Consider the following 42,327-nt stretch of genomic DNA (forward strand, 5'->3'; position numbering starts at 1 on the left):
CTCCTTCTCCATTCTTTCAATTGTCAGTAAAGTTAACTCACCTGAAACATCTGCCTTATCTAGCAGTCTTTGTTTTAGTCCCATCATTTCATGACATTATTTTGTTTTTTAATGCAGAAAAAACTATAATGATCACTAATGGTTCTGTCGCATCTGTCACAATAAAATATAAGTTTTTAAATGATTTAAAAGTTAAACTGCCAATTTACAAAATGATTTAAACATAGTTATCCCTGGTCTAACCATTTGATTCTTTCTCAGCATATGCACAACTTCAATTCCGCTCAATGTTCGTCTGGCCGATTCAAAACTTTTAAAACCTAATCCGTTTTGTATACGCCACTTTATAAAACGATGATCCTGTTCTACAATATTGTTGAGATATTTACACTGCCGGATTTTAATCTTTGTGAATGAACGTTTATTATATACTTTGATCGCTGCGGTATTAGAACCGCTTTTATCAATGTTTATTACTCTTGGCCGGTAATTATTAGCAATTGCTTTAATTAGAAATGACTGAGCACTCATTCTTTGTCTTTTTCTGGTCAAAAGAAAGTCAACTGTATTGCCTAATTTATCTACTGCTCGATATAAATAACACCAAATACCTTTTACTTTGATGTAGGTCTCATCCAATCTCCAGCTTGCCCCCACTCTGCCTTTTCTCTTCTTCATCTCTGCCTCAAGCAAAGGTGCAAACTTATAAACCCAACGCTGAATCGTGGCATGATCCACAATGACTCCTCTAATCTTCATTAGTTCTTCAACATCCCGGTAACTTAGTGTAAATCTTAGCTTGAAATATACTGCCTGAAGAATTATGTATTTTGGATAACAATGACCTTTAGTATTCATCTTTTGATCGGTTTAAAATTCTAAAGATAAAAGTTATTCCCAGACGCGACAGAACCAGATTTAACTTAGAAACTAAGCGTTGGATCCTGGCATGATCATAATCACTCCCCTTATCTTCATTATTTCTTCAACATCCCGATAACTTAATGTAAACCTAACCTTAAAATATGCTGCCTGCAGTATAATAGACTTCTGATAGCAATGACCTTCGTCTTCATTTTTCGATGCGTTTAAAATTCTAAAGATAAAAGTTATTCCCAGATGCTACAGAGCCAGGTATTGCATCTTCTAACCTGTAGAAGTGATATCAATCACATTGCAGGGATAATTATAAAAAAGAGTGCTAAAATACTCTAACACTCTTTTAAAAACTAGTTTATTAAGAATAAAGAATTCCCTTGTTTTAAGTCAGTTTTAAGAGTATGATTATCTGTTAGGTTTGTTTTTTTGCGCTCTTTTCCATCCATTCCATTTGGGATTTCCTTTAGCGTCTCTTAAATCGAGATGATAATCTCCTTTCCATACCGTCATTGCTATTATAGCCATTTTATTTTCATAAGTAACTTTAGAACCTTTTATTTTGATTTTATCGCCAGCGGCAAATAGAATGTCTTGATTGTCTAGATACCATTCTGGACCAAGGTGAACAGTTATATTTTCTTTAGCTTCCGTTTTTAAGACAAGATGAATGCCATTTGACATTCCTTTTTCAGGAATTATTTTTTCAACAGTAACAATAGTTCCTTTTAATTCAACGATAGTTGCTGGATTAAAAAGCCTGCTGTAATTATTATTCGAACACCAACCACCACTTCCTCCTTGTGCAATGCTAATGACTGGCAGCAATGCAAAGAGTAAAATCCATACTTTGTTTTTAAAACTTTTCATGATTAACTAGTTTAAATTTGTAAAAAAAACTTCACTCAAAAGTACTTACTACACCAAAGGAGAAGTATGATATGTATCACATTAACTTTATTATTAACAAACATTTAATAGCGTACCGCTTTGTAGTACTATATTTTGCGCAGCAAACAGGGACAACAGGAGGAGAAATCAGGCATTCTGAAATCAGGTAATCCATTAGATTATTTCATTAAAGCATCTGCTTAAAACAGTTATAATCCACAGCGGTTTTATACACTTGCGCTGTGGATTTAGGTTTAAGAGTTCTGAACAAAAAATTCCGTGGCACCCGTGCGCTAATAAGAACACAACCATTTTGAACACCAGGCTGCTATTCTGTATTTTCTTTGAATTTGCTGGCCCTAGGAATGGTAGTTATTTTAATCAAATATACTCTTCCTTTTTTTACTCAATGCTTTTATAGCAAACTACATCATTTTTTAATTTTTAATCTCTGATACCAAACTTTCTTAAAATTTCTTCCATTAAACACCATTTGGTAAAAGATGACTGCAAAAGATTAGCTCCCACAAAGGCAGTAAACCAAAGCCAATTTTGATTGATGTAAATAGCCAATACAAGACTAATTAAGATAAAGCTTCCAGCTATGGCTCTTATTATTCTGTTGATCATTTTTTTATTTTTTTTAATGTTATACTTCTAGATTACCGCGTCAGCTCGCTTGGTGCTCCTGCACCTAGATCATTTGATTTTTCTATATTGAGAACCGCTATACGAATTTGTGATATGGGTTGCTGAACAGCATTGAAATTGCTGACCAATTGAAAAATTTCATCCACGTTTTCTTTTTGAACGAAAGCATAAAAGAAAATGGATTCCATTTCATTTACTTCAGAGGCAAACCAATTCTCAGTGGTTGCTGTATCTGAAAAATCCATGTAAGTTGTTACTTCACTGAACGAGTAGGTTTTGACACCTGCTTTTTTCAAAATGACTTTGATATCCTTTTGAAAAGCTATATTGGAGGTGATAATTACTAATTTCATTTTTCTTACTTTTTAAAGAATTACTTTTCCCATTTTTTCCTTTCAGTAACATAATAGATCAGCGGCACAACCAATAGTGTCAGTATGGTTGATACTATGGCGCCAAATACTAATGATATTGCCAATCCTTGAAAGATAGGATCAAATAAGATAATAGAAGCCCCTATTACTACAGCTCCGGTGGTTAATAATATTGGAGTAGTTCTCACGGCGCCAGCTTCAATAATGGCTTGTTTTAAAGGGATCCCTTCTTGTAACCGGATTTCAATAAAGTCGATGAGCAGTACCGAATTCCTTACCATAACTCCGGCTAACGCAATCATTCCGATAAAAGAAGTAGCGGTAAAGAAAGCTCCCAATAACCAGTGTCCCAATACAATTCCGATTAAGGAAAGTGGAATGGCCATCATCATGACCATTGGCGTTTTGAAGTTCTGAAACCAACCCACAATCAGCATATAAATAATCACAATAACAATCATAAAAGCAATTCCTAAATCACGGAATACTTCTAGGGTAATTTGCCACTCACCATCCCACTTTACTGTAAAATCGCTTTCATCAGCAGGCTGCTCCATATAGAGTTCGTTGACTTTGTAACCTTTAGGTAATTTCATTTTTGCCAGTTTTTCATTCATGCCTAAAATAGCATATACAGGACTTTCTAACGCGCCCGCCATATCTGCCGTTACATACACTACCCTTTTTTGGTCTTTTCTGTATATTGTTTTTTGTAAAGTGTCCTGAACGACTTTTACTAAATCGCTAACAGGTATCATATTAGCATGATTTCCTTTAATTTTCAAGTTTTCAATATCCTGCAAACTGGTTTTATCTTTGTCATCAAGGGATAAAACTATTGCCACATTGTCATTTGAGGTTTCATCATATAGGTTAGAAACCGGATATTCTTTTAAAAGATAAGTAAGGTTTCCTATTACTTGCTGCGGAGCAATACCGTTGAGCATAGCTTTTTCTTTGTCAACTTCAAGTCTGTATTCCGTTTGATTGTCCTCGGTCATCCAATCCACATCTACTATATCAGGAGTTGCTGCCAAAATGTTTTTGACTTGATTGGCTACCTTGATTTGGTCTTTGTAATTTGGCCCATAAACCTCAGCCACTAAAGTGGATAGCACAGGAGGTCCTGGCGGGACTTCAATGATTTTGACATTTGCCCCATATTTTTCGGCAATTTTCTGCACCTCTGGGCGAACTTCTTTGGCAATACCGTGACTTTGCATCTTGCGATCCTCTTTGTGCAGCAAATTAACCTGAATATCTGCCATGTTACTACCGCCACGCAAATCGTAATGGCGAACCAATCCGTTAAACGTAATGGGGGCTGATGTGCCAATATAGTTTTGATAGTTGACTACCTGAGGAACATTTGAAAGGTATTGCGCTATTTCCTGTGTCACCGCTGCTGTTCTTTCCAGCGTAGTTCCTTCAGGCATATCAATCACCAATTGAAATTCGTTTTTATTATCAAAAGGCAACATTTTTACGACTACCGATTTGGTAAAAAACATAGTTACCGAACCTAGTAAAAGCAACACCGTAATACCCACTAAAAGTCTTCTTTTTTTACTGCTTTCCAATAAAGGCCTTTCAAGTTTATTGTAGATTTTATAAATGAATGAGGTTTCTAAACCATCTTCAGCTTTGTGTTCTTGTGTTTCTTTTTCCTGCAATAAATGGTACCCCAAATAAGGCGTAACTGTTAGAGCTACAAAAAGAGAAAGCAGCATCGCAATCGAAGCTCCAATTGGCATCGGACTCATATAAGGCCCCATCATACCTGACACAAACGCCATTGGCAATATCGCAGCAATAACAGTAAATGTGGCTAAAATGGTTGGGTTGCCAACTTCATTAATAGCATAGATTGCTGCTTGCTTGAATGGCAGCCGCTTCATTTTGAAATGGCGGTGCATGTTTTCGGCGATGATGATACTGTCATCCACAACGATACCAACTACAAAAACCAAGGCGAAAAGCGTAATTCTGTTTAGTGTGTAACCTAATAGATAATAAGCAAATAAAGTCAAGGCAAAAGTTAGCGGTACTGAAAAAAACACTACCAGTCCACCACGCCAGCCCATCGCCAGAATCACCAAAATCGTCACGGCAATAATGGCAATGCCTAAGTGCATTAGCAACTCACCTACTTTATCTGAAGCGGTTTCTCCATAATTTCGGGTTACTTCAACATGAACATCATCGGTGATAATAGTTTTCTTTAATTGATGTACACGTTCCAATATCTTTTCCGAAATCTTCATGGCATCAGCACCTTTTACTTTCCCGATGGAGATAGTTACTGCAGGATATTCGGATTTTGCCGTTTTAAATTTTTCATTCGCTTTGCCATAGCCAAAAGACACATAACTTTTTGGCGCTGAAGGCCCATCTTCTACTTTGGCTACTTGTTTTAAATATACCGGCATATTGGCATTAACTCCTACTACCAGGTTTTCAACATCCTGTGATGATTTTAAAAACTGTCCAGTAGTGACTAAATATTCTTTATCGTCATTTACAAAACTACCCGATTGAGCGCTGCCGTTATTAGCCTGAATCATTTGCATAATAGTCAAGGCATCCACACCGTTTTCGGCCATTTTATCTTTGTCGAGCACCACTTTTACTTCCCTGTTTCTGCCACCAATTTCACGAGTGATCGCTACGTCTTTTACTTTTTCCACTTCTGATGTCACTTCTTCAGCGACCTGGCGCAATTCGAAATCACTTAATTTATCACTCCAAAGCGTTAATCCTAACATCGGAACATCATCAATAGAACGGGTTTTTACGATAGGTTTGTAAACGCCTTGGGGAAACATGTTCTCATGTTTAGCCAATTCGTCATATAATTTAACATAGGATCGTTCCACATCCTGACCTACATAAAATTGAACAATCAACATGGCCTGTCCGTTCATGGCCATACTATGCACATGTTCTACACCTTTGATATTGGAAAGGACCTTCTCTAAGGGTTTAACCACACGGCTTTCTACCTCTGTTGGATTAGCTCCCGGATATCCCACCATCACATCTGCCATGGGCACATTGATTTGCGGTTCTTCTTCACGAGGAATTAAAAATGAACTATAAACGCCTATTATCATCAAACCCACCATTAATAAAATGGTTAATTTGGAGTGAATAAAAAAATGGGCTATTTTACCTGATATACCTTCTTGCATGATTTATAATTTGAGAATGTGAGAATGTGAGAATTTGAAAATGAATTAATCAATTTTCACTTGTACACCGTTATATAATTTTCCTTCGGCTGAAACAATATATTGTTCACCGGTGGATAAACCCGATAATATTTCTACCTGATTACCGTACGTCTTACCGGTGCGTAACCATCTTAAAATGGCTGTATTTCCATGGCCTATGGTATAAATTCCGGTCAGTTGTCCCTGATGCACTAAAACACTCTCGGGCACAATAACTTTACTGGATGATATTGCTGCAGTTTGCTTTTTGGATACCAATGGGAATTGTACATTTACAAACATACCCGATAAGACTTTACTTCCGGTAGCATTCAGATTGACTTTCACTAAATATTGCCCACCAGTGTTCCTGGCCGAGCCACTGACTTCAATTACTTTTCCTGTCAATTCCTGATTAGTTGATTTTACAAGAATTTTTACGTCCATTCCGTTTTTAATCAAAGTGATATCACTCTCTGAAACCATAGCGGTTACTTGTAAATGTGAGGCACCTTCAATACTTACTAATGGCATGCCCGGATTGGCCATATCGCCTTCTTTGACAAAGGTACTGGTCACTTCCCCTGAGAATGGAGCGATAATATTGGAATAGGAGAATTGTGCCATAACTTCGTTACGCATTTGTTTGGAACCTTCTAAACCAGCTTTTGCCATTTGGTAGCGAGAGGTCATGTCGTCTAATTCTTTTTGGGAAGCACTTTGTTGGCTAAACAAAGCCGTAAAACGCTCAAAATCCTTTTTAGCATTATTAAAAGTTGCCGCAGCCTGTAAAACAGCAGCATCTACCTGAGCTTTTTTGGCTTGTAATTCAGTGTTATTGATACTGACCAAAAGTTGTCGTGCTGCCACTTTTTGCCCTACTTTAACATGAACCTTAGTCACATATCCCATCATTCGAGTACTAATATTAGCACTGTTCTCTGCTTCTATTTTTCCACTTGCTGTTATAAATTCACCATTATTATTGGCTGCGATATTACTAACTTTCACTAAAATTACCGGTTCGTTACTAACTACTTCTTTGTTTTCTTTTCCACAGGAAACCATCAGTGCTAATCCCACTGTAAGTAATGGTATATATATCTTTTTCATCATTAATTGGTTAAAAATTGTAAATATTGTTTAGTAAAATTATATTCGAACACTGCCTGCAGCTGTTCGAGTTCCTTCTGAATCATTTGGGTTTCCGCTTGCAGTAAATCGGTAGTTTTTTCCAAGCCCTGTACAAAACGGTTTTGACGGATTCGGTAGGCTTCTTTTGATTGTTCAAAAGCCAATTGCGAGAGTTTTACTTTGTTTTCCGCATCCTGTAATTGGCGATTGGTCTTACTGGCCTCTAATTGGCTCTGTTTTTTATATTGTTCGCTTTCCAAAGCTGCTTTTTGAAAATCAGCTTTTGCTTTGGCCATTTTACCGATGGATTTATAGCCGTCAAATACATTCCATGATAATTGTGCCCCGACTATATACCCGTTGGCTTTGGTGCCAAATAATGTTTGGTCATACATTTCATAGCTCCCAAAGGCATTCAGTCTTGGTAAGAAATTCATTTTACTTGACATATATAATTTTTGATAAGCAGACGTTGATTGCACCATCGCTTGTATATCTTTTCTGCTTTGAGGTACCTGTGTTGCTGTAGCGGTTACTGCAATTGAATTTTCCAGTTCATCCGAAGGTTTGTATATTTTGTTTTTAACATCCTCATTTAAGAGAAAACACAAATAATCTGATGCATTTTGAATGTTGCTTTTGGCATACTGGAATTGATTGGAAACCTCATTAACCCGAATTTGCACGTTCAGAACATCTGTTTTTTGTACCAAACCCTGTTTGAAATAATTCTCCACTAACTTTAGGTTTGCTTTAGCTGTTGCGCTTGCTGTGCTTAATACAGAAACTGCTTTATAAGCCAACTGCAATTGCATGTAGGCTTTACTGACTTCTAATTGGATATATTCTACTGTACGTTCACTTTGGAGTTGATAAGCTATCATTTTAGCTTTAGCTGCTTTTCTCTCGTATAGTCCGTCCACATTCAGCAGCGGTTGCTGCACACTGATCACTGTGGCAAAGTTTTGGATTTTTGCAGGATCATTCAACAGCGCTGGATCGAAATCGGAAGCTGTTAAAATTTCCTGATTTAGTTTGGAACCAAAAGCCATTAATGGATTTGTGGTTGAAATAGCAGTATGACTTGCTGCAATACTGGGCAAAAAAAGTGCATTGGATTGTTGGTACTCTGCCTTGGAGGCCTGATAAGTCTTTTGCGCCAATTGTATTTGCAAATTGGCCTGAGAAACTTTTTCAATAAGGTCTTTTTTAGCTATAGTAATTGTATCTTGACTGTAACCCAAAAGTGAGCAACTAAAAATTCCGATCGTGATAAGAAATTTATGTTTCATAATTGTTTTTCTGAATGATTAGGCAAAGTTAGGTCTGCTATTTTCTTTGGTCAGTAACTCTTGTCACACAGCAAAAAAAAGAGGCTGTTATACTTTTTAGACACCATATTAAAATCATATTAAACTATACCGAAGTCTATTTATTAGGCTTTAAATTACTGTATGGTCACCAATAATTTCACTTAGCGCCAAACCCCAATGTGGAATTTTACCCCCAAGGGTATAATACATTTGTTTAAAGCCCATTTTGAGCGCATAAGGTGTTAATCCCATTTCTAGATGACTTTCTTTTCCGCCCCACCATTCATTAGTACGCATATAAAATCCTTTTATACCCCCCATATCTCCCATACAAAGCAATTCGAATTCCATAGGGGTGATATCGCCTTTAATGATACCTAGTTCTTTTCCCAAAGTATTAGCTAAAACTTCAGCTTCCATGTGTCCTAATGAACCAATTTTGGGAACTGTAATGGATGCTGCATCACCAACTGCAAAAATATTCTGATAATCAGGATTGCGCATGTATAAATCAGTGATTACAAAACCCATATCATCAGTAAAAGGGAGCGCTTTTAAGAAATCATGCGCCTGCCAGTCTGGGAACAGTATGGCTACTTCTGCTTCTTGTGTAGAACCGTCATTGAATTCGATACCGCCTTTATGCACTTTTTTGATGCCTTGGGTATTTGCCTGATAATTGTAGCCCATCCTGTCCATCATTGGCAATAACTGATTCAGAATTGTTTCTCCGGCATCTTCTGCAATTACTTTAGCTGGCGTTGATAAAAATATGGTCGATATTTTTCCTTTGTTTTGCTTTTCTAACCAATGTGCTAATGAAAAAGCCATCTCGACAGGCGGGCCTTCACAAGCCGTTAAGGCAATCGGTAAATTCGCGGGTAATTTATCGCTTTTGCCCTGATGAAAAATATCGGAAGTAATAGCAATGGGACCGCCTTTATACTCTTTGTGCAAATAATTGCGTAAGCGATTCCCAAGGAACACATCAGTTACGCTATGGCCATTTTCATTAAACCCTTCAATTTTATCGTATGCCAGGCGATTACCAAGTGCTACAACCAAATAATCGTATTGCAGCCTGCGAACCGGATGGCCTGCACGTTCATTTGGCTGATAAAAAACTGTATTGGTTTGCGGATCAACAGTGGTTACTTCTGCCTGAATGAACTCGCTGCCATCATGGGTTAAAAACGACATGAATTTGAACTGTAAGTCAATTGCAGGATTGACATTTGCCAAAACCTGCATGGGGATGTTCGGTACAAAGGTGAGCAGCGATTTTCGGTCTATTATCGTAATATCAGCTTTGTCCTTAACCACAGCATGTATATACCTTGCTGTGGTTAGTCCTGCAAAATTGCAGCCTAGGATAACTATATGTGGTTTTGACATGATAATTGTTATTTTGAATTATTTTGTTTTCACCTTTTCCAAAGGCAGGGCTTGGGTACAGAAAAACCAATCATAGCAGGTCATTTCCTGCTTGTCTTCCATTCTTTCTTTGGCCAGACCACAAGAACCAGCTGTTGGTACAATTACGTCATCACCAGGTTGCCAATCGGCAGGAGTTGCAATATCATAGCTATCTGCTGTCTGCATGGCTATTAAGGCTCTTTTTAATTCGTCAAAATTTCTGCCCATGGAAAGCGGATAGTAAATAATGGCGCGTATCATTGCTTTTGGGTCGATGAAGAAAACGGCTCTTACGGCTTTAGTGGTACTCTCACCAGGTTGAATCATACCGTATTTCTTTGCTACTTCCATTGTTATATCCTCAATTAATGGGAATTTCACTTCAATATTTTTCATGCCTTTAAACTCGATCTTTTCTTTTATGGTTCTTAACCAAGCAATATGACTGAATAAACCATCGATCGAAAGCCCCACTAATTGGCAGTTAAGTGCTGTAAACTCAGATTCCCTTTTGGCAAATGTCATAAACTCAGAGGTGCATACCGGTGTAAAATCAGCAGGATGGCTAAAGAAAATAATCCATTTATCTTTGTAATCAGAAGGAAAATTAATGTCTCCTTGTGTAGTTACTGCCTTAAATTCGGGTGCCTTATCCCCAATTCTGGGCATTGAGACTACTTGTTGTTCGATTGGTTCCATATTCAGTTTTTTTTTAAGTGGTGTTATCATAAACAATAACCCTTTATGGTAAAGGTATTGCGAGGATTAACCAATAGAAATGATATTGATCACATTCAAAAGTGATCTGTAACAAAAAAAAGTGTCTTATTACTAAGACACTTTTATAATCAACCCTTGAAAACAAAACTATTTAACCCAAAGCACTTCTTTTTCATCCTTAGGGCGTTTTCCCATTTTTCCCAAACAGTTTTTTAATGTTTTGCTTTCTCTTTGATTTTTTTTGCATTTAAGTATTATTGAAGCCCGCTAGTAGGTGCAATGAGAATGTTATAAAATAGACCGATTAACAAAAAACTAATTTTATTAATTTGACTTTAAAGTGCGTAGATTAGAATTTCTTTTGTGATTGCTTTGTAATTACAGTCACCTCTCTAATGTATTTCAGGAAAATAAAAATAAAATTGCTAAGTTTTTTTTAGTGAACTCTGCTCTAACAAAAACACTTTGATATGATATCCCTCAGAGTTTTATTCCGTATTTTTTTTATTACTAAATTTAAAAATAACCTCAATGATCTCTTCTTTAGATAATACTCCGGATTGTCTCCATAGTTGTACACCACTTTGAAACAGCATCATGGTTGGTACTCCTTTAATCCGATATTTAGATGCTAGTTTTTCATTTTTATCGACATCAACTTTAATAATCGTAATTCTATCCCCTAAACTGTCTTTTACATGTTTGAGGACGGGAACTAACATTTGACAAGGGCCGCACCAGGTAGCATAAAAATCTACTAAAACAGGTTTGTCGGAATTTATAATATCCTGAAATGAATCATTCATGCTTACCTTTTTTAGTATAGAAAACCTGACAGCTTTTCGCACCGCAGCCTAAGTGAAAAATGGCTTGAGCTAAAAAGAATACTCCAAAGACCAGAAAAAACCATTCGTGTGTACTGTATGCCTGAAAGAATAGAAAAAGAGCCAAACCCAATCTGATCCAACGCATGATATACCAATTTGTAAATAGAAGTTGTTTCATATAAAATTTACTTTTCAGAAGATGTATTGATGCCAAATGGAACATATAGGGGGCAAAAACTAATGAAGCTAGTTAATACAAAAATCACAGCTAAGGCTCCCAAAACAATTGCGAGAGCCCCGCTAATGGTATTGGTGAAATATAAAATTACCACCACGACAGCTAACACAATTCGCATTAGCCTGTCTTTTCTTCCCATATTTTTTTTCATGATTTCTTTTTTTATTTTACTAAAAGTGACCCGACATTCTTCCAAGTACCACCGTTAGTCACATTTGTAATTCCATTTCGCTCTAAAATGGCTATTGCCTGACTGCTTCGGGCACCGCTTCTGCAAAACACCACAATGTTCTTTTTGGATTTGAATTTAGCCAGCTGATTTTGGATTTGATCTACAGGGATGTTTACCGAGCCTTTTACTTTTCCGGAGGAAAACTCTAAAGACGAACGTACATCCACCAGAAATGCCCCATCGTTTACTATTTCGGATAAATTGTTGTTTCTTTTATTTGAAAACATATTTTTGAGTATTTCGAACATATTCTTAATTTTTAAAAGTTTATTAATTATTTTAAAATTTTACTTTGACAAATAAAATCGGTGGTAGGAAGTTTGGTTTTTGCTATAGCATTAAATCCTCCTGCAATTTCAGTGAAATTTCTGTAGCCTCTGGATTCTAAAATAGAAGCGGCAATCATACTGCGATAGCCGCCTGCACAGTGTAAGTAAAAATGTTCTTCAGTATTGATTTCTTTTATCCATTGATTGATGTTAGCTAAAGGTTTGCTATAGGCATCCTCTAAATGCTCTGCCTCATATTCCTTTTCTTTTCGGCAGTCAATCACTTTACTTTCCCCAATTTTTACTTCATTTACAAATTGCTCTACTGAAATTCTGTTTACTGTATCTATTTCTTTTCCTGCTTTTTGCCATGCTGCAAAACCTCCATTTAGGTGTCCTATTAAATTATCAAATCCAACACGGCTTAGACGGGTAACAGTTTCTTTTTCAAAACCCTGCTCGCAAACGATCAGTATAGGTTGTTTTACATCTGCAATCAATGCACCTACCCAGGGAGCAAAATCGCCATCAATACCAATATTGATTGACTGTGGAATAAATCCTTTTGAAAAAACATCATTATTACGCGTATCGAGAATTAAAGCATTGGTTTGGTCGGCTACAGCTTCAAATTCCTCTGCTTTAATAGCTCTCATTCCGTTATTATATACTGTAGAGAAACTTTCATATCCTTTTTTATTCATCGCTACGTTCATTCCGAAATAAGCAGGTGGAGGCATTAAACCATCGGTAACTTCTTTTATAAATTCGGCTTGGGTCATGTTGGCTCTTAGCGCATAATTAAATTGCTTTTGTTCTCCAATAGTTGAGACGGTTTCTTTACTCATGTTTTTACCGCAGGCACTTCCAGCTCCGTGAGCAGGATATACAATGACGTCATCTCCTAAAGTCATTATTTTATCTCTTAAGGAACGGAATAAGACAGCGGCCAATTGTTCTTGTGTCATGTCCGCTGCTTTTTGGGCTAAATCTGGTCTGCCTACATCACCAATAAACAGTGTGTCACCTGAAAACAAGGCTGTATCTTTCCCGTTTTCATCAATGAGTAAAAAACAGGTGCTTTCCATAGTATGTCCCGGTGTATGTAAAACTTTTATCTTTACATTACCTAGTTTAAATTCCTGTCCATCTTTTGCTGACACACAATCAAATTCACATGCAGCATTGGGACCATATATGATTGGTGCCCCTGTCTCGTTTTTTAAATCAATGTGCCCTGACACGAAATCAGCATGAAAATGGGTTTCAAAAATATATTTTAAAATCACCCCCTCACGTTCTAATCTCTCAAGATATGGCTGTGTCTCTCTAAGGGGATCGATTATAGCAGCTTCTCCATTAGAAGTAATAAAATAAGCTCCTTGTGCTAAACAACCAGTATATATTTGTTCTATTTCCATCTTATTTTAGATTTAATTTCTATCTTACTTAATGCCACTTTATTGTCACAAAATTTTTGATATCTGTTTTGTAAAATTAAAACCAATACTTCTTATAGTCTGTGATATTAGTTACATAGCTCATAAAAAATCCATTTTAAAAATTGAAAGTAAGCTTTTGTTTAAATTCAATGTTAGGCATTACCTTCTGGAATTCTATTCTCATATAACACAAAAAAACTTTAGTTTTTAGTATTACCATAGACCCTCTTGTTTTTCTCTGGGCGAAAGAGAGCTTCATTTTATTTTTAGTATAATAATCACAAAGTCTTTGGTCATTGATTATCCATATTGAGTTGAAAATGGATGTTGGGGCCTGTTCTGCTCTAAGCCGTGTTTCTTAGTCTTTTAAAGTAAAAGCATTGAGATAAAGGCTATTTACACAGCACGAGATTATTTGAAGAAGATTTCTTTGGCTATGATGTAACACCCCATAATTAAAACAAACCAACCAAAAGCAGGCTCTAATTTGGAACCATTTATTTTTTTTGATAATTGGGTTCCTATCAGCATTCCGACAATGGCAATTCCGGTTATGGTAAATAATAATTTATAATTAACCTCTACACCATTAATCATATCACCTGTAAAACCAATAAGTGAATTTATAAATATAATTAACAACGAAGTTCCAACGGCTTGCTTCATGGATAAATCAGCAAAAAAAATAAGTACCGGAATGATTAAAAAACCGCCACCAGCTCCTAAAAAACCGGTTAGCAGACCTACTAAAAATCCGACGATAGCCAAACGGGAATAGTTTACTGTGTTGGAAAGAGACCCTGTTTTAGTTTTTCGAATCATAGATGTAGAGGCTGCGATCATTAATAAGGCAAAAACTGACATAATCAGGAAATCTTTAGACACTTCAAACCCTTGAATATAAAATAGGACAGCAGGTATCTTTGTAACTACCATCTTTCTGACAAAGAGCAGGGAAATAACAGAAGGCAAGGCAAAATAAAGTGCTGATTTGATTTTTAGGTTTCCCAATTTATAATGTCTGTAAGCTCCCACCATAGCAGTTGTACCTACAATAAAAAGGGAATAACTGGTCGCATTTTCAGGGTTTAATTTGAAAAGGTATACTAAAATAGGCACAGTAAGAATACTGCCGCCTCCCCCTATTAAGCCTAAAGAAATTCCAATAATGATTGATGCTATATAACCGATGTATTCCATTTGAATAAATTTAATGGGCAAACTTATCTTAAAATATAGCAGTTCACAGTAACTTTTATCACAGAGGACTATTTTAGTAGTTCAATTTGATTGCGGTGTAGTTTTAATAAGTCCCCTTGCTCCATTTTTTTTAGTAGTCGTGATATTACTTCTCTTGAAGTATTAAGTTCGATTGCAATTTCCTGATGCGATAAGTTCAAAACATTGGTCTTGCTGACTTCCTGGTGCCGTTTTAGATAAAAAACTAATCGCTCATCCATTGCCTTAAAAGCAATATTATCTACTACATCTAGGACCTCTTCAAATCGGGTGCGATAAGTTTCGATCACAAATTCATACCAACTGCGATGCTGCATCATCCATTTATCCATTAAGGGCAACGGTACCATAATAAGTTCTGCATCTTCCTCTACTTTAGCCATGATTTGGCTAATTTTATTTTTAGTGGCACAAATCATCGAAATGGCACAAGCCTGCCCAGGTTGCAGGTAGTACATGAAAAACTCTCCGCCGTTATCATCTTCTCTATAAATCTTTATTCTACCGCTAATCACCAGCATAGTGCTTTTGATATATTGCCCCGTCCTCATTAAAACATCACCGGCTTTAAATTCCTGTATTACAGCATTTTTTTCTATATCATCTATAAGTAAGCTTGAAAAAGAAGGAAATATTTTGTGAATAGATTCGTGCATTAGAATGATTTTTTGAAAAGTAAAAATACTATAAAACAAATGGAATCATTTATAAGGAATAAAAAAAATGACTTATTGTATTATATATCTATTTAAAATACTCCTATTTTAATGACAATTTGTAATACGGGGATTGTTTGATGCACCACACTGCGAGGAATATTTACTCTGTAGATATAATGCCCAAGGATTATCAGTTACTTCCAATGGAGATCGTACATGCCCATTATAGCTCGGCATTGTTACCTGCTCTTTAGAGCCATTCCCAAGGGCTGTATTTTTAGCAGTCAAATTTCCATTAAAACTATAATCAATCATGGCCTCTAGTAATCTGTAAATACCATAATAGTCATATGCGTCATACGCTCTTTGCGTATTGGGAAGATTTCGCTCAGCTGTGTAAGTAAAATTAGGCAAGACTTATTTTTTCATTAAAATAAAATCTTTTTCAGAGTTTGGAATATTTATATTTTTAAATATCTCAATTGCCAGCCTATGGTCATTTGTCCTAAATATAAAATTGGGCCCTTAGCGGCCCTTAGACCCGATTGCTTCACCAGTTCGCTTCGCTGGTGTGCAGTGAAATCCTTTTGTGCCGGGCTTTGGCACAAAAGATTAAAACGGATAGCGGGAAAAGCTCCTGAAAAGAGCTATTATGTAAATTTCGACCGGCATAATTGCAATAATCCTGCGGGCAGACTTGGATAATCTAAATCACTTTTTGGATAGCAAGTTTTATAGCGTTGTACTATTCAGAAATACAAACAGCTTAAAACAACAATAACATCTATATACCTGCAGCAGCTCTGAAGATTATGAATTCACTCTTAAAAAATAACTCTGCTTCGGGAAATGTATTGAGTAAACTCATCGCTAAGAGGTATCTAAGTATACTTCCAGTTATATCTAACTGCAGCTTTTATATTGCTATACAATAGGAATTCCTGCCCAATAAAACACAAGCATAACTACAATGGTTATTGCAATACTGCACCAAGTGAGAATACGCCAGTAAGTGGATCTTCCATTGCCGTACCGCCAAATTCTCTCTCCCGCTTCTTGCCTGTATGATTTTAAAGTTAATCTCGCCAGTACATAGGTTGAAAAAGTAAAGATCAAAATTGTAATCAACCAAAATTTTATCATAGTTTATATTTTTAAAATACTGTTAAATTTTCTCTTTTTTTAGATTTCATATCCGCTGCCGCCAATTCCAATTACGGACATTGCGAGCTTGTGGTATGTTTTGCAGTCTTAATATCTTGAGTAAATGCCTGATACCTGACATTCTAAATGGCAGTTTTAAACTGTTTTAAAGGCAGAGTGACTATAAACTCTGCTCCGTTATTTTTATCACCAAAGGCCTCAATAGTTCCGTTATGCCTTTTGGCTATTTTTCTGCACAGTGCAAGCCCAAGTCCGTTTCCTTCATACTCATCTTTAGAATGCAGTCGCTCAAAGGCCTTAAATATGCTTTGAAAATGACTTGAATCCAGCCCTATCCCATTATCTTTGATACTTATACGTACAAAATCACTGCCCTTAATTTCTACCAGCGCCGATGAAATAATTACCCGCGGCGGCTGATCTGACTTTGAAAACTTGAGTGCATTGTGCACTATGTTATAAAAAAGCTGCTGAATGAGTATCGGAGCCCCTTCTATCTCAGCAAGCTCACTTACGATCAATATGGCGTTTTTTTCTTTTATAACCAGCTCCAGGTCCGTTTTTATATGCTCCATAATTTCATTTAGGCCTATTTTTTGTACCGGCTGTGCTGTTTTGTCAATTGTGGAATAATCAAGGATTCCCTCTATGACAGCATGCATCCTAAGGGCAGAATGATCAATTTTTCCCAGATATCTTTCCGCACTCTGCAAGGAACCAGATTCCAGATCACTTCTCAAAAAGGCATTAAATATCATAATTTTTCGCACAGGCTCCTTAAGATCATGGCTTACTACACTGGCAAAATGCAGCAGATCGTCATTGGATCTGCGAAGCTCTCTGGTGTGCTCGGTGACCTGCTTTTTTAGTTCCTGCTCAAACTGCCTCTGCCCGCTTATATCCTGGATGATTCCAATAATGGTGACTGCTCTGCCGTCTAGATCTTTGATAATTTTCCCATTGATTTTCGCCCATCGTATGGACTGGTCCTCCTTGATTATCCGGGCCTCATAGCTTATTATACCGGTTTTTTGAGCCTCCTTATGTGCTTTTTCCCGTACCCCCAGAACCTCAGGGTGCAGTTTTGCAATTAACTCTTTATTAGTGATATTCTGGCCAGCAGACCAGATAGCGTTAAAATTTCCGCAGGTTGTGATTTGTTGTGTTTTAAGATCTATTTCGTAGGTCCCCATGCCAGAGGCGTCAATGGCTATGCGGAGTTTTTCCTCTGCGCTCTGTACCTGCAGTCTTGCCAGATACAGGTCCGTAACGTCCACTCCTGTATTCATCACGCCGTAAATTCGGCCTTCCGCGTCAGTAAGAGGGACGAAACTATAATTGAAATAACGCGTTTTGGCAATGCCGTCAATTACCAGTTCTACTTTTTTGTCTTTGGCATGAAAAGCAATACCGGTCCTAAAAACTCCAGTTACCTGATCAAATATCTGCCGTGCTTCCAGTTCAGGCAGTAATTCCTTAAACGTTTTTCCTATTACCTGACTACCTTTCCCCAAAATCTGTATCATTGCGGGATTGGCTAATTCTATCTTTAGTTCTTCTCCGACATAAACCCCTATGGGTAATGGCGTGTTCTCTACTATGTCTTTCAAAAGTGTTAAGTTGTCGTACATGGCGGTTGATGGTTTTTGCGAATTTATAAAGCTTCTGCATTTACAGCATTACATCACGGGCTGGCAATATTTAAAAATTCCAATGAACTGAATTTTTGTCTTTTTTGCTTAGCAGCCTGCTATGCTCTTTTTTTAATAAATTTCCAGATCATGTCTTGGCCAGGATTTCCCTTTTTACAATATTCCATTTACTTTTGTCCTTTACAAACAATAATACAGAAACTATAATATGTTTATCCTCCGCTTTAGAAAGCACCAGCATTGCCTTGTTGTCAAAGGATTTAAAATTCTCTACAGTAAATCTTTCTGTATTTTTATTTTGCAGTTCATCAGTGAGAATACTACTGCTATTAAAATGAATTGAATATCCCCCAATTTGTTTTGCAAATTTATGATCAATTGAAAATTCATTATAGGAAATATCATAGATGAGATCTTTAAACTGATCTTTATAAAAGGGATTCTTATCAAAAAAATCAACCAACAGTTCATCTGCATCTTCATTATAGGCAATCCTGGGATTGAGTTCAATTATCTTTTTTTCACCTTTTTTAAATTTTGTTGATTTTTTCTGCAAAAAACCTTCAGCATGAGCTTTTGCATCAATTATTTTCAGGAAATTATGCTCTAAAAACAACTGGCTTTTTAAATTCTGATTCTCACAGGAAACCAGCATAAAGAGTAAAAAAAGGAAAGCTTGTTTTTTTAAAAAACATTTAAACATATCTATATTATTTTGTATACTGTTATTTTATAACAATTGGGATTATGCACCCGGTTTTGCAGGGAGTGGATTTTTTTCTCTACCTGACTTCCAGGCTGTAGATTTTATTTATTACATATGCTTTGATACAGACAGGCACAACACATTTAAAAGCCAGTAAAATAAAAGACTTTAACTGCTGATAAAGCACCTGATGCACCACCACACCGGTTTATTTTCAATCTTACCGTTTTTAGGATAAATAAATTCAGCGCCAGCCCTATATCAGGACTAATGCTCCTTAACTTATTTAATTTAAGGCTTCTTAAAGAAAAGCAGAAGATCATTCAGAGCAGAGTAATTCTGCCGGAAAAACAGCCGGTATTAAAACCTAGAAAAGCTGATACAGGTGAAGATGGGCATGCCTCTCCACTTGGTATAATTTGGCAATTCCGTAAATTAAACTGTTTTTAAAAATACCAAAACGGATTAATTGATGGAAATAAGCCGTCTTTAAAATAAAAGGATCAGAAGTTGTAGCCCTATATTTTACTTTCTTTTTTACCTTGGTATGCAGATCCGTTTTATTGGCTGCAAAGGAGCCTGAATCTATAAAATGAAGTGTCTGGAATTTCGAATAAACCTGCTGCATTTCAAGTCCGGTAAGTACCTGCTGACGACTTTGTTCTTTTCTGCTTAGAAAAGCAAAAAAGAGAAGTAGGACGGCAATTATGAACTTAAAATTTTTCATCAATAGAATTACGGATTACATACTGGCATATTTACAATTGGATTGATACAATATGGTACCAAAGATATCCCTTTTTAAAATAAAATTATCTTCTAAAAGAAAAAAACTGCCCTGTAAATATACATCTGCAAATGTAAATTTTAAGCACACTGCTTTTATTGGTTCCAGCAGGTAAAAAAAGATAAACAAGTAAATAAATACCAGCTATTTTAAAAAAAAGAAAAACAATTTCCCGAATATTTAACTTTATTTATTTATTTTTGTTTGTATAGCAATGAGTGTAACCAAGGATTTTCACCATCAAGATTACCTGACTAAATTGGCTTACAGCAATTGCCTGACCCAAGTTTACATATTAACCTAAATACGCCCTATCATGAAAAAAATTACTCAGATTATCTGTATTATTTTGACAGTAACCAGTATGAGTGCCCAGCAGGAGAAAGGAATTATAGGCTACAGCAACTGGCTGGACAACTGGACCGAATTTAAACCTCATAAAACAGAGCACGGCGATCCAAACCAAATTTTAGCAGGAAATATTTCTGTCAACACAAAATTGCTCAAGAGGAATGTTTATGTGTTACAGGGAAACGTGTATGTTACAAACAATGCTGTTTTAACCATTGAACCAGGTACGTTAATTATCGGTGATTTTGAAACAAAAGGCACACTTGTGGTAACAAAAGGAGCGCAGATAATTGCCGACGGGCAGGAAACAGACCCAATTGTTTTTACTTCTAACCGCAGCATGAAAAAAGCAGGCGACTGGGGCGGGGTTGTAATCCTTGGTGATGCTCCGATCAATAAATTCGGAAATATCGGTTCTTACAACTTAGATCTTGACCCTTCACTTACCACCTATGGAGGCGATAATGCCGCATCAAATTCCGGTATTTTAAGATATGTCAGAATTGAATTTGCCGGAAAAAAAGTAAAAGGATCCGATACTTTTAACGGCCTTACCATTGCAGGAGTTGGAAACAAGACCATATTGGAGAACATAATGGTGAGCTACTCAGGAGGTGATTCATTTGCCTTTTACGGAGGTGATGTAAATGCCACAAAATTTGTTTCTTATAAATCAATCAATGACGATTATAAATTCACCCAGGGCATTCAATGCCGCCTGTACAACTCACTGGCAGTAAGATCTTCTTATTTATCAAGTAATAAAGACGGATCACGCTGCATGGAAGTAAAATCATACGAAAAGAAAAACGAGACCGATTTTACCAAAAACCAGACTTTTGTTACCGCTTCCAATATTACAATGCTTAACGACAGCGATAACATCAAAGCCGATATTCAGTCAGGTCTGGTAAAAGAAGCTGTTTACGTAGCCGAAAATGCTTTCCTTGAAATGAAACGCAGCGTAATTTCAGGATTCAGCCCTGCTGTTTTATTGGACAGCAAAACAGAGGTTAATGATGCTAATCTTAAAAAAATAAAAATTCAGGAAATGTTTTTCAACATGTGTAACGGGAATATTTTTACCGAGTACAATACAAACAATGACGATTTAGAGCACTGGTACGGCAACAGCCTGTTTTTTAATGTTTCCGCACAAAGCGACAACAAAGAAACCTTCGTTGATATTTTCAATGCAAAAAAACCGGACTTCCGATTACAATTAGGCAAAATTACAGCCTCCAGCGGAAACAGATAATTTTTTTATATTCAAGGGCGCCAAACTGCTTAAGTGGCGCCCTTCACATTTATGTATTCGTCGTAAACAAGACCAAAAAAAACCAAATATAATGGCCTTACCTCTAGAAAAATATTTTATAATCTTACTATGTTTTATTTCTCCTGCTGCCGCTAGTTTATCTGCGCAGAGTTTAAAAATCAAACCCTTTTCCAATCAACAAACCTGCAATTCACAAACACCTGAAAATGAGCTACAAAAGCATACTACTACTCAATTGAGTATCAAAATGGATGCTTCATGTCATTCTCAAACAGCAGAAAAATATATCACTGCCAGGGATGCAGGGGCTGATTTGAACAGTACTTTAGAATATACTCCCTGTTCGATTCAGACAGCTTCCTATTCCGCGCTTGTAAAAAATATTGTTGAAAAATACAAATATGATTTTTCAGAAACATTTATTGAGATTTTGTTTTTTGAAGATATCGATTTGGCAAGGCAGCGCACTATATAAGCAAAAAAAGAGCTGTTTTTTTTATATATTTCCAGATAATTATGATACAGGCACTTGCTATAATATGGAACCCCTCAGATGGGATTCAAATCGGTTTTTTTACACTTCATTTCTACAGCCTTATGTTTCTCATTGCATTTGGTACCGGATGGTTTATAATGAAAAAAATATATGACCGCGAGAATGAACCTGTAGAAAAGCTCGACAAACTTTTTATCTATACAATAGCGGCGACGTTAGTCGGCGCAAGATTAGGACACGTTTTTTTCTACGACTGGAATTATTTTTCTAAGCATCCTGAGGAAATCCTGCTTCCCTTCCGTTTTAGTCCGAAATTTGAATATACAGGTTTTACAGGACTTGCAAGTCATGGGGCTGCCATTGCAGTGATTCTGGTTGTTATCTGGTACAGCAAAAAAATAATCCATAAGCCTGTGTTCTGGGTGCTGGACCGTATCGTCATACCGGTAAGCAGCGGAGGGGTTTTTGTAAGGCTGGGAAATTTTTTTAATTCTGAAATTACAGGAAGACCAGTATCCTCCACGTTTCCTACAGCAATAAAGTTCATAAGGGATGAAGACAATCTTTCCAGGGCCAAAGCCATGAGCATAACTGGTAAACAAGACTACAACCAGGCCTATGATTTAATTGCAAAAGATCCCAGGTTTTCAGATATTCTCGCTGCCATACCCTACAAGCATCCCGCGCAGCTTTATGAAGCCGCAGGATACATCGTTGTTTTTATAATCCTTTACTATATGTACTGGAAAACCGATGCACGGACCCAGCCTGGATTGATCTTTGGAGTTTTTCTGGTTTTACTTTGGACAGTCCGCTTTTGTGTAGAATTTGTAAAGGCCAGCCAGGGAGGATTTGAGGGAAAAGACCCTGTACTGCTAACGGGCCAGTGGCTAAGTATCCCATTCATTTTAGTCGGTTTTTTTATAATTCTCAGATCACATAAAAGAAAATCACTTTCTAAGAACTGATATACATACAATTTATTTATATTAAATCACTATATTACAGCCCCTTTACTACAACTTATTTATTAATAATAACCATGTTTTAAAATTGCGGCCAGTAGATAATCAATACTTATATTGTATAGGGAAAACAGTTTTTTTTATTTAATTATGAAAGTAAATTTACTTACGTCTTAAAAACAATCCAAATGAAAAATATCAACATTTTTATTGCAGTAGTATTATTCAGCACCGTTGGTTACTGCCAAAATGGTCCCAGAATTGAATTTGAAGATGCGGATAATACCATAGATTATGGTACAACTTCCAAAGCGGATAATAAAGTTCGTTCATTTGAATTTAAAAACACTGGAAACGCACCGCTGCTGATCACACGCGCAGAATCAACACTAAGTTCAATCGTTGTTACAAAACCTGCTTCGGCAATTATGCCGGGTAAAAAAGGCAAAATTAATATTAAATACAACAATCTGACTGAAGGCCCGATTCGTAAAACAATTACCGTGGAGAGCAATGCCGTAAATTATCCTGACGGCAGGGTTGCCTTAAGAATTAAAGGGGAAGTCCTTTAAAAATAAAAGCTTAAAATAGTGAATAGCTGGTTTTAAAGCTTTTGTGATATAAAATATAATGCACGAAGAATAATAGCTTACTGAAAACTTAAAAACAGAATTTATATTTAAAGACAAGACCAGATAATAATAAGGCTGCACTATTTGAAGGCAGCCTTATTAATCTACTAGAAATAATATGAGTCAGTTAGGAGCATCGGGGATTTAATTCCATTTTTTTGCTTCCTGTATTACTTGATGATTTCACCCTGTTTTATTTCTTCCCCGGCTTTTAAAATGATACGGTCTGATGGTGACAAAGCCCCAAAAATTTCTGTATCATCTTTACTTGTCATGCCTTCCTTAACATCAACAAAAGATGCCCTGCCCTTTTTAACTACAATGATATATTCTTTTTCCGTTGTCTGAACAATCGCCGTATTGGGCACCAGCAGGGACTTTGCCCCCGATACCATAGCAATTTTAACCTCTCCGTACATGCCGGGTTTTAGTTTATTATCGCTGTTGATCACATCTATTTCTATGGCTTCCGACCTCATGCTTCCCAAAGCATTGGCAACACGGCTTATCTTTCCCGTATACTCTTTTCCCTGTATTGCATTAAAGTTAAAGGTTATGGCTTTATTCAGGTCAACTTTATCCACATAGTTTTCGGGAACAGCAACCTCTAAGCGTAATTTTCTGGTATCCTGTAAAACCAGCATGGGCTGGTCACTGGCTTTCCCTGGTGCAACAAGGGCCCCCGGGGATATATTTCGCTCTACAATCATACCATCGAAAGGTGCATATATATTAAGATAGCCCTGCATGGTTTTTACCGACTGGACATTTGATTTTTCAGAATTAGCCACTGCCATATCAGATTTCATCTTGGACATCGCGCTGTCCAGTTCAAGGTTCGATACCGAGCCCGGTTCGGCCGCGGCCTCTTTGAGCCTGTTATACTTTTCCTTACTCGCATTTGCAGTTTCCAGTGCCTGCAGATAGCGCGAATTTGCTGCCTGAAGCTGTGATTCCATCTCCGGGGCTTCCAGTGTAAGGAGCAGTTCTCCCTTTCTAACCTTTGAACCACGGTCAACATAGATCGATTTTACAAACCCATTTACCCTGGGGAACAAATTTACTTCATTAAAGGGGTTCAACTGTCCGGGCAGACGAACATAACTGGACAATGCTTTCTCTGTGATGGTTCCAATTTCATACTGATTTGAATTATTTTGCTTTGTCTGGGTCAGGTCTACCGGTTTTTCACTCTGGCCACAGCCAGCCAAAACAACAAGGGATAAACCCAGTATACTTAATTTTGCTTTCATTTCTTTACATCGTTTAAATTTAAAATAGGTGATTCTTCGGGCATTAGTGAGGGCGACTTATAAGTTGACTTCTCCTGCATCCAGGCAAATACCAGCGGCAGTATAAATAAAGCTGCCAGAGTTGAGGCAAATAATCCCCCAATTACAGCGCGTCCCAGTGGAGCAGTCTGCTCGCCGGCCTCTCCCATTCCTGCTGCCATAGGCACCATACCTGCCATCATGGCTAAACTGGTCATAAGGATAGGACGTAAACGTATTGCGGCACTGGTAATAGAGGCGCGGGTTGCATTTTGAAATTCTAACCTAAGCTTTTCGCCATTGGTCACAATCAAAATTGCATTGGCTACAGACACACCTGTCGACATTATCATCCCCATGTAAGACTGCAGATTAAGTGTAGATCCTGTTAACATTAATGCCGTTAAGGAGCCTAAAATTACGGCCGGCACTGTTGAGAGTACGGTAAGTGAGAGCTTAAATGACTGATAATTTGCCGCCAGCAGTAAAAAGATAACCAGGATGGCAAAACCCAGACCCACCTGCAGACTATCCATGGTTTCGGTCAGTAAGTTGGACATTCCTTTTAATTCACATACCAACCCCTTTGGCGGTACTCCTAATCCCTTAAGGGCTTTTTCAACATCAGCTGTGGCAGTACCCAGATTCATTTTATGGATATTGGCACTCACAGTTAAAAACCGTCTTGGTCCGGAGCGGTCATATTCACCCGGGGCATAATTTATTTTAAAATCTGCCACTTCGCCAAGCGTGGGTGTGTTTTGTCCTTTCAGCAGTGGGATTTCCTTTAATTCTTCTATAGTATTCATCGTAGACTCAGGTATCTGAACCTGAACCTGATACGTATATTGTTTATCCTCGTCCAGCCATTGGTTCTTCTCGGTAAAACGGCTTGAGGAGGTGCTGGCTGTAACAGAACGGGCCACATCTGTCACATTGAGTCCAAATTGCGAGATTTTTTTTCGGTCAAGTGTAATATCAATTACCGGTATTTTCAGCGGCTGCACGATCTGCACATCACGCAGATAAGAAATCCCTTTGAGTTTGGCTACTGCCCTATGGGCATAACTTTCAATCTCCTGCATGTTTTTCCCTGTTACCCTTAATTCAATTGGTGTGGCAGCTCCCTGACTCATTATTTTCTCGGTCATGTCTATAGGCTCAAAGGTAATACGAAGCTCAGGTCTGGCATGAAGTATGTTTTTTCGCAGTGCATCTTTGAGCTCGTCCATATTCACTTTATAATTTTCATCCAGTTTGACCTGCAGTACAGCTTCGTGGGTACCGGTATTAAAAATATAAAGGTTGCTGGTCCCGTAGCTGCTTGGAATTATTCCCACATAGCCCGAACTGATCTCAATATGGTGATCCACTGTTTTATCAATAATGGATAATACCTGCTTAAACTTATCTTCGGTTCGCTCCAGGCGCGTACCATCGGGAGCCTTAATTCGGATAAGAAACTGGCCATTATTCACTTTTGGCATCATATCTTTTCCAATAACAACAAATCCAATCCCTGCTAAAATAACAACAGCAGCTAAATAAGCAGAAACGATAAGCTTTTTCTTTGGCATCCAGCTTGTAATGATTCCCATAAACTTCATTTTAACAGTCTCAAAAAAATCATTGTCTTTTGGATGCTCCAGTTCATTTTCCAAATGTTCATTTACCTGAATTATTTCCTGCTTATCCAGTGCTTCCCCGGCATGCGCGTGAAGCTGCTTATGATCATAATGCTGGTATTGCTCTTCTTTTATCAGCCAGTTGCTTAGAATAGGCACCACTGTCTGGGCAAGGATGTAGGAGACGATCATCGTTAGGCCAATTGACATTGATAAGGGCAGGAACATCGCCTTGGGCACACCATTCATTAGGAATGAGGGTGCAAAAACAGCCAGGATACACAGCAGGATAAGTAAAAGCGGGAAGGCTATTTCTTCACAGGCATCATAAATGGCCCTCTTTTTTGACTTGCCCATTTCAAGATGCTGGTGGATATTCTCTATCGTTACTGTTGCCTGATCCACTAAGATACCAATAGCCAATGCCAGACCGCTTAAGGTCATAATATTGATGGTTTGTCCAAAGGCCCCTAAGAGCATAACACCTAATAAAATAGATACCGGAATAGTAATCACTACAATCAGACTGCTACGCCAGTCACGAAGGAACAACAGTACCATCAATCCTGTCAGCAAGGCCCCCAGGCTGCCCTCGGTTATCAAACTTTTCACCGCATTAATCACAAAAACAGACTGGTCAAATTCGTATGATACTTTTATGTCATCAGGCAGCAAACTCTGCATCTCGGGCAGTTTGCTTTTCAGGCCCTGCACGACAGACCAGGTAGAGGCATCGGCAGTTTTTACAACCGGGATATAAACAGAACGCTTTCCATTAATCAGCGCATAATCAACGGTAATATCAGATGCATCGGCTACACGCGCCACATCTTTTACCAATACTGAAATTCCATTTTTAGTTTTGATTGGAATTTCACCGAACTCTTCTGATTTTTTTACCAGTGAATTAATTGTAGTGGTAAACATCGTATTATCAATGCGAAGGTTACCCGAAGGCGACATCACATTGAATTTAGCAAGCGCTTCGACGACCTGGTCCGGGGTAAGGTCGTAACTGCGCAGTTTAGCCGGATCAATATTCACGGTAATCGAACGTGAATTAGCCCCAAAGGGAGGCGGCGCTGATAATCCGGGTACAGAAGCAAACATGGGCCTGATGCGGGTAGCTGCCATATCATAAATTTCTTTCAGGCTTCGGTTTGGAGCTGACAACACCAGCTGTCCCACAGGTAATGAGGAAGCGTCATAGCGCACTACCTGAGGCGGGAGCGCACCGGGGGGGAAAAACTTCATTGCCCGGTTAACCTGCAGGGCAACCTGAGCCTGCGCTTCGGCCATGTTTGTATTTTCATAAAAACTGATCTTAAGCATCGTAAGGCCTTGAATGTTCTTGGCAGAGATGTTTTTTATTCCATTAACGTACAGGAACTGATCCTGCAGACGGGTGCTGAAAAAGCCTTCCATTTGCTGTGGCGACATACCGCCGTAAGATTCTATTACATATATCGTGGGCAGGTTGAGCTGCGGAAAGATATCTATAGGGATCTTCACAGCGCTTAGTATCGCGAAAATCAAGAGGCTCAAGGTAATGACCACTGTAGTAATAGGCCGTTTGAGTGCTGAGGTAACCATTGACATAATAAACTAATTTAAAAGGTTTAAAAGCGAGCTGACTTGATTTGTAGTAACCGCTTTTTGAAATAGGGCGCTGATGTAAGAGAACCGTGCCTGTGCATAATCAGTTTCGGAACGGTATAAAATAGTAAGTGCTGCGTTGAGATCAATGATGTCAGTCAGACCACTTTTATGTAAAGACAGCTTTTGGCGGTATCCGGCTTTGGCAGCCTGAAGCTGGTTTGGAATTTCAGCCAGACGCTGCTGGGCGGTTTTTAAATCAAGGTCAGCCTGGTTGACTCCTAATGCCAGCAATGATTTCTGGGCAGCCAGATTCTTTAAGGCATAGTCGGTAGCCTTTTTCTGTGTCCGTAACTTTAATTGCTGATGCCTCAGATCAAAAAGGCTGTAAGAGATTCCCAGACCAATCAGGTAGTTGCTGCGGTCAAAATCCAGACCGGTCGATAATTTATTGAAATGATCCTCAGCATCCACGCTTGCCCCACGCTCCCATGCAGCTGCTTCTAGTAAAACCTTAGGGTTATATTGTTTTTTGACAAGTTTTTCTTTATCACGGCTGTTGCTCACAAGAGAATTATAGTAATTAATTATAGGGTGGTTAGTGGTATCGGAAAACATAAGCCCGGAGATATCGGCTCGCTCTATAAGCCGTGTTTCTGCCAGGGTATCGGGTAGGATATTTTCAAAAGGCAGATCACTGATTGCTGCTAATTGCAGCTGGGTTTGTTTTAACTCATTATCAAGTTCAATATAAGTTAAGCGTGCTTTGGAAAGCTCCGCTTCGGCAATACTGCTTTCTACAGCGGGCCGCACACCGCTTTTGACAAGGGATTTAATGGACCGCACTATCTCCTCGTTACGTTTTATAGCGTGGGACTGTATAGAGCGAAAATCCTCTAAACGCAGCAGTTGCAGGTAATTGCCTATGGTATAGGCCTCGAGTTTATATTTGGCCTGCTGGAATTTATTTTTTTCAACTTCGATGTCCGATCTGGCTAAGTTATTCTGCGCCTGATAAGCCCCGAAATTATAGATTTCCCAGTCTAATGCAGCAATTCCTAAATTTGTAAGTACAGCACTTGTGTTGTTTTCAGTACGCACACCGCGTGAGTTGGACGGGACAATACCAAAACCAAAATAAGGTCCCGGTGTATTATTGTTTGTGCCTATATCAGCCTGGTAATTAAGCTTTAAAGTAGGCAGCCAGCTGGCGCGGGTCTCATTGGACCTTGCCTGTACAATAGCAATCGAAGCAGAGTCAGCAATTAAGCCTGGAGCTTTTTTATAGACGTTACTAAGGAGCTCTTTTAACGTAATATGCTGCTGTGCATGACTGGTTATGGCTGCAAAAAGGCATAACGCAATAAATGCGCTTTGTTTTAGATAATGCATCATGATGATATATTAAAGATTATGGGATAAAAAGATTTTCCTTTAAGCACAAGGGAACGGACATTAACGCCCTATAGCTATAACATACCTTACCCTGCAATAGAAAACAGTTATTGTCTTTATTTCTATTGCCCCTTGATCTCATTGAATCCATATAAGAAAAAAGCATACATGGAAATGTGCGCAGAAGAATCTGTGCCATTTTCAATCTCATAAAATTTTACGAAAACGCAATACAAGGTCCAGAAAAATAAACTGCGATCTGCAAATTAGGATAGGCGATGTAAAAGGAATTGGAAATTTTACAGAATATGTAAATCATCAGCATATAAAACATCAAGTAAAAAAAGCAGAAGCTTAATAACTCAAGAGGTTAAAGAAATTGATAATCAGGAATCTGTAAAATTGTACAGTTGTGCTAGAATAGCTGGTACAGATGCAGGTAATTGTTTCTTGATGCGTATTTTTTTACAATACCCTCACATTTTTGGGTATCATAAAAAGATTTTAAAGTAATCCATTCACTGGAATATAAATCCGATAACAGGTAATTGTCCAGGCTATCTGCGGGAATTGCCTTTCTATTGATCCCTTTGGTAACTAGTGGATGAAATACTTCAATTTTATCCAGTGCATGATAGTTAGAATAATCTATTTTTTGGACTCCTTCTAAAAAACAAAGTTCAGTCCCTAAAAACATTTTTTTTACAAATGTACTCTCTGCAGTAAAATTTACAGATACAGGTTCTGCTGCCTTAGCAAACGCATTTCCACAAACGGAAATCCAAAACAGAATAATGTAAATAATTTTAAGACATTTCATTTGGGCGTCAAAATGAGAAGTTAGTTTTTGGATAGAATTCTCGGGATCAAATTTACTGCATTACAAGGCTAAACCATAAACTTTAACATAAATTTATGGCTGTAAGCTTCCGCTGAACCCTTAATAAAAAAATAAATTATTTGCTTGCTCAAATTAAACCTTTTGCTGTAAAACATATCTTATAATATGTAAAAGAATTTAAGCTGCAGCTGCACTTAAATAATGTAATGATGGAAAACCTCGAAAACTCAATCAAGAGCAGGAAAACAGCAGGTAACCTAAATATTGGAAATTTAATTTCACAACAAAAACTAAAAAAAAAATGAAAATCCAAAACATACTGCCGATACTTCTATTTTTGACGAGTTTCTCATTTTATGCACAAAATGAAAAAACAAACGAAAAACTCGAGAAAATTAAAGCTTATAAAGTTTCCTTTTTAACGGCAGATCTTGAACTTACTTCGGCAGAAGCGGAGAAATTTTGGCCTATTTATAATACGTATGACGATAAACAATATAAGCTGCGTCATGAAAAAATGAAAACATATTTACGAAAACTCAATGATGATAATATCAATTCAATTTCAGAAAAAGAAGCAGCAATACTATTGTCACAAATAGAAAGTACCAATAGGGAGTTATATTTATTGAAAAAAAATTATATCAGCAGTCTTCAAAAAGTACTTCCGGCAAAAAAAATATTAAAGCTTAAAAAATCTGAAAATGATTTTAACCGAAAATTGTTAAAACAATATCGGGATAAAGCTGGTAAAAATTAATACCACAAAATAAACAACAGCGATAGGAACCCTATATAATAATACTTACTTTATTATTTAGGGTTCTTATTATTTTAACCAGAGCGGAAACAGAAAAGTGAAACAAAAAATACGGTATCCTGATCTTTAATTACAATTTGTAATCCGGGGATTATTTAATGCACCACACTGGAAAGAATATTTACTCTGTGGATATAATGGAGAAGGATTATCGGTCTCTTCTAATGGAGACAATGGCTGCCCATTATAGCTCGGCATTGTTACCTGCTCTTTAGATCCATTGCCAAGGGCTGTATTTTTGGCAGTCAAATTTCCATTAAAACTATAATCAATCATGGCATCAAGTAATCTGTAAATACCATAATAGTCATATGCATCATACGAACTTTGCGTATTAGGAAGATTATGCTCAGCCGTGTAAGTAAAAGTCGGTAAAACTGATTTTTTTATTAAAATAAAATCTTTTTCAGAGTTTGGAATATTTATATTTTTAAAAATATCAATTGCCAGCCTATGATCATTTGTTACGTCATCATTATAGACCTGGGTTATTAATTTTGTATTTTCCGGGAATTCCTGTAATTCAGCCTGTGTAATTTGGTAAGAATACCATTGTGCCATTGCGAAAATAAAACGTCCGTTCTGCCCCCATCCTTCGTCAATAAATCCTCTGTGAGCCAAAGCAAAAGAGGCGCCTGCACCAAAGGAATGCCCCATGAAACCTACTTTTTTTGTGTCAATTATACCAGGATAATCTGTAACAGCTTTTTTGAAACTTTCCCATAGCGTCTCATATCGTTCATCGACCGTTACACCCGTGGTTGGATATGGAGCAAATACTACCACATACCCCTTCTTTGCAATAAACTCATACAGGCCTATATTATATGCACTTTCTTCACCTCCGTAAGGGTGCGAATAAAAAATAACAGGTTTCGGTGAAGTAATATCCTTTGGATAAAATATTTCAACATTTTTCCCACTGTATAAGGGGCTTGGAAAACTAATTTTTGCTACCTGATAATTGCCGTCCGAACCATATCCTGTTTTTGGCCTGGAAATAGGCCCTGCCAAATCATCATCTATATATGCAGAATCTTGATTTGACTCATCTGCGTCATTTTTTGAGCAGGATAATAATAGAAAAAAAGAGATAACAAATAAAATTGGGGTCTTCATTTTTTATGTATTTTAAGATTATTTTAATAAGACTGCTTTTATTTAAAATGGTTTAATTCGGATTTTTAAACAAAGTTAGCAGATCCAATTACGCAAGTTGTGAAAGAGCCAATATTCATGAAAAGAGAATCCACAAACTTTTGCCGCCATTAGGAAAAGTAAGTGTACTTCGAATAACCAATAAACAATTTGGCAATACTTTATTTTTTTGAGGGAAATCAGCATTACCATCAGCACCTCTATCCACACAATTGGAATTATTTTACTGCTGCTGCATTTACAATTATGAATAGTATATCAACGTCCCAAAGCTTATTTACTAAACCTTACAATAGAAAAAATGCCGCAATTATGGGTTATCAATCCATAAAAGAGGCATTTTTCTGAACGACATTCACAACCAAAACTCTATATATCAATGGATAAAAAATCAATTATATCGTGTTTTATAATCTTTAATCAAACCACAACTGATCTTTCTTTATCTATTTCTTTTGGTTCAATATCGTGTTTTCTAATCGTTAATCAAACCACAACTAGATTCCATAATTAGTGGTTTAGCTAAGAAATATCGTGTTTTCTAATCTTTAATCAAATCAGAAAACGTAAATGGTTATAACCAAAATCGAATATCGATTATAGTTGTGGTGTGGATGTTTAAGATAGAAAATAGCATTAAAAAACTGTTTTTAAATTATACTTTTTGAATCTTTCCAGAAACTGAAACTTTTACTTTAATTGGTTTAAAAGTTTCCCATCCCGTTTTTCCATCACCAAAACTTTGAATTCTAACATAAAAAGGTTGAAAATTATTCTGTATAGATGACTCCGAACTTAATCTAAATTCATAAAATTTAGACGATAACTTTTGCACCCTAAATAGATTCTCTTTCAAATTTTCATAATCTGGATCTTCCCAATCAATTGCCTCTTCATTTAAACGGAGTAAAAACATATCATTAATATGCAAAGTGGTAAGTATTTCACTGCCATCTGCTGGTAATTGATAGATTGGAAACCCTTTTCTTTTTCTTTCTACAACGGTCCAAAATGTAACTATCTCTTCTTTTAAAATCCCTTTTTCATCTTTGTAAATTAATACATGATGATTATTTCTGGGATTTACCCATTGATTTATATCATCTTTTAACTGCTCGGCTCCACCAATATTTTCTTTCATTCTTATTTTTAAAATAGGAACTGGACTTCCATTTTTATTAGGCAAAAATATTTGTGGATGTTTAATTCCATTTTCATCAACGTTAAAAAATGTATTTGAAGGAATAGAGCCTTTTGCAAATCCACCTAATTCTTGAATTCTTTTATGTATTAATTTTTTAATTGTTTGGTCAACTACTTTTTCTAATTGCTTTTCAGTTGTTAAACTATCAATTGCCTTTCTAACATGAAATGCTTCCTCTCCATTAAAGTTTCGCTTTCCAAAAACAGTTTCTTTATGCAATTGTCCTCTTGCTGCTACTCCAATATTTTCAAAAACAACTCCATTTTTTTTCACTCTGTGTGCCTTAATAGTTACAATATTATTGAGTCTTTTGTGTGAAATCAATATTTTGTCAACCGCTTTTTCTGCATCAAAATTAAATCCAACCCAAGGTAATGAGCAGTTCTTTAATTCTGACTCCCTGTCATATCGATTCCATCTCGATAATTCTTGCAAATGACTTGTCTTTACACATGCCATAACTAACGCATCAATAGCATGATGACGGTGATCTTCGCGAGATTTAGCATTGTTATCTGTATTTAATATATGGTTCAATCCCCACTTTTGACGCAGATTAGAAGTCAGTTGCCCGGGTGATACATTTACTTTTTTACAAACTAGTGACAAATAATCTTTAGCTTCCTTGCTTATATGGTGAGTATCATTTAACTGGTAAGATGAAAAATCATCATCAAATTTTTGCTGCACAAATCTTTTAAATTTTTGATATGCATTTGGATACTCCTTTGTGTCAGAAAATAATTTTAATGCCCTTTCTTTAATACTTGGCCAATTAGACTCATCATTTCCATAAAACTCAAAGGGTGTTCTGTCTCCTTTAAGTATGTTTTCATCAGCATAACATAATGTCTTATTATTAAAGCTATCATTTAATGAGCGACTCCAAGGGTGAATATGTACTATTTGAATTTCACCTGTAAATAATTTAGCAATAGGAATTGGAATTCCAGTATATGCACATGTTTGTTTGCACTCCTCCCAAAGCTTAAATTTTAGAATGTTATCATGAGAAACTCTTGTATATTTTTCAACTTCCGCTTTAACTCTATCGTTTTCTCTTTCTAACCGTTTTTGATCCCTGCGGATTTTATTTCGTTGTGATTTAGATATTTTTAAATCGCGAGCCATTTCCACTTTTATTTCGTCAAATTGTCCGTGGTCATCAATTAATTCATTAACGAGCTTACGCAATTCAAACAACGCAGTAATAACAATAGGATTTCTAATAGCCTGAATTTCCTTGTCCGCTTTTTTTCCAATTGGTAATTTGTCGAACACTGATGTTACATCAACTGCAACAGAATGATGATAGAGTTTTTTTAGTAGTTTGTCATCAAACTCAAATTCTTTACGAAGTAAATCTTTTACTGTATCTATAAAGCTTCCGGATTTTTTTGACCTGATAATTCCTTCAATATTGTCAATTAAATCTAATTGCCTTCGATTATTTTCAACAGTATCGTTTTGCCATTTATCTCCAAAAGCATTTTTAACGCCTCCCATTACAACTGCAACATCATAGGTATATCCTTGTCGCATAAATGGCAAAATATTACCAATAGCTTTTCTGCTTAAACTCGCATAACCATCTTTTACATTGAACTTTGATATTGTATCAGCTTGCTCTTCTGTAAAACTCCAATTTTTAACCGCATATTCTCTAAGATTCGATTTACCGTCAAAAAAATACAAAACATGCCAGATATCTTCTTGCTGTTTATCTGAAAACTCAAACCATTTTTTACCAAAGAATTTTTTATTTGATAAATTAGAAATAGTGTATGTTCCAACAATTTTATCATCATCTTTATAATTAAATTTAAATTCAGCACTCTCTTTGCCAATTGCTTTTCGCAATTTTTTAAATTCTATTTTTTCAAATGATAATAGTTGTTCAATTAATTTTTCTTGTTCTTCTTTAGATACTTTCTTTCCATTATATTCAACTGTATTTACCCATTGATAAATCCTGAACATTTCAAAAGGAATCGCATTAATTGGGCATTTAGTTTTAGTTGGCTCAAAATAACATTTACCAACCAAATGTTTTTGAGAGCGCAAAGGTCGCTGATGAAATAAAATTCCGTCTTCTTTGTAACCATCTAATTTCCTTCCACCAAATAAAATTTTCAATTCTTCATTTAAATTTGTATGGAATTGTGCTTGTTTACTCCATATTAGTTCAAATTCATCTACATACATTTTCCGTGTTGTGTATCTATTTCTAATTCTTTCCAAACCATTTTGAAAAGGGCGGTTTTCTTTTGGATATATTTCAAATAGATATGCACCCAATGTTTTATCTTCTATACTCTCTAATGTATCATCAATTCCTATTTTTCCTTCTTTTTGATTTCCTTTAAAAATGGCTCCGTCATCAATACCCCCCTTTCTGCTATTACTCAAAAATCCACGTCTCTGAATCAAATGATAAAAAATTCTGCCAATTTCCTCTAATGATAATTTTTCGTTTAAGGCTTTGTGTCGAAGTTCGTATGGGTTTAATGCAAACCATTTTACTAGCTTAGCTGTTGGAAATAATTTTGTCTTTTTCCAATCTTCAAAATCTTGAGCATCCATTGGACACATATTATTTTCAGAAAGTTTTTGAAGTAAAATTTTCTTTCTTAATCTTCTCCTGAAAAATTGACGTCTAACTCCTCTTGCACCAGTTCTACTTGCATTTTTAGAAATTTCATTATCACCATCGCCAAGATTTTCAACTCCCATTGGAAATATTCTACTTCCTATCGCTAAAATCTTATTTAGCTTATCGTCAATTAATGCCCAACCTATTGAGTTTGTCCCTAAATCTAATCCTAAAATTCTTGCCATAGTCATTAAAATTAATCTGCATGGATTTTACCATTAAAAAAAAATAAAGTAATTACTGTTTTCCTTATTCAAACCAATTTATTTTTTCTATACATTTGTAACTGATTAAAATTTCTAATCTTTAATCTTATCACAATAAGGCTATATGCCGTAGATGAAAATCTTTAGTCCTGCTTCGGTAGGACTTTTTTATTATGTCTCTATGTTGTACTACCTCTACTATTTTTGATATGGGTAAAGCTGAAACCCAAGCCTTAGAAGGTTCTTTCACTGTAAATTCTCTTTTTAAAATATTTGGAACAACGAAATGATTATGTTTTGAATTGGTTGTTACTTTAAATTTCTTACTCAATTTACTGTATAAACCTAATTGCTTCATGTATTTGGCTACCGTTATTCTGGATATTTGATACCCAATATTTTGCAGCTCTAAAGTAATCCTAGGGTTCCCATATCACTGTTTATCAGCAAAATAGACGGAGGTTATTGTTGCTTTTATTAAAATTACTCCTTTATCTATTCCTGAAATAACTTGTTTTTCCATTTATAGTAACGGCTGTTAATTATTTCTAAAACTTTGCACCTCTTTCAATCGAATATATTTTTTCATGGTCTTTTATGAAAAGATAAATCATCGACCTCCCTTGGAAAAAATGCTTATTGCCTTTTCCAGGAAAACTTCCAGTTCTAAATTCTTGATAATTTTGGCGCCACTTATAACGCAAAACAGTTGTTACCTCAAGTTCCTTAGAAAGTTGAGAGATATTATCTCTTTCATAACTTAATTGATCTGCTTTCTCTTTGGAAAATGCGGTTGTAATTTTTGAGATTTTCTTTCATGGTCTACAGTTAAGATTTTGTCCTTAACTAAAACTCCGCGCTAAGTGAGCACATCCCAAATAGAATCTGTAAAGTAATACGATTGTGCTAGAAGAGCTGGTAAAGATGCAGGTAATTGTTTCTCGAAGTATATTTTTTTAAAATACCCTCACATCTTCTGGTATCATATAGAGATTTTAAAGTAATCCAGTCACTGGAATATAAATCCGATAACAGGTAATTGTCTAAACTATCTTCAGGAATTGCCTTTCTATTGATAGCTTTGGGGGCTAATAGATGCAATACCTCAATTTTATCTAGTGTATGATCGTTACGATAGTTTATTTTTTTGACCACTTCGAAAAAACAAAGTTCAGTCCCTAAAAACTTTTCCTTTACGAAAGTATTTTCTGCAGTAAAATTTTCACATACAGGTTCTGCTGCCTTACCAAAAGCATTTCCACAAACTGAAATCCAAAACAGAATAATGTAAAAAATTTTAAGACACTTCATTTGGGTGGCAAAAATTGAGAAGTTAATTTTTGGATAGAATTCTCGAGTCCAAATTTACTGTATTACAAGGCTCCACCAAAAACTTTAACACAAATTTAGAGAAGTCAAGGTTGTGCTAATATCTAAAAGAAAAACTCAGTTGGGAGAACTGGAGTTGATACCTTTTTTGCGACTGTGCAATAGAGCTTTTAATTTCTTATTTAGAAATATTCAATATTTTAAATTATTTGTAATACAAAAAAGAATAATACTATTGTCTTTTTATTAGTTAGTTTTGAAGTTTTTTGTAATTATTTAATATTGAAATAGTAAAAATTTGAATTTGGGTGCAGAATCGGTGCACTTTGTTCAAAGACATTTTATAAAATCCAGTATAGACAAGACTTCAGCGATAAAGTTAGAATCCTGCACTCTTTGAAACATTTGAAATCGTGTTACAGCAAAAAACACTGTATTTTTATTTAGATAAAATATCGCTTTCCATTAAATGCCTTTTGATTATCCAATAGAGTGATATAAGTATTTCTGCTGGCTATTTCTTCCGGTTATGATTAGATTTCATCGCTTCTGATTCGATTTCATGTATTGTTTTCTTTTTGCCTTTAGAAATCCATTCTAAAAGTTCTTCTTCAAAAAAGTACAGCTTTTTACCGTACTTATAGCACGGTATTTTTCTCTGCCTTACAAGAGTGTAAATTGTAGACTTTGCTTTTCCTATGAGCCGGCTTGCTTCTTCAATACCAATAGGAATACTTTTTTCTTTCGATTCATATACCTGTACATTCTGAATCATAAGTTTAATCTCGGCAATTTCTTTCACTAAGTGTGCTACTGCTTTGGGCAGGTTCTCAAAAGAGATTTCGTTTGTGTCCATAGCTATCGTTTTTAACAGTTATGGTGCAAATGAAAAAAGTGTTTCTGCTGTGTCCTTCTTCACAGCAAAAACACTTGAAAAATACAATGCTTTATAGTTATTGGCATTTAAAAATCGGTAAAATCTTCCATAATCTTTATAAGCCCTTTCTGTTCATCATCTTTGAGATGCGTTTTAATGCTGTTCTGCTCAACATCTTTTAAAGCGTCAGCAAAAGTCAGTTTTAAAAATTGTGCGGCTCCGTCCTGCCTGCTGACTTTAAAAAAATTCCAGATATTCCAGCCAAAATGATACAGATCCAGATTGGACAGATCTTTAACTTTTACCGGTTTAATCTTTTCAAAATTTATGCCTTCAGCATATATGATTATATTCCTGCCCAATTGCTTCAAATCATCATCCGACGCATACAGCGCAAACTCCTGCTGTGCATAACGGATGGCAATATCAATTCTGGCTTGTTTTTGATTTTTGATTGTATTTTGCTGCTGCTCCCTTAACTGCTGAATATCGATGGCTGCATTTCTATTTTCAGGCATTTCGGGCTTAATTAAAGCATCCTGCAACTCCTCTTCTATTTTTTCAAGGTCTTCATTTGGAATCCGGCTTTCAGGCGATTCATTTTTTTTTGCACTCAAAAAACGATTCAGTAATCTCTCAGCCAAATCATTAAGAAATAAACTTAGAATTGCAAACATTAAAATTCCAAATCCAGTGCTGATCCAGAAAAAAACGCCGGCCGTATATTCATCCGCACCTTTTTCCAGCAGCACCAGTCTTCCGATTACACCGACAAAGACGCAGACTAAAAAAACAGACAGGTAAACTGTGATATATTCAAAGTATTTAATTTTCATTGCGCTTATTTCTTTAAAGATTCCAATTGTATTGCCTGCGAAGCTCTGTTTTTCTTCTCATCTATTACTTTAGCGTAGATTTCAGTAGTTTTTACGTTGGTATGCCCCAGCATTTTGCTGACCGTATAAATGTCTGTCCCGCTTGATAGCTGCAGTGTTGCAAATGTATGGCGGAAGCAGTGGAAGGTAATATTTTTTTTAATGCCTGCAGATTCAACCCATTTTTTCAGAGGGCGTGAAATCCACGACGGATCCGGCAGATCCTCAAAGACAAGCTGTCCGGGAAGCCTCGGTTCTCCGCAGAGATCTAAAGCCTGCTCAGAAATAGGCATGTATTCGACACCCTTTGTCTTTTTCTGCGTGAAATGCAGTTTGGCCCTGCCGTCTTCCAGACTTATCTCTTTCCACCGGAGCTTCTGAATGTCGGAATGCCTCAGACCTGTAAGCGCTGAGAAAAGCGCGGCTCTTTTAAGGACGTCTTTTTCGCAGGGCGTTTGGGCCAATGCATTCAATTCTTCAATGGTAAGATATTCGCGTCTTGATTCCTGCTCCGGGATGCCCTTAATTTTTGAAGATAAATCAACGGTTAAATATCCGTCTATAAAGGCCTGTTTCAAAGCGGCTTTAAATATGGAAAAATAGGTTGCCGCAGTGTTGCAGGAAATAGTTCCCTTCTTACCTCCTCCTCGCGGAGCTGATAATAAAAACAGTTTAAAATCTTCAGCCATTCTGCTGTCAATCTGTGAAAAAATAAGGCTGCCCGCTGAATAGCTCTTTAAAAATTCTCTGGTCCGCTCCCAAGTGATCTTAATGGATTTTGAACTTCGGGCGTGTCTTTTAGCCGCCACCGCAGCAATATATCTAATAAAATCCTCATTTCCTTTTTCTTTCTGTTGAGCCAACAGGTTCTCAGCATCACTGTACAGATCTGTATTATCGTATTCTTTCTGCCGGATATTACGCACTGCGTCAGCATAGAGCATTATTTCACGGTCGCTTTCGCTGCTGCACATTATAATTCCGTTATCGCTGCGTCTGGGTTTATAGGATTTTATGCCCTCTGCATCTGTGCGGGCAGTTCTTTTCTTGTCCCACTCTACTGTTGTTACGGTTCTGTTTAAATATTCACGGATTCTCTGGGGCGTTTTCTTTCCTGAAACCTCAACAGGATAGCTTTCTATGTAAACATACCATTCTTTTCGGTCTTCTGCTTTTCGAAGACGCACAGTCACCTTGGTTTTTGCTAATTGTTTCATATAAAATCATTTCCGTTATACAAGTTATCAATTTCGCTTTTGGGAGCATATACATGCTTTCCGATCTGCCTGGTAGGTATTGAATATTTCCTGATATGGCTGTAGACAGAACCTTCTGATATCTGAAATCTCTGAGCTATTTCACCGATGGAATAGCAGTCTTCTTTTTCAAGGCTGTATAATTTTTTCTTCGGTATACTCTCAGCCTGCGGCAGGCTGCGCTCAGGGCCGAACATCCCTTCCATGACGCTGCGGTCTATCCTTACAAGGCGGGTTCCAAGATTAACTGACGGAACTTTTCCCTGGCCGACAAGCCTATAGAGGGTTCTTTTGGCAATGCCAAAAAGCATGCCAGCCTCAGAGACGGAAAGAAATGCCCTGTCCTGCGGTATTTTCTCTATCATCGCTTTGATTTCTGCTTCATTTTTAAGCTGCTTCATCTTCTGCTTGTATGCTTTTTTACTGCATTTTTGTGAGCAGTAGACAGAAGTTACGGTCTTGGGCAGAAACACTTCCCCGCAGACAAGACATTGTTTATTTATTCTTTTCATCACCTTTATCCCCAATTTAAGTGCCATAAGTATACATAAGTGCCACATTATCGCCTTTTAAGTGCCGGTACAAATATGGTACAAATATATGGCAAAAAATGATTAAAAAACAGCAAAAACAAAAAAGAATAAAAAAGAAAAACCGCTGTAAACATTTCGTTTACAGCGGTTTAACACTTTTTATTAACTGATGTTAATCAGTAATTATTTGACTTCTTCGAATTCAACGTCTTCAACATTGTCTCCAGATTGCTCTTGTTGTGGAGCAGCTTGTTGACCTTCACCACCTTGAGCGTACATTGCTTCTGTAGCTGTTTTCCAAGCTGCATTTACATTGTCTAATCCTTTTTGGATTGCCTCAAGATCTTGAGATTGGTGAGCGAATCTTAATTCAGTTAAAGCAAATTCGATAGCTGTTTTTTGATCGTCTGTTAATTTACTTCCCAATTCTTTCAATTGACTTTCAGTTTGGAAAATAGTACTATCAGCTTCGTTCAATTTCTCAGCTCTTTCTTTTGCAATTCTGTCAGCATCAGCATTAGCTTCAGCATCTTTTTTCATTTTTTCGATTTCTTCAGCTGTTAATCCAGAAGAAGCTTCGATACGGATATCGTGAGATTTTCCAGTTCCTTTATCAGTTGCAGAAACTTTGATGATACCATTAGCATCGATATCGAAAGTAACTTCGATTTGAGGAACTCCTCTTGGTGCTGGTGGAATACCATCTAAGTGGAAACGACCGATAGTTTTGTTATCAACTGCCATAGCTCTTTCTCCTTGTAATACGTGGATTTCAACAGATGGTTGAGAATCAGCAGCAGTAGAGAATACTTGAGATTTTTTAGTTGGAATAGTTGTGTTAGACTCGATTAATTTAGTCAATACACCACCCATAGTTTCGATACCTAAAGAAAGAGGCGTTACGTCAAGTAACAATACATCTTTTACATCTCCAGATAAAACTCCACCTTGAATAGCAGCTCCAATAGCAACAACCTCATCAGGGTTAACACCTTTAGATGCTTTTTTACCGAAGAATTTTTCAACTTCGTCAGCGATTCTTGGCATACGAGTAGAACCTCCTACAAGGATTACTTCGTCGATATCTGATGTAGATAAACCTGCATCTTTTAATGCTTTAGCAACTGGCTCCATAGAACGTTTTACTAAAGTATCAGATAATT

36 protein-coding genes and 1 pseudogene are annotated in these 42,327 nt (G+C 36.7%); 5 read left to right on the plus strand and 32 right to left on the minus strand.

Features of this window, described 5'->3' with window-relative positions:
* Positions 1-192: 192 nt before the first annotated feature.
* From B3C18_RS07750 to B3C18_RS07840, 19 genes are all read right to left on the minus strand, one after another.
* On the minus strand, positions 193-858 hold the full coding sequence (locus B3C18_RS07750) for an IS6 family transposase (RefSeq protein WP_291144905.1): 666 nt from the start codon (positions 856-858) through the stop codon (positions 193-195).
* Positions 859-1,284: 426 nt separating this feature from the next.
* Positions 1,285-1,746, minus strand: coding sequence for a hypothetical protein (locus B3C18_RS07755; RefSeq protein WP_291144908.1), 462 nt, complete (start codon positions 1,744-1,746; stop codon positions 1,285-1,287).
* Between the two features lie 465 nt (positions 1,747-2,211).
* On the minus strand, positions 2,212-2,397 hold the full coding sequence (locus B3C18_RS07760) for a YgaP family membrane protein (protein ID WP_414655344.1): 186 nt from the start codon (positions 2,395-2,397) through the stop codon (positions 2,212-2,214).
* A gap of 32 nt (positions 2,398-2,429) precedes the next feature.
* On the minus strand, positions 2,430-2,771 hold the full coding sequence (locus B3C18_RS07765) for a hypothetical protein (RefSeq protein WP_291144911.1): 342 nt from the start codon (positions 2,769-2,771) through the stop codon (positions 2,430-2,432).
* Positions 2,772-2,791: 20 nt separating this feature from the next.
* A complete protein-coding gene (locus B3C18_RS07770) occupies positions 2,792-5,983 on the minus strand; it encodes an efflux RND transporter permease subunit (RefSeq protein WP_291144915.1) in 3,192 nt (1,063 codons plus the stop codon).
* A 45-nt stretch (positions 5,984-6,028) separates the two neighbouring features.
* Positions 6,029-7,117 (minus strand): efflux RND transporter periplasmic adaptor subunit, encoded by a 1,089-nt coding sequence (locus B3C18_RS07775; RefSeq protein ID WP_291144919.1) that lies wholly within the window; start codon positions 7,115-7,117, stop codon positions 6,029-6,031.
* A gap of 2 nt (positions 7,118-7,119) precedes the next feature.
* Positions 7,120-8,430: a TolC family protein gene (locus B3C18_RS07780; RefSeq protein WP_291144921.1), complete on the minus strand. Its 1,311-nt coding sequence runs from the start codon at positions 8,428-8,430 to the stop codon at positions 7,120-7,122.
* A gap of 150 nt (positions 8,431-8,580) precedes the next feature.
* A complete protein-coding gene (locus B3C18_RS07785) occupies positions 8,581-9,846 on the minus strand; it encodes an NAD(P)/FAD-dependent oxidoreductase (protein ID WP_291144925.1) in 1,266 nt (421 codons plus the stop codon).
* Positions 9,847-9,864: 18 nt separating this feature from the next.
* Complete coding sequence (locus tag B3C18_RS07790) at positions 9,865-10,566, minus strand: peroxiredoxin (RefSeq protein WP_291144929.1); 702 nt, start codon at positions 10,564-10,566, stop codon at positions 9,865-9,867.
* A gap of 509 nt (positions 10,567-11,075) precedes the next feature.
* Positions 11,076-11,393, minus strand: coding sequence for a thioredoxin (trxA, locus tag B3C18_RS07795; RefSeq protein ID WP_291144933.1), 318 nt, complete (start codon positions 11,391-11,393; stop codon positions 11,076-11,078).
* Positions 11,386-11,592, minus strand: a complete 207-nt coding sequence (locus B3C18_RS07800) for a hypothetical protein (RefSeq protein WP_291144936.1) — start codon at positions 11,590-11,592, stop codon at positions 11,386-11,388. The genes trxA and B3C18_RS07800 overlap by 8 nt, the downstream gene beginning before the upstream one ends.
* A 7-nt stretch (positions 11,593-11,599) precedes the next feature.
* Entirely contained in the window at positions 11,600-11,803 is a 204-nt protein-coding gene (locus B3C18_RS07805) for a YgaP family membrane protein (RefSeq protein ID WP_291144939.1), read from the minus strand.
* A gap of 11 nt (positions 11,804-11,814) precedes the next feature.
* Positions 11,815-12,132, minus strand: a complete 318-nt coding sequence (locus B3C18_RS07810) for a rhodanese-like domain-containing protein (RefSeq protein WP_291144942.1) — start codon at positions 12,130-12,132, stop codon at positions 11,815-11,817.
* Positions 12,133-12,158: 26 nt separating this feature from the next.
* The gene (locus B3C18_RS07815; RefSeq protein WP_291144945.1) at positions 12,159-13,574 is read right to left on the minus strand and encodes an MBL fold metallo-hydrolase; all 1,416 of its coding nucleotides are present in this window, start codon (positions 13,572-13,574) and stop codon (positions 12,159-12,161) included.
* 432 nt (positions 13,575-14,006) lie between these two features.
* Entirely contained in the window at positions 14,007-14,795 is a 789-nt protein-coding gene (locus B3C18_RS07820; RefSeq protein WP_291144948.1) for a sulfite exporter TauE/SafE family protein, read from the minus strand.
* A gap of 68 nt (positions 14,796-14,863) precedes the next feature.
* On the minus strand, positions 14,864-15,490 hold the full coding sequence (locus tag B3C18_RS07825) for a Crp/Fnr family transcriptional regulator (protein ID WP_291144951.1): 627 nt from the start codon (positions 15,488-15,490) through the stop codon (positions 14,864-14,866).
* A 1,289-nt stretch (positions 15,491-16,779) separates the two neighbouring features.
* Positions 16,780-18,288 carry an ATP-binding protein gene (locus B3C18_RS07830; RefSeq protein WP_291144954.1) on the minus strand — a complete coding sequence of 503 codons (1,509 nt, stop codon included), beginning with the start codon at positions 18,286-18,288 and terminating at the stop codon, positions 16,780-16,782.
* A gap of 148 nt (positions 18,289-18,436) precedes the next feature.
* Positions 18,437-18,925: a hypothetical protein gene (locus B3C18_RS07835; protein ID WP_291144958.1), complete on the minus strand. Its 489-nt coding sequence runs from the start codon at positions 18,923-18,925 to the stop codon at positions 18,437-18,439.
* Positions 18,926-19,382: 457 nt separating this feature from the next.
* Complete coding sequence (locus tag B3C18_RS07840) at positions 19,383-19,742, minus strand: hypothetical protein (protein ID WP_291144961.1); 360 nt, start codon at positions 19,740-19,742, stop codon at positions 19,383-19,385.
* Positions 19,743-20,118: 376 nt separating this feature from the next.
* Here B3C18_RS07840 and B3C18_RS07845 point away from each other — a divergent pair, with 376 nt between their 5' ends.
* From B3C18_RS07845 to B3C18_RS07860, 4 genes are all read left to right on the plus strand, one after another.
* Positions 20,119-21,411, plus strand: coding sequence for a hypothetical protein (locus B3C18_RS07845; protein WP_291144964.1), 1,293 nt, complete (start codon positions 20,119-20,121; stop codon positions 21,409-21,411).
* A 91-nt stretch (positions 21,412-21,502) separates the two neighbouring features.
* Entirely contained in the window at positions 21,503-21,907 is a 405-nt protein-coding gene (locus B3C18_RS07850; RefSeq protein ID WP_291144967.1) for a hypothetical protein, read from the plus strand.
* 41 nt (positions 21,908-21,948) lie between these two features.
* Complete coding sequence (lgt, locus tag B3C18_RS07855; protein WP_291144970.1) at positions 21,949-22,896, plus strand: prolipoprotein diacylglyceryl transferase; 948 nt, start codon at positions 21,949-21,951, stop codon at positions 22,894-22,896.
* Positions 22,897-23,081: 185 nt separating this feature from the next.
* On the plus strand, positions 23,082-23,465 hold the full coding sequence (locus B3C18_RS07860; protein ID WP_291144973.1) for a DUF1573 domain-containing protein: 384 nt from the start codon (positions 23,082-23,084) through the stop codon (positions 23,463-23,465).
* A gap of 230 nt (positions 23,466-23,695) precedes the next feature.
* Here the strand turns inward: B3C18_RS07860 and B3C18_RS07865 are convergent, their stop codons facing one another.
* The 4 genes from B3C18_RS07865 to B3C18_RS07880 all read right to left on the minus strand — a co-directional run bounded on the left by B3C18_RS07865 (position 23,696) and on the right by B3C18_RS07880 (position 30,232).
* Positions 23,696-24,778: an efflux RND transporter periplasmic adaptor subunit gene (locus B3C18_RS07865; protein ID WP_291144976.1), complete on the minus strand. Its 1,083-nt coding sequence runs from the start codon at positions 24,776-24,778 to the stop codon at positions 23,696-23,698.
* Entirely contained in the window at positions 24,775-28,020 is a 3,246-nt protein-coding gene (locus B3C18_RS07870; RefSeq protein ID WP_291144979.1) for an efflux RND transporter permease subunit, read from the minus strand. Before B3C18_RS07870 ends, B3C18_RS07865 begins: the two co-directional genes overlap by 4 nt.
* A gap of 6 nt (positions 28,021-28,026) precedes the next feature.
* Positions 28,027-29,412 (minus strand): TolC family protein, encoded by a 1,386-nt coding sequence (locus tag B3C18_RS07875; RefSeq protein WP_291144982.1) that lies wholly within the window; start codon positions 29,410-29,412, stop codon positions 28,027-28,029.
* A gap of 415 nt (positions 29,413-29,827) precedes the next feature.
* Complete coding sequence (locus B3C18_RS07880; RefSeq protein ID WP_291144984.1) at positions 29,828-30,232, minus strand: hypothetical protein; 405 nt, start codon at positions 30,230-30,232, stop codon at positions 29,828-29,830.
* 322 nt (positions 30,233-30,554) lie between these two features.
* Here B3C18_RS07880 and B3C18_RS07885 point away from each other — a divergent pair, with 322 nt between their 5' ends.
* Entirely contained in the window at positions 30,555-31,013 is a 459-nt protein-coding gene (locus tag B3C18_RS07885) for a sensor of ECF-type sigma factor (protein WP_291144987.1), read from the plus strand.
* 126 nt (positions 31,014-31,139) lie between these two features.
* On the opposite strand, the gene B3C18_RS07890 is transcribed toward B3C18_RS07885, so the two are convergent.
* The 9 genes and pseudogenes from B3C18_RS07890 to B3C18_RS07925 form a co-directional block, all read right to left on the minus strand.
* Positions 31,140-32,192: an alpha/beta hydrolase gene (locus B3C18_RS07890; protein ID WP_291144991.1), complete on the minus strand. Its 1,053-nt coding sequence runs from the start codon at positions 32,190-32,192 to the stop codon at positions 31,140-31,142.
* Positions 32,193-32,886: 694 nt separating this feature from the next.
* A complete protein-coding gene (gene cas9 / locus B3C18_RS07895; protein WP_291144995.1) occupies positions 32,887-36,273 on the minus strand; it encodes a type II CRISPR RNA-guided endonuclease Cas9 in 3,387 nt (1,128 codons plus the stop codon).
* A 130-nt stretch (positions 36,274-36,403) separates the two neighbouring features.
* Positions 36,404-36,715 (minus strand): annotated as a pseudogene (locus tag B3C18_RS26015) (hypothetical protein); the annotation flags it as partial.
* A gap of 485 nt (positions 36,716-37,200) precedes the next feature.
* A complete protein-coding gene (locus B3C18_RS07900) occupies positions 37,201-37,605 on the minus strand; it encodes a hypothetical protein (protein WP_291144997.1) in 405 nt (134 codons plus the stop codon).
* A 532-nt stretch (positions 37,606-38,137) separates the two neighbouring features.
* Positions 38,138-38,479, minus strand: coding sequence for a helix-turn-helix domain-containing protein (locus tag B3C18_RS07905; protein ID WP_140504760.1), 342 nt, complete (start codon positions 38,477-38,479; stop codon positions 38,138-38,140).
* Positions 38,480-38,586: 107 nt separating this feature from the next.
* On the minus strand, positions 38,587-39,336 hold the full coding sequence (locus tag B3C18_RS07910) for a hypothetical protein (RefSeq protein ID WP_291145003.1): 750 nt from the start codon (positions 39,334-39,336) through the stop codon (positions 38,587-38,589).
* 5 nt (positions 39,337-39,341) lie between these two features.
* Positions 39,342-40,592, minus strand: coding sequence for a site-specific integrase (locus B3C18_RS07915; protein ID WP_291145006.1), 1,251 nt, complete (start codon positions 40,590-40,592; stop codon positions 39,342-39,344).
* Positions 40,589-41,143, minus strand: a complete 555-nt coding sequence (locus B3C18_RS07920; RefSeq protein ID WP_291145009.1) for a helix-turn-helix domain-containing protein — start codon at positions 41,141-41,143, stop codon at positions 40,589-40,591. Before B3C18_RS07920 ends, B3C18_RS07915 begins: the two co-directional genes overlap by 4 nt.
* Positions 41,144-41,347: 204 nt before the next feature.
* On the minus strand, positions 41,348-42,327 hold a 980-nt coding region (locus B3C18_RS07925; RefSeq protein ID WP_291145012.1), incomplete at its 5' end, for an Hsp70 family protein.

It is taken from the genome of Flavobacterium sp. UBA7680 (assembly GCF_002482975.1).
Lineage (GTDB): Bacteria > Bacteroidota > Bacteroidia > Flavobacteriales > Flavobacteriaceae > Flavobacterium.

Coding starts and splice junctions, on each gene's coding strand:
- B3C18_RS07750 (WP_291144905.1), bottom strand. CDS start 858: ATGAATACTAAAGGTCATTGTTATCCAAAATACATAATTCTTCAGGCA.
- B3C18_RS07755 (WP_291144908.1), bottom strand. CDS start 1,746: ATGAAAAGTTTTAAAAACAAAGTATGGATTTTACTCTTTGCATTGCTG.
- B3C18_RS07760 (WP_414655344.1), bottom strand. CDS start 2,397: ATGATCAACAGAATAATAAGAGCCATAGCTGGAAGCTTTATCTTAATT.
- B3C18_RS07765 (WP_291144911.1), bottom strand. CDS start 2,771: ATGAAATTAGTAATTATCACCTCCAATATAGCTTTTCAAAAGGATATC.
- B3C18_RS07770 (WP_291144915.1), bottom strand. CDS start 5,983: ATGCAAGAAGGTATATCAGGTAAAATAGCCCATTTTTTTATTCACTCC.
- B3C18_RS07775 (WP_291144919.1), bottom strand. CDS start 7,117: ATGAAAAAGATATATATACCATTACTTACAGTGGGATTAGCACTGATG.
- B3C18_RS07780 (WP_291144921.1), bottom strand. CDS start 8,430: ATGAAACATAAATTTCTTATCACGATCGGAATTTTTAGTTGCTCACTT.
- B3C18_RS07785 (WP_291144925.1), bottom strand. CDS start 9,846: ATGTCAAAACCACATATAGTTATCCTAGGCTGCAATTTTGCAGGACTA.
- B3C18_RS07790 (WP_291144929.1), bottom strand. CDS start 10,566: ATGGAACCAATCGAACAACAAGTAGTCTCAATGCCCAGAATTGGGGAT.
- trxA (WP_291144933.1), bottom strand. CDS start 11,393: ATGAATGATTCATTTCAGGATATTATAAATTCCGACAAACCTGTTTTA.
- B3C18_RS07800 (WP_291144936.1), bottom strand. CDS start 11,592: ATGAAACAACTTCTATTTACAAATTGGTATATCATGCGTTGGATCAGA.
- B3C18_RS07805 (WP_291144939.1), bottom strand. CDS start 11,803: ATGAAAAAAAATATGGGAAGAAAAGACAGGCTAATGCGAATTGTGTTA.
- B3C18_RS07810 (WP_291144942.1), bottom strand. CDS start 12,132: ATGTTCGAAATACTCAAAAATATGTTTTCAAATAAAAGAAACAACAAT.
- B3C18_RS07815 (WP_291144945.1), bottom strand. CDS start 13,574: ATGGAAATAGAACAAATATATACTGGTTGTTTAGCACAAGGAGCTTAT.
- B3C18_RS07820 (WP_291144948.1), bottom strand. CDS start 14,795: ATGGAATACATCGGTTATATAGCATCAATCATTATTGGAATTTCTTTA.
- B3C18_RS07825 (WP_291144951.1), bottom strand. CDS start 15,490: ATGCACGAATCTATTCACAAAATATTTCCTTCTTTTTCAAGCTTACTT.
- B3C18_RS07830 (WP_291144954.1), bottom strand. CDS start 18,288: ATGTACGACAACTTAACACTTTTGAAAGACATAGTAGAGAACACGCCA.
- B3C18_RS07840 (WP_291144961.1), bottom strand. CDS start 19,742: ATGAAAAATTTTAAGTTCATAATTGCCGTCCTACTTCTCTTTTTTGCT.
- B3C18_RS07845 (WP_291144964.1), top strand. CDS start 20,119: ATGAAAAAAATTACTCAGATTATCTGTATTATTTTGACAGTAACCAGT.
- B3C18_RS07850 (WP_291144967.1), top strand. CDS start 21,503: ATGGCCTTACCTCTAGAAAAATATTTTATAATCTTACTATGTTTTATT.
- lgt (WP_291144970.1), top strand. CDS start 21,949: ATGATACAGGCACTTGCTATAATATGGAACCCCTCAGATGGGATTCAA.
- B3C18_RS07860 (WP_291144973.1), top strand. CDS start 23,082: ATGAAAAATATCAACATTTTTATTGCAGTAGTATTATTCAGCACCGTT.
- B3C18_RS07865 (WP_291144976.1), bottom strand. CDS start 24,778: ATGAAAGCAAAATTAAGTATACTGGGTTTATCCCTTGTTGTTTTGGCT.
- B3C18_RS07870 (WP_291144979.1), bottom strand. CDS start 28,020: ATGTCAATGGTTACCTCAGCACTCAAACGGCCTATTACTACAGTGGTC.
- B3C18_RS07875 (WP_291144982.1), bottom strand. CDS start 29,412: ATGATGCATTATCTAAAACAAAGCGCATTTATTGCGTTATGCCTTTTT.
- B3C18_RS07880 (WP_291144984.1), bottom strand. CDS start 30,232: ATGAAATGTCTTAAAATTATTTACATTATTCTGTTTTGGATTTCCGTT.
- B3C18_RS07885 (WP_291144987.1), top strand. CDS start 30,555: ATGAAAATCCAAAACATACTGCCGATACTTCTATTTTTGACGAGTTTC.
- B3C18_RS07890 (WP_291144991.1), bottom strand. CDS start 32,192: ATGAAGACCCCAATTTTATTTGTTATCTCTTTTTTTCTATTATTATCC.
- cas9 (WP_291144995.1), bottom strand. CDS start 36,273: ATGGCAAGAATTTTAGGATTAGATTTAGGGACAAACTCAATAGGTTGG.
- B3C18_RS07900 (WP_291144997.1), bottom strand. CDS start 37,605: ATGAAGTGTCTTAAAATTTTTTACATTATTCTGTTTTGGATTTCAGTT.
- B3C18_RS07905 (WP_140504760.1), bottom strand. CDS start 38,479: ATGGACACAAACGAAATCTCTTTTGAGAACCTGCCCAAAGCAGTAGCA.
- B3C18_RS07910 (WP_291145003.1), bottom strand. CDS start 39,336: ATGAAAATTAAATACTTTGAATATATCACAGTTTACCTGTCTGTTTTT.
- B3C18_RS07915 (WP_291145006.1), bottom strand. CDS start 40,592: ATGAAACAATTAGCAAAAACCAAGGTGACTGTGCGTCTTCGAAAAGCA.
- B3C18_RS07920 (WP_291145009.1), bottom strand. CDS start 41,143: ATGAAAAGAATAAATAAACAATGTCTTGTCTGCGGGGAAGTGTTTCTG.